Genomic DNA, 54191 nt, shown 5'->3' with positions numbered 1-54191 from the left:
TTCCGGACTCCTTATCCAGTATCTAGCACCTTTGTTGGATCGATTCAAATTTTGCTTGACATTGGTGCATTTGGGCGTATTTTTGAATCGATCCAAATTTCGCTAACTTTCGATGGGATCGATTCAGGGAGGAGAGAGCCATGCACCCCGTCAATTACCTGTTCGAAGACATCTATCGCAACGACTGGAGCATGATTTCGAACGCGGTGACCCGGACACGTCGCGGCGGCGCCGGTTCGTGGATCCGCGGTCTGCGTTTTCTCGTGGAGCGCAAGCGGGGCTGATCGGCACGGTATTTTCTGGCCTGTCGATTGGATCGATTCAAGTTTGAAAAAGGAGCCAAACATGCATCCGATCAATCATTTGTTCGAAGACATCTATCGCAACTATTGGGGCATCTCGCCGGCCATCGACAGGCCGGAGCGACGCCGGCTGACCAAGCCGGCGGCACACAATCGCGACCTGCCGGTCCGGCCCGAACGCCGGCAAGACTGGTCATCGTCTGATTGATCGTCGTTTGGCGGGACCTGGCCGTCTGTCCGCAAGCGCCGTACTTGAGCTGGGGAGGGCTACCAGCCTAGCTCTCCCGCTGCAGGAATGCCATTTCAGGAGCGTGGGCGCACCAGCGCCGAGGCTGCAACAGCCAGCCAGCCGGCGAGGAGCAAGGTGCCGCCGATCGGCGCCGACATCGAAAAAAGCCGCGAGCCGAGGAAGTCACGGGCAAGGAGATCGCCACAGAACAATACAAGCCCGACAAGAAGAATAAGGCTTGCTGTTCGCAGGATCCGATTTGCGCCGACGAGGCCGACGGCGAGAAAGACCGGCGCATGCATGAGCAGGAAGGACGCGACCGTGCCGACGAAAGCGCCGCCCAGATGTGCCGCCGCGGCGGAGAGCGCCACGCCGGCCGCGCCGCACAGGCCGCCTACGAGAACGAGGATGCGGCCGCTGCCGCTTGCTGGTTGCTCGGCCGTGCTCATGTCTCTGGTCTCCGTGAAGCAGTGATAGCCCGCAAACCGTGTCAGGATTTGCCCGCCTGCACCAGCATGTCGCGCGCGCGACGCGACTGGACCAGCCAGTTATACGCCGCTCCGCCCGCCATTAGCACGGATGTGCCGAGAAACACCGCGCGCATGCCGAAATGACCGCCGACGAAGCCGCCGAGCAACGGCCCGGCGACCTGTCCGACATATTGCGCCGAGATCGACAAGCCCAGCACATTGCCGCCGACGCCGTCCGGAACATTGTGGCGGATGACGCTGGTGATGCAGGGCAGGAGGCCGCCAAGAGCCAGCCCCATCAGGAAACGCAGGCCAACGAGCTGCCAGCCCTGCGTGACGAAGGCCTGCGGGATCAGCAGCAGCGCCGAGACGGCAAGCGCCCCAATGATGACATTCCAGTGACCGACGCGGTCGGCGAGCTTGCCGAGGCGCGAGGCCGACAGGATGGCGCCAAGTGCCGCGGCCGACATGACGACGCCGGATATCAGCGTGACCCGGCTTTGGTCCTCGATGAGCTGCTGGACGTAGACTGTGATGATCGGCTCGATCGACATGGTGGCGAAGCTCAACAGCATGCCGGTCGCCAGCATGGCGACGACCGGGCGTTTGTCCGAGATTTGCGACCAGCCGCCTTTCGGCTTCTCAGTCGGTGCTGATTTGTCGGCTGCCGGGCGAGGGTTCTCCTTGATGAGAAAAGTCGTTGCCAGGAACGCCAGGAAAATGACGCCGCCGGCGAGCAGGAAGGTGGCGCGGATGCCGATCAAGGGCGGCAGCGCGCCGCCGAGCAGGGGACCGACGAGGGCGCCTGCGGTGATGCCGGCCGACAGCACGCCCAGCGCCCAGCCCGACCGGTCCTTCGGCGTCTGCATGGCGACGAGAATGGTCGAACCCGAGGAATAGCCGCCGGCGAAACCGATCAGCAGGCGCAGCAGCACCAATTGCCAGACAGTCTCCACCATGCCGGTCAGCGACATGCAGACGGCCATGCCGAAACTGGCGCGCACCAGCATCAGCTTGCGGCCGTAGCGGTCGCCCAGCCGTCCCCACAGCGGCGCCACCAGCGCGGCGGCGAAGAACGTCGCGCCGTAGGCGATGCCGGACCACTGCACAACAGCCGCGTGCCCCTCGGCACCCAGCTGCTCGACATAAAGCGGCAGGAAGGGCAACAGCAGCGTCATGGCGACCAGAGTGCTGAACGAACCGGCAAAGCACACGGCAAGATTGCGGCGCCAGTGGATGTTGTGGGCGCCTTGCATGGCAGGGGTGGCTTCTTGCGGCATGTCCTGTCCTGTCCGGCAAGTCTCTCGACGACTTGTTCCGGATGCCATTTTGGGATACCAAGTTGGTATCCGTCATGGACGCAAGCCCGGCCGTTGTCAATGCGGCCATCTTAAACGTGATCGGCAAACGCTGGCCAGCGACCCGATCGCCGAAACAAATGGCCAGAACGGAACCGCCATGTCCCAGATGCAGAATGTCGAAAAACAGCTTCGGGAGATGATTCTCGGCCTCGAGATCGGTCCGGGCGAGCGGCTGACGGAACGCTGGATCGAAAGCCGCTTCGGGGCGTCGCGCACGCCGGTCAGGGCAGCATTGCTGCGGCTCGAGCCGGAAGGTCTGGTCTGCCGCGACGGGCGCGGCTGGACGGTATCGCCGATCAACATCGCCGAGCTCGAGCAGATCGCCGTCTACCGCGAGGCGGTCGAGGTGGCGGCGGTCAAGCTGACTTGTGCCTTGGAGGACAGGAGCGCCGTCGACGTCATCGAGGCGATGCTGGACTCCTGCGACGCTGGCACCCCGCGCGAGGGATGGCATCGCGTCGGCATGGATTTTCACATCGAGCTGGCACGCCTGTCCGGCAACGAGTTCCTGTTCAGGGCGGTTCGCGATGCGATGACGCGCCTGTCGCGGGCGCGTTGGCTGGAGGTGCGCGACGAGGCGGCACTCGGCCGTGCCTGGGCCGAACACCGTGCCATTCTGGCGGCGGTGCGGGCCGGCGATGCGGATGAGGCGGCACACCGGCTTTCGGCTCATATCGTCGGCAGCCGCGACCGGCTGGTGACATCATTGCACAATGACCGGCGCGGCCTGCGTGCCAGGGGATTTGCCGTCGTCGCGGCTTGATTGCCGAGGCAACTACTTTCGCCCTCGCTTCGCGAGCGCCGATGGCGTAAGAGCGGCGATGGAAAACAACCGATTTGAAACACCCGTGACCGTCAAGTCGGGCGCGGAGGGAACCACTCAGCTCTTGCGGACCGTCCGCGAGGCTTCCGACTACCTCCTCAACAACTGGCCCGGCAAGCGCAGTCCAAAGCATCGCGAAGCGCTGCAGGCCTGCCATGATGCGCTGGCCGGCGACAAACCGGCGATGACTGCAAGGCGCGCCTTCATCGCCGCCGCGCGCGAGGTGAACGTGTTCGTCAGCGACAAGGCGCCGGCCTGAAGACGCAGCGGGATTCCTAGGCCAAATCCGATCCGCCTCGCGGGCCGGATGCGTTTTACTCTGCCGTTTCCGTTTCGGTCTCGGACGTGGTCTCGTCTTCGGGCTTCGAACGTTCCTTGGCTGCCGCCTTGGCCGCCTGCTTTTCCGCCTTCTTGGCAGCCTTCTGCCGGTCGCGTTCCTTGCGTTCCTGGCCGTAATTCGGTGCTCGCGCCATATCTCTTCCTTTCACAATCCCAAAGGTTCTTAGCCCTGCCTAGGGGCATTGGGCTACAAACACAACACCGCAAAGGGCGATCGGCTCCATACACAGCCGGCAGGCCGGCTGAACACGGTTCCGTGGCTTGCAAGATAGCCGGCACAATGGTGTAGGAGGGGCCGGGAGGGCAAATCACAAGCCGACTTTTTCACCAAGTGACCGATGGCCACCCTTCAAAGAAACGCACAGAAGCTATTCTACTATGCGCGCAATGCCGCGCGCGATATCGCACCGCAGGCGCTGTTCCGCCGCAGGCTCGCCGGGCTGCTCGAGCAGGCCAGGCTTTCGGACGGATCGGTCCGCGCGCGTCTCAACTATTACAACAGATTGCAGAAGGCTTTCGCGCCGAGCGCCGGGGCCGCACCGGTCAGCCGGCTGCCGACAGACCGGAGCATGTATTACTACGATCTGAAGGAATTTACCCGCTACTTCGATCCCGATTTGCGCATCGACCTCGAATTCGGCGACGTCGTCGAAGTGCCTGCGATGCCGTCGATCGTCAAGGATCGGCCGATCGCCGGCGATAACAGGAACGGGATCCTGTTCAAGCTCAACAAGTTCCGCCACTTCCACATGCCCGCCGACGATGTTGCCTTCGCGGACAAGCTTCCGGTTGCGGTGTGGCGCGGCGAGCTCAACAACCCGATAAGGACCTTGCTTCTGGAGGCCGCGCGCGATCTGCCCTTTTGCGATGTCGGCACGCCCAAACCGACGGCAGCGCCGGAATATCGCAAGCCTTACCTGAGCATCGATCAGCAGCGGCGCTGTCGCTACATCATTTCACTCGAAGGCAACGATGTGGCGACCAACCTAAAATGGATCATGAGTTCGAATTCACTGTGCCTGATGCCGCCGCCGACATATGAGACATGGTTCGCCGAAAGCGAACTCGTGGCTGACGTTCACTATGTACCGCTCGAACCTGATTTCACGGATCTTGCCGAGCGGGTGCAGTATCTCGAACGTCATCCGACTGAGGCAGAGCGCATCGTTGCCGCCGCCAACGCCTATTGCCGCAAGTTCGCCGACGAACGGGCCGAGCAGGCGATCTGCTTGCTCGTGCTCTACAAGTATTTCGTGCTCAGCGGTCAGATCGAGCCTGATCCCGAGGTCTGGCGTTTTATCTCCGGCTAAGCCCGCAGCGACCTTCGACCTGATCCGGATCCGGAGTCAGACACCTTCCCGGTCGAGAACCAGATCGGCCGGACCAAACCGGTCCTTTGCCGTGAACTGCTGGTGCCAGTAGGGGTAGAGAACGGGCGGGCGGCTGACTGCGTCGAGGCGTGCGCGCTCATCGCTGGTCAGCACAAGGCTTGCAGCGGCGATATTGTCCTTGAACTGTGCTTCGGTCCGTCCGCCGATGACCAGCGAACTGATGGCCGGCCGGCCGAGCAGCCAGGCAAGCGCCACCTGCGCCGCCGACACGCCATGGTTGTTGCCGATATAGGCAAGCACGTCGACGATCCGCCATAGCCGCTCCTCATCACGGATCGGCGGTTCAGACCAGCCGCTGAGCTGGCGGGCGGTGGCCTGGTCGCGGTTGTATTTGCCGGACAGCAGTCCGCCGGCGAGCGGGCTCCACACCAGCACGCCAAGCCCCTGGTCGACCGAGATCGGCAGCAGTTCATATTCGGCTTCGCGCGCTTCCAGCGTGTAGTGGATCTGCTGGGTGACGAAGCGCGGCTGGTGCTGGCGGTCGCTGATCCCCAGCGCCTTCATCACTTGCCAGCCGGAATAGTTGGAACAGCCGACATAGCGGACCTTGCCCTGGCTGACGAGCGTGTCGAGCGCGGCGATGGTCTCCTCCAGCGGCGTCGTGCCGTCCCATTCGTGCAGGAAATATATGTCGATGACGTCGGTCCTGAGGCGCTTCAGGCTCTTCTCGCACTCGCGGATCAGATGGTAGCGCGACAGCCCTTCGTCGTTGGGACCGTCACCGATCCGCATGCGCGCCTTGGAGGCGATCAGTACATCGCCCTTGCGCCTGCCGCCGAGCGCGTCGCCGATGATCTCTTCCGAAAGCCCATTCGAATAGACATTGGCGGTGTCGATGAGATTGATGCCGGAATCGATGCAGAGGTCGATCATCCGGCGCGCCTCGTCGAGATCGGTCTTGCCGACCGCCGAAAATGCGCCGGCGCCGCCAAAGGTCATGGTGCCCATGGTCAGCGTCGAAACCTTCAGCCCGGAACGGCCGAGAGTGCGGTATTCCATGTCAGATCCTCGCAATTGCGTTGAGAAGGGCTGCTTCGAAGGCTGCCCAAAAGGACGTGGCATTTGTAGGACAATTCGCGCCGCTTGTCGTGCATGCGATTGAGGTTGATCGATCACATCTCACGGATTTGCGCGACCGGCGCACAGGCCGGCTGCAATAAAACCGTCATTGCCGGCCTGTATGCAAGTCGGCTCAAGGTGTTCGATCTTGGCTGGCAGGCCGGACGCCGACACGGGCGTGCACGCGGAGCAGCATAAATGACTGAAGCAAAACAGAATTCTCCCGCCAAGGACTGGCTGGAGGCGGAACTCGCCGACACGCTCGACGAAGACTATGAGCTGGAAATGTCGGAACCGGCGCTGTCGCTGGAAATCGCCAGAATCTACAAGAACGCGCATCCGCCCTCGATGAATCGCCTGCAATATTTTCGCGACCTGATCACGCTGCAATCCGAATTGATCAAGCTGCAGTCCTGGGTGGCTTACACCAAGAAGAAGCTGGTTGTGGTTTTCGAGGGCCGCGACTCGGCCGGCAAGGGCGGCGTCATCAAGCGCATCACCCAGCGGCTCAATCCGCGCATCTGCCGCGTCGTTGCCTTGCCGGCGCCGACCGAGCGCGAGAAGTCGCAATGGTATTTCCAGCGCTACGTGCCGCATTTGCCGGCAGGCGGCGAGATCGTGCTGTTCGACCGCTCCTGGTACAACCGCTCCGGCGTCGAAAGGGTGATGGGATTTGCCGAACCGGATCAGGTCGAGGAGTTTTTTCGCGACGTGCCGGAGTTCGAGCGCATGCTGGTCCGCTCCGGCATCACGCTGGTCAAATACTGGTTCTCCATCACCGACGAGGAGCAGCAGATGCGTTTCCAGATGCGCATCCATGATCCGATGAAGCAGTGGAAGCTGTCGCCGATGGACCTGCAGTCGCGCGTGCGCTGGGAGCAGTACACCAAGGCCAAGGAAGAGACCTTCGCCCGCACCAACATTCCCGAAGCCCCCTGGTTCATCGTCGAGGGCAACGACAAGAAGCGGGCACGGCTGAACTGCATCGATCATCTCCTCAAGCAGATGCCTTATCAGGAGGTGCCGCACGAGGAGATCACGCTGCCCGACCGCGTCTTCAATCCCGAATACGAGCGCCAGGTATTGCCGCGCGAGCTGTATGTGCCGGAGAAGTATTAAGGCAGAGCTCCCTTCTCCCCGTCACTATACGGGAGAAAGATGCCGGCAGGCGGATGAGAGACAGCGCCAACCTCGACAGTTGAACCTGCCAAAGTCACTGCATGGGACCAAACTTATTTTGATGTCATATTGCCATAGGGGGTATTGTCCGGCAGCGTAATCATTGATCGATTGCGCCGCCCCTCATTGCCCTGCCGGGCATTTTCTCCCCGTATAGTGACGGGGAGAAAGGGGCCTGTACCGAGGTTTCGCCAACAGAGCAGACGAAACGTCCTAATCGCGCTTGATGATCAGATGCGTGGCATTCGGCGTTGCGACCTGCTCGCTGCAGCGGTAGCCGAGCCGGGGCATGTCGATGCCGGCAAAAAGATTCTCGCCTGAGCCGAGCAGCATCGGCGATATCGCAAGATGCATGTCGTCGACGAGCTTTTCCTGGAGATATTGCCGGATCGTGGCGACGCCGCCGCCCAGCCGTACATCCTTGCCATCAGCCGCTGCCTTCGCCTTTTCCAGCGCTGAGTAGATACCATCGGTTACGAAATAGAAGGTCGTGCCGCCGTCCATGACAAGAGGATCCCGCGGAAAGTGGGTGAGCACGAAGACCGGCACATGGTAGGGCGGATTGTCTCCCCACCAGCCTTTCCAGGTGTCATCGGGCCAAGGTCCGCGGATCGGCCCGAACATGTTTCGGCCCATGATCCACGCCCCGATATCTTCGAAGCTGCGCGTCACAAACGTGTCGTCGGTATCCGTGGTCCCGCCATCTTCACCAGACATGTTGCGGAAGGTTCGGGTGCCGAGCATCCATGTGTGCAAGGCTTCCCCGCCGATGCCCAGCGGCTCTTTCAGGTCCTGGTCGGGACCGGCGCCGAAGCCGTCGATAGACAGGGTGAATGCGTTGACACGAAGCTTGGACATGAGTACTTCCCTAAACCGGTTGTAAAATACAATCAGTTGTTTTTAGCTGGACTGATTGCGTTTTGCAAGCGGTACTTCGCCGCCGAGCAAGAGCGGCTTGTTTGGCCAGCATCAGGACCACCGCAAAGAGGGGATGGTTGCAGCAGCAGCTACTTGCGCCGCGACGCCTCGAGTATGCGCTCGACAGCTAGGCGGAGCGGCGACAGACTGTCTGTCACTACGGTCCAGACGATGGCGTCGGAAGTCTTGTGGTATTCGTGACGCAAAACGTTGCCAATTCCACGAATCTGTTTCCAGGGAATTTCTGGAGCAAGAGCGAGCAAATCGTCCGGGATGTGCCGGGTGGCTTCAGAAATGATCTCGATGCCGCGCTCCACGCCATGACGAAGCAGCCAGTCGTCACGAAAGTCATCCAGGGTCTTGCCGGCGGTGGCAGTGCTGATGCCATCCAAAGCCGCTATGATCTCGGCTAGGATCGGCTCGATCCGGCGGACTGCCATCAGAATACGCGCACGGCCGATTGTTCGATCTCGGCCTTCAACATGGGATGAAGGCTGTCGCGTGTGGTGATGTCAATTTCCGTTGACATCTTCTCTTCCAGAAATTGCTTGATCCCGACCAGGTCGATCAGAGAAAAGCGCCGCGCCGGATCATAGTCGATGAACAGATCAAGATCGCTGTCCGGCTGCGCATCGTCCCGCGCCGCCGACCCGAACAGATACAGCGAAGTCGCGCCCATGCCCTTGATGGCATCTGCGTTCCTCTGCAACCGTTCGATGACCTCGTTCCTGCTCATGAGTCCATTCTAGCGGATTGCAGCAAAATCCCAAAACGATGCGAGTGCCTACCCCTTCAGCATCGCCGCCACCTCGGGCGCGAAATAGGTGAGGATGCCGTCGCAGCCGGCGCGCTTGAAGGCGAGCAGCGATTCCAGCATCGCCTTGTCGCCGTCGATCCAGCCATTGGCGGCGGCCGCCTTGATCATCGAATATTCGCCCGACACCTGATAGGCGAAGGTCGGCATGCGGAATTCGTCCTTCAGCCTGCGGATGATGTCGAGATAGGGCAGGCCGGGCTTGACCATCAGCATGTCGGCGCCCTCGGCGAGGTCCTGCTCGGCCTCTCGCACCGCCTCGTCGAAATTGGCATGGTCGAGATAGTAGGTCTTCTTGTCGCCCTTGAGCAGGCCGGCGGTGCCGACCGCCTCGCGATAGGGTCCGTAGAAGGCGGAGGCGAATTTCGTCGCGTAGGACATGATCGCCACATCCTGAAAACCATTGGCGTCGAGCGCATCGCGGATGGCGCCGATGCGGCCATCCATCATATCGGACGGGGCAATGATATCGGCCCCGGCCGAAGCCTGGATGACGGCAGCCGCGGCGACCTGCTCCACGGTCTGGTCGTTGACGATGATGCCGTCACGCAAGATGCCGTCATGGCCGTGCGAGGTGAAGGGATCGAGCGCCGCGTCGGTGATGATGCCGATCTCGGGCACCGCGTGCTTGATGGCGCGCGTGGCGCGGTTGATGACGTTTTCCGGATCGAGGATGTGCGAACCGGTCTGGTCGCGCAGGCCGAGCTCGACATTGGGGAAGGTGGCGATCGCCGGAATGCCGAGCCTTGCCGCGCGCTCGGCCTCCTTGACGGCAAGGTCAAGCGACAGGCGGAAGACGCCGGGCATGGCGGCGATCGGTTCGCGGATGTTTTTCCCGTCGACGACGAAGATCGGCCAGATCAGGTCGTCGGCGCTCAGCCGGTTCTCCTGGACGAGGCGGCGCGACCAGTCGGCCTTGCGCATGCGGCGCAAACGGCGGCTGCCGGTGATCTCGTCGACGCTGCGCGCGCCGGCAGGCTTAGCTGGGGTGAATCTGTTCATTGCCAAAACTCCGGATCGGCGGCTTTTACCACGAGCCTCCGCCGCTGACCAATGCGGCACGATTGTGCCAGCGTCGTAAGGGAGCGGTATGCCGAGTTTCAGGTTAGGCCGAGCCGGAGTCGAGGACGGGCGCGAAGCGACCAAACAGGTGGGTTCCGAGAACCGGAACGGAGCGTACGTTTAGGTACGCGAGTACTGGAAGCGCAGGAAACCGCCGTTTGCAGGCCGGCATCACCTGAAACTCGGCATACCTATGGCTGACCGTTGCCGGACAGGACCTGCGCCGCGCCCCGCATGGCGACGCGGAACGCCTCGTCGAAGCTGACGCCGCGCACTTGCCAGCTGTAGGTCCTGCCGCCCGTAGCCAGCCGCCAGTCGGCGATCCAGCCCAATTCCTTGTCGCTCCAGACGATGCTGCCGGCAAGCGCCTGGTCGGCGCCGGCCTGTTTGGCGGCCTTGTCCAGAGCCGCCATATCCGTCTCGTGCAGCGCCTTGTCGTCCAGCCCGGATTCTGAGAGCAGCGACGCCTTGGGAAACGCGATCCGCATCGCCAGCGGGTCGGCAGCATTCACGAACGATTCGCGCATCGGTGCGCCGCGCTCATCGTCGGCGGTCAGCGCGAAATGCCTGGCGCCTTGCTCCGTTGCGAGAAAGATCGCCAGCCGCGGTCGCTCGGCGAGCCACGGCTTGCTGCCGAGCGAGGCCAGTACCGGGTCGATCACACCAGGCCTGTAGAGGCAGGTAAGATCGTGCGGCCGGTCATGCGTGCCTTGTTCGTCGTGGATCGGAATGCCTTCCATCCGGTCGCGATAGCGGAATTCGGCAACGAAGCTGCCAGCCTTGTCGCGCAGCACCGCCATTACAGGCTTTTTCGGCAGCCGCTGATCGCCGGAGACCCTGACCAGAACCGCATCCAGGCAGGCCTTGAAGCCGATCCGGCGGTTTTCTTCTCCCTCGCCGGTGACGATGGTCTTCGCGCGATAGAGGTCGTCCGCGGCCAATGCGGGACGAGCGGTCGCGCATACAATCAGGCCGATCGCCAACAGGGCAAGACGCGAAAATCCAAGCATGGCTCAATGTCCGGTTTGAAAGCCCGCCATCAATATGGTCCGTTCTAGCATCGGCCGCCGGCGGTGGCCAAGGCGGCAGGATTGCCCTTGGCATTGACGGAGCCATGCGCCACGCTTTAGCACTTCAGTCCCGGCGGCGCGGGGAGGGATTCTTAGGCGATGGATTTTGGCGGCGGCAACGAGATCCGCTTCGAACGATCGGGCAGGGCCGGCGTTGTCACGCTGACGCGGCCGCAGGCGCTCAATGCCGTCACCCACCGCATGGTCAACGCCCTCGACAAGGCGCTGCGCGCCTGGGAGCGGGACGACGGCATCGATGTTGTCGTCGTCAAGGCCGAGGGCAGGGCGTTTTCGGCCGGCGGCGACATCCTCCACATCTACGAGGCTGGCCGGGCCGGAAAGCCGCCGGTCGATTTCTTCGCCGACGAATACCGGCTGAACGCCCGCATCGCGCGGTTCGGGAAACCCTATGTCGCGCTGATCGACGGTATCGTCATGGGCGGCGGCGTCGGCATCTCGTTCCACGGCTCGCATCGGGTACTGACCGAGAACGCCCAGTTCGCGATGCCGGAAGTCGGCATCGGCTTTTTCCCGGATGTCGGCGCCAGCCATCTCCTGCCGAACCTTGGCGGCAGCTTCGGCATGTATCTGGCCCTGACCGGAAACCGCATCCGCTATGGCGATGCTTTGTGGTCTGGCCTGGCAACGCATACGATCAAGGCGCAGGACCAGGCCGGTTTTCTCGATAGGCTGGTCGCGACCGGCGACCCGGAACCGGCGCCGCGCGGCTTTTCCGTCCCGGCCCGGCGCGAGACGGACAGTCCGACGCTGGAAGCGATCGCCCGCCATTTCGCGCAACCGTCGCTGGGTGACGTCATCGGCAGCCTGGAGCGCGCCGCACCCGCCGATGCGTTCGCGGCAAAGACGCTGGCGACGATCCGCACCCGCTCGCCGACCAGCCTGCACGTCGCCTGGCGCGAGATCAGCGCCGGACTGACGCTGTCGATGGACGAGTGCATGCGGATGGAGTTCCGCATCCTCAACCGCATGCTTGCCGGCCACGATTTCTACGAAGGCATCCGCGCCGCCATCATCGACAAGGGCTCGACGCCGCAATGGCGGCCGGCAGGCATCGACGACGTCAGCGCTGCCGACGTCGATGCCTATTTCGCTCCGCTCGGCGAACGGGAACTCGAACTGTGAGCGACGTCACGTCGAGACGCGTCGTGCTCCAGCCCTCGACGGCCGAGGTCATCTTCGCCTGGTTCCAGCGCGTCATATCGGGCTACTGCCTGTTGTTCGGGATTTTGTACTGGATCCGGCTGATCGGCTTCTATCCCGGTTCGTTGTGGCGCTTCGACCTGATGCCGGTGCATTGGCAGGTGGCGGCGGTGACGCTCGCCGTCTTCTTCCCCTTCGCCGCCGCCGGCCTGTGGATGCTGGCCTCCTGGGGGCCGGTGATCTGGTTCATCTGCGCGGCGACCGAGACCGTCATGTATGCCGGCTTTCCCGAGCTCTTCGGCCACCGGCCGCTTATCCTCGCCTCGCATGCGGCGGTGGCGCTGCTCTACATCGTCTTTCGCGTGGTGATCTGGATGCAGAAGCGCCAGAGCCGGCAATAGAGCATCGACCGATGCTCAACAAGAATGGCGCCCGCGCGTCCTGTCGTACGCGCAAAGGACGCTCTAACTTCTATCGGCTTCCGCCCGGAATCATTGGCTAAATCTTTAGGTTAATCATCCTTGTTCGGGTGACCCTTCGTTAAGCCTCTTTCGAAACCTATTACCGGTAAGCTCTTGTTAGCCCTAGCGTTTAAGTCGAATTTTATGAGTATTCGATAGTGTCGCGATCAAGGTGAAAAACAAAAAATCACCAGGCGACAAACGAGAGGCAAAGACAATGATCAATTCCCGTCCGGCGGCGAAGACCGCCAACGTATCCGATGACCGTCGCGAGGCGATCCGTTCGCTGTACATGGAGTCGCTGCAACTGGTGGAGCGCCTGCACCGCCGCCTGCTTGACGTGATCAAGGACGAATTCGACCGCAACGGCCGTTCCGACATCAACGCCATCCAGGCGCTGCTGCTCTTCAACATCGGCAATTCGGAGCTGACCGCCGGCGAGCTGCGCTCGCGCGGCTACTATCTCGGCTCGAACGTCTCCTACAATCTGAAGAAGCTGGTCGATCTCGGCTTCATCAACCACCAGCGCTCGCGCATCGACCGCCGCTCGGTACGGATCTCGCTGACGCCAAAGGGCAGTGAGGTGGCGGAAGTCGTCGCCGGCCTATACGAGCGCCATGTCGGCTCGATCGAGCAGGTCGGCGGCATCAACACGGAAGAATTCAAGCAGATGAATCGCGCCCTGCAGCGCCTCGACCGCTTCTGGAACGACACCATCGCTTACCGGATGTAACGCATCCGCAGCATGTAGGGGAAAACCGCGCCGAAGAAGCGCGGTCGGGAGCGACCTAAAGACCGGTGCCGAAAAGCACCGGTCTTTCCGTTTCGTCACGCCAGACGATCCAAATCGCGGTCAGGGTCACGTTGCCGCCATATTCCCGGTGAAAGCGAGAATGCGGGTGATCTTGCGGCGAGAGCCAACCGTCTCCCTGCCAACCGTCTCTCTGAACGCGCATTGCGCCCGGCGCGTTCTCACACAGCAGGAACAGGGGGCCATGGTTGGCTAATTGTTAAGGACGCCAACCCTAGAGTACGGGCGGGATCGCCCGGTGAAAAAACTGTTACAGGAATGTCTGGAGCGTAAATGAGAACCAGTCGCCGTTTCTTCCTTTCTGGAGCCTCCGCGTTGGCCGCGACGATGATTGCCGGCGGCGCCAGCGCGCAGGACGTGATCGCGGATATCCTGAAATCCTCCGGCCGCGGCAACTGGGACGACCAGTTCGACGCCCGCGCCAGCCAGGGCGGCAAGGTGGCCTCGACGCTGCCGATCGTCAGCCTGCAGACCGTTGCGTTCACCGAGCAGGCGATCGCGCAGTATCAGAATATTGTCGCGCAGGGCGGCTGGCAGCCGGTCCCGGACACCAAGAAATTGCAGCTCGGCGTCATCGATCCCGACGTGGTGCCATTGCGCAGGCGCTTGATGATTTCGGGCGACCTGGCGCAGAGCGCCGGCCTTTCAGAGGCCTTCGATTCCTACGTCGATGCGGCGGTCAAGCGCTTCCAGGCGCGCCATGGCCTGCCTTCCGACGGGACACTGGGCCAATATTCGTATGCGGCGATGAATGTTTCGGCGCAGGTCCGGCTTGGCCAGCTGCAGACCAATCTGCAGCGGCTGCACGAGCGCGCCGGCACGCTGGGCAACCGTTATGTATTGGTCGACATCCCGGGCGCCCAGATCGAAGCGGTCGAGAACGACCGCGTCGTGCTGCGCCACACCGCCGTTGTCGGCAAAATCGATCGCCAGACGCCGATTGTCGATTCCAAGATCAACGAGATCATCGTCAATCCCTACTGGAACGCGCCGGTCTCGATCGTGCGCAAGGACATCATTCCGCTGATGCGGAAGGACCCCAACTATCTCAAGGACAGCAACATCCGTCTGTTCGCACCGGACGGCAGCGAGGTCGATCCGCTGACCGTCGACTGGTCGACCGACGACGCGGAGAAATACCGCTTTCGCCAGGATCCGGGCGCCGGCAATGCGATGGCCTCGGTCAAGATCAATTTCCCGAGCCCGGACGGCGTCTACATGCACGACACGCCGCAGCAGAGCCTGTTCGGCAAGATGATGCGCTTCGATTCCTCGGGCTGCGTGCGCGTCCAGAACGTACGCGACCTCGTCACCTGGATCCTGCGCGACACGCCGGGCTGGAGCCGCCAGTATTTCGAGGCAGCGATCAAGAGCGGCGAGAACATCCCGGTTCAGGTCACCAACCCGGTGCCGGTCTTTTTCCTCTACATCTCGGCCTGGTCGACGGGGCCTGGCGTCGTGCAGTTCCGCGACGACATCTACGGGCTCGACGGAGCCAACGAGCTGCAGATCACCTCCGCGCTCTAAGCGACTGATTTTTCTACTGAAAGGGCCGCCGGTGAGGGCGGCCTTTTTGCATCCGGCTGGGGGGCGCGCTTTGCGCCGGGTCCGGAAAGCGCCGTTCGGTACAGGCCCATGCAAGTCGCCATCTTCATCCTGATCGTGCTCGTCTTCGTCGCCGTTTCCGGCGCGCTGGTCCGGCTGGTGCGGGTGCCGTTGCCGGTGCTGCAGCTTGCCATAGGTGCCGCACTCGCCTGGCCAATGCGCGGCATCCATGTCGAGATCGATCCCGAGCTCTTCCTGCTGGTGTTCATTCCGCCGCTGCTGTTCAGCGATGCCTATGGCGCCCCGAAGCGCGAACTGGTGGCGCTGCGCGGGCCGATACTGGACCTCGCCATCGGGCTGGTCTTCTTCACCATCGTCGGCCTCGGCTACGCCTTGCACTGGCTGGTGCCGAGTGTTCCGCTCGTCGTCGCTTTTGCGCTCGCCGCGGTGCTATCTCCGACCGACGCAGTGGCCGTGTCCTCGATCGTCGACAAGAATGTGGTTCCGGCGCGGCTGATGCACATTCTGGAAGGCGAGTCGCTGCTCAACGACGCGTCGGGGCTGGTCATGTTCCGTTTCGCGGTGGCGGCGGTGTTGACCGGCAGCTTTTCCTTCGCCGCGGTATCTCTGACTTTCCTCTACGCCGTGGCAGTCGGCATCCTGGCCGGCGTGGTGGCATTGTTCGTTGCCGCCAAGGCGCTGCAATTGCTGAACCGCATCGGCGGCGTGCCAGCCGAGGCGCAGGTGCTGATCATGATCCTGCTGCCCTTCGTCGCCTATCTCGGCGCCGAGCATGTCGGGGCTTCGGGTATCCTGGCTGCGGTCACCGCCGGCGTGCTGACCGGCGGTTCCGGAATATTCCGCTTCCTCGGCGTTTCGGCGCGTATCCAGACGATGTCGCTGTGGACGACGCTGTCTTTCGTTTTCAACGGCGCGCTCTTCATCCTGCTCGGCCTGCAGTTTCCCGACATCATTGCCAACGTGCCGCCCGAGCTCAGCGGCCGCTATCCGGTCATCCAGCCGATCCTGACGGTGTTGGCGCTGACGCTCTGCCTGATCGCGCTACGCTTTGTCTGGATCTGGATTGGCGACACTACGGCCCGCGTCGTGGCGCGATTGCGCGAGCGCAAGGCCGAGCCGTTCGGACTGCGTATTCTCCTCGCCGGCTCGGTGGCCGGCGTGCGTGGCGCGATAACGCTGACCGGCATCCTGTCGCTGCCGCTCGCCATGCCGGACGGCTCGCCCTTTCCGGCGCGAGACGTGGCGATCTTCCTGGCCGCCGGCGTCATCATCTGCTCACTGGCCATCGCCAGCCTCACGCTGCCCTGGATAGCGCGCGGGCTGGTTGAGCCGGGCGAGGATGCCGGCGCTGCCGAGGAACGCCTGGCGCGTGTCGGCGCGGCCAAGGCCGCCATCGACCGCATCGAGAGCATCGCCGGTGCGGAAGACGGGGACGAAGGTGAGGTGCCCGTCGCCCGGCTCGCCGCGGCCGACAGCATTGTCGCCGGTTACCGCCGCCGCATCGCCGCCTCCGACGAGGCCGATGAAGCGCGCACTGAAGCCCGTGAAGCCGGACGGCTGGAGCTCGAAATGAGGCTCGCCGGCATCGAGGCCGAGCGCAAGGCGGTGCGCGCCATGTTTCGCAGCCGTGAGATCAACGATCACACCATGCAGGCGCTGCTTACTGAGATTACGCTTACGGAAGCTTTGCTGAAGGGCCGTCAGGCGAGGAAATAGCCAGCTCTTCGCCTTGCTGCCGCAATCCGGCCAGCAAATTTCGCGCTGCAAACGTGGCGGGGCGAAAGCAACTGTGTTAATGGCGCGGCAGGCCCCCCGGACGACAAGGATCTCAAGCATGGCAACAGCAGCGGCAGTGTCGAACAAATTCGAATCCTTCTTCGAAACCACGCTTGCCGATGCGGATCCGGAGATTTTCGGCGCGATCCGCAACGAACTCGGCCGCCAGCGCCACGAGATCGAGCTTATAGCATCGGAAAACATCGTCTCCCGCGCCGTTCTGGAAGCGCAAGGGTCGATCATGACCAACAAATATGCCGAGGGCTATCCGGGCAAGCGCTACTATGGCGGCTGCCAGTTCGTCGACGTGGCCGAGGACCTGGCCATCGAGCGTGCGAAAAAGCTGTTCAGCTGTAACTTCGCCAACGTTCAGCCGAATTCCGGCAGCCAGATGAACCAGGCGGTGTTCCTGGCGCTGCTGCAGCCCGGCGACACCTTCATGGGTCTCGACCTCAATTCCGGTGGCCACTTGACGCACGGTTCGCCGGTCAACATGAGCGGCAAATGGTTCAAGGTCGTTTCCTACGGCGTGCGCAGGGACGATCATCTGCTCGACATGGATGCGATCGAGAAGACCGCCCACGAGACCAGGCCGAAGCTGATCCTGGCCGGCGGCACCGCCTATTCGCGCGTCTGGGACTGGAAGCGTTTTCGCGAGATCGCCGACTCGATCGGCGCCTATCTGATGGTCGACATGGCCCATATCGCCGGCCTGGTCGCCGGTGGCGTGCATCCGTCGCCGCTGCCATATGCCCATGTGGTTACCACCACCACGCACAAGTCGCTGCGTGGCCCGCGTGGCGGCATGATCCTGTGCAACGACGAGGAGATCGCCAAGAAGATGAACTCGGCGGTGTTTCCGGGCCTGCAGGGCGGGCCGCTGATGCATGTCATCGCCGCCAAGGCGGTGGCCTTCGGCGAAGCGCTGAAGCCGAGCTTCAAGGTCTATGCCGAGAGCGTTGCCGCCAATGCCAAGGCGCTGGCCTCCAGCCTGCAGGAAACCGGTCTCGACATCGTCTCCGGCGGCACCGACAACCATCTGATGCTGGTCGACCTGCGCCCCAAGAACGCCACCGGCAAGCGCGCCGAGGCAGCGCTTGGCCGCGCCAACATCACCTGCAACAAGAACGGCATTCCTTTCGATCCCGAAAAGCCGTTCGTCACCTCGGGCGTGCGCCTCGGCACGCCGGCCGGCACCACGCGCGGCTTCGGCCAAGCCGAGTTCCGCGAGATCGGCAAGCTGATCGCCGAAGTGCTGGACGGGCTCAAGGCCGCGAATTCCGACGAGGGCAATGCAGCCGTCGAGGCAGCGGTGAAGGCGAAGGTGGCGGCGTTGACGGATCGTTTTCCGCTCTATCCCTATCTCGGTTGAGCTTACGCAAAAGTGTCATCCGTTATCGGCCACACGAGAAGCACTGTTGCAGTGGGGACCGAGTCCGGACAGGAGGCTTGACGATGATGCAGATTTTCCGTGTCGCTGGGTTTTGCGCGCTTGGCGTAGTGGCGACATTGGCCGCCTTGCCGCTGTCCGCCGCCTTGGCACAGTCTGCGCCCACCCCAGCCGCACCGAAGACCGAAACCTTCGGCATGTGGTCCACCACTGTGGACGAGATCGATACCGGCGAGGATCTGCGCAAGACCTGCGTCGCCTCGACCGCCTTTCTCGACGCGAGCGGTACCAGCGGCACTCTCACGCTCGCCATCTCGAACGGCGATGCACTGCCGCCCAGTGGCTATCCGACGCTTGTCATCGCCATGAAGAACAAGGACTTGCCGACTGGCGAGAATATTTCGGCGGTGTTCGGCGACAGCAACGGCAAGGTCAAGGCGACGGTCAATGCCATGGCCGGTGCCGGCGGAAAATGGATGTTGAACAACAACCCCGAGATCAGCCTGGCGCTGCTGCGTGCCATGCGCCGCGCCAGCGCACTCGATGTCACCTTCGCCGACACAGCGGTCGCGACCGTATCGATGGACGGCTTCACCAAGGCCTATCGCAGCCTCGGCGTGTCATGTGGGTTCCCGACTGGTGACGTCGCTCCGTAATCGGCCGGTGTTGCCGTCTCGTATGATGCTGGCAATTTTTCTCGCGCCTCGCTATCTCTGAGGCGCGAGAGACCACCCCCGGTGCTTTGCCATCCCGGCAAAAACCTCTAAGCCTTTCGCTCCACGAGAATCGCGAACATAAGGCTGTCCATGCGCTGTCCCTACTGCCAGTCCGAAGATACGCAGGTGAAGGATTCGCGTCCCGCCGAAGATGGCGCGGCGATCCGCAGGCGGCGCGTCTGCCCCGATTGCGGCGGCCGCTTCACCACCTTCGAACGCGTGCAGTTGCGCGACCTCGTGGTGGTGAAGAAGTCCGGGCGCAAGGTGCCGTTCGACCGCGACAAGCTGCTGCGCTCGGTCGAGATCGCCGTGCGCAAGCGCAATGTCGATCCCGAGCGTATCGACCGCGCGGTGACCGGCATCGTGCGCCAGCTCGAAAGCTCGGGCGAGACCGAAGTCGCCTCGGGCGAGGTCGGCCGCCTGGTGATGGAGGCGCTGAAGTCGCTCGACGACGTCGCTTATGTCCGCTTCGCCTCGGTCTATCGCAATTTCCGTGAGGCCAAGGATTTCCACGACGTGCTGGGCGAACTGAAGGGTGACGAGCTCAAGGAAGAGGACGCCGGCTGAGCATGGCAAGGCGCAGCCAAGCCGAACAAGAAGTTCTTGATCGCCGCTTCATGGCGGCAGCACTCAGGCTGTCGCGCAAAAATGCCGGGCGGACCTCGACCAACCCGTCCGTCGGCACGCTGATCGTGCGCGACGACGGCACCGGGCCGATGATTGTCGGCACCGGCGTCACCGCTGTCGGCGGCCGGCCGCATGCCGAGACCGAGGCGCTGGCCGAGGCCGGCGAGCTCGCACGCGGCGCCACCGCCTATGTCACACTGGAGCCCTGCGCCCACCATGGCCGCACGCCGCCTTGCGCCAATGCGCTGCTCAATGCCGGCGTCGCGCGGGTGGTTGGGGCTGCGAGCGACCCCGATCCACGCGTGTCCGGCAACGGCTATGCGATCCTGCGTGCCGCCGGTGTCGAGGTGGTCGAAAAGGTGCTGCTGGCAGAAGCCGCCGAGCAGATGGCCGGCTATCTCATTCGATCTCTGAAAAAACGTCCGGAAGTGATCCTGAAACTTGCGCTTTCCAGCGACGGCAAGATCGGCACGGAAGGCGCGGGGCAGGTCTCGATCACCGGCGACGTCGCCCGGCGCGAAGTCTATATGATGCGGGCCGAAGCCGACGGCATATTGATCGGCATTGGCACGGCGCTCGAGGACGATCCGGCTCTGACGGTGCGGTTGCCGGGGCTGGAAAACCGTTCGCCGGCGCGCATCGTGCTCGACCGCCAGATCAGGCTGCCGGAAACGTCGAAACTGGTCGCCGGCGTCGACCGGGTTCCGCTCTATGTCGCCGCCTGCGCTGAAGCTGATCCGCACCGGCGCGCCGCGCTCGAACGCGCCGGCGTGCGCTTCATCGGCACCGAGACGTATGAAGGCGATATTGCGCTGCCGGAACTGCTCGAGGATCTGGCCGCGCTCGGCATGGCCAGCGTGCTGGTCGAGGGCGGCGCCAAGGTGGCCAAGGCCTTCCTCGCCGAAGGGCTGGTCGACCGCATCGTGCTGTTCCAGGGCCAGGAGCCGATCGGCAAGCGCGGCATTGTATCGCCCATTGACGCCGACCATATCCCGGCAGGATTTCGCAAATTGCGCGACATGCGTTTCGGCGAAGACAGCTACGCCGAGTGGATAAGGGATTTCTAGGCCATGATCCCGAACCGAAGGTCCGCGTTAGCGAAAAGTGGGAACCGGATTTCGGAATAGATCATGCCAAACAAAAAAGATCATGGCCAAACAAGAAGACAGGATCTGATGTTCACCGGGATTGTCACTGATGTCGGCACCGTCGCTGCCGTGAAGCCGCTGAGAGAGGGCATCGGCTTGCGCATCGACACCGCCTATGACCCGCAGACGATCACCATTGGTGCTTCGATTTCCTGCGGCGGCGTCTGCCTGACGGTGACGGCGCTGCCGGAAAGCGGCGCCAATGCGCGCTGGTTCGAGGTCGAGGCCTGGGAAGAGGCACTCAGGCTGACGACGGCGATGGCCTGGAAATCCGGCACCAGGATCAATCTGGAGCGGGCGCTGAAGATCGGCGACGAACTCGGTGGCCACATCGTTTCAGGCCATGTCGACGGCACGGCCGAGATCGTGGCGCGCAAGGAGGAAGGCGATGCCGTGCGCTTCACGCTGGAAGCGCCGCGCGACCTGGCCAAATTCATCGCACCCAAGGGCTCCGTCGCGCTCGACGGCACTTCGCTCACCGTCAACAAGGTCGAAGGCACCCGCTTCGACGTGCTGCTGATCCATCACTCGCTGACCGTGACCACCTGGGGCGAACGCCAGGTCGGCGACCGGGTCAATCTGGAGATCGACACCATGGCCCGCTACGCGGCGCGCTTGGCCGAGGCCGCGAAAGAGGGGCTTTGATGGCCCTGCCGGAGAGCGGCGTGGATTCATACGGTTGGTCCGAACAGGACGAGCACCTCGGATTTAATTCGCGCCTTGTTCCGTTCCGTTGGCGCTGCCCCTCACCCGCCTGCCGGCGACCTCTCCCCGTAAACGGGGCGAGGGGCGCTGTCATCGATGGTTTCGCCAATCACCAGCGTTGCAAGAAGGGCGCCGGCGTCGCGGCCAGCTTCTTTCGCCCCGTTTACGGGGAGAAATGCCCGACAGGGCAATGAGGGGCAGCGCCGGCTTCGGTAATTGATCTCTCCAGCACGGGTTGCGAACCCATCATTTGTCCGATTGCACTGGGCGCTCAAGCAAGCTTTGAACTTCCGGCCGATTGGCCGTACATTGCCGCTCAGGAGAACGACGATGATCTCACCCGCTTTGAAAACACCTTGCGGCCGTGTGCGCGGCGAGCGTCTGGAAACGCCCGTCACTGCTGACCAGAAGAGCCTCATAGAACATGCGGCGGCACTTCAGGGCCGGGCAGTGGTGGATTTCGTGCTGACCAGCGTGCTGGATGCTGCTCGCCGTGTCACCGAGGAGCATCAGCGCCTCGACCTGCCCGTCCGCGACTGCCAGGCTTTCGTCGATGCCCTGATCAATCCGCAGCCGGTGAACGATCGTCTGCGCGACACAATCCGCCGCTATCGTAAGGCCGCTGGCGTCTGAGCGGGGCATGATGACCAAGGGCAAAAAGACTTCCAGGCATGAAGAGCAACTGACGCGCGAAGCATTGGCCGATGTGGACTCCGGCCGCGTAATCGATCACCATGTCGTACTGGCTTTGGGCAGAAAGCCTTGACGCCAGTGAGCCGCTTCCAGCATCGCGCCGGGAAACCAAATAATCAGGGACTGTCGCCGCATCTCCACCAATCTTCCGCTTGCGATCAAACCGGCTTCGGCCTAAGTCACCGGCGATCCCGGAGACATCTATGGCTGGCACATCCCAACACGGCAAAGCGTTCATTCGCCCGAAGAAGAAGGCCCACCTTCTTGTCATCGAGGCGCGCTTCCATGACGATCTTGCCGACGCGCTGCTCGAAGGCGCGACAATCGCGCTCGAGGAAGCGGGCGCGACATACGATGTCGTCACCGTTCCGGGCTCACTCGAAATTCCCGCAGTGATTTCCTTCGCGCTCGACGGCGCCGCCGAAGGCGGGCCGAGCTATGATGGTTTTGTCGCCCTCGGCACCGTCGTGCGCGGTGATACCTATCATTTCGACATCGTCGCCAATGAATCCAGCCGTGCCCTGATGGACCTGTCCGTGCAGGATGCGGTCTGTATTGGCAACGGCATCCTGACCACCGAAAACGACGAGCAGGCCTGGACGCGGGCCAGGCGTTCGGAAGGCGACAAGGGCGGCTTTGCCGCGCGTGCGGCGCTGACTATGATTGCCCTCAAGCAACAGTTGGGAGAGCGATCGTGAGCGAACCCGCATCACCCGGCCAGCCTGCGGTACGCCACGCCAACAAGCGCGGTGCTGCCCGTCTGGCCGCCGTGCAGGCGCTCTACCAGATGGATGTGGCCGGCAGCGGCGTCTTCGAGATCACCGCCGAATACGAGGCGTTCAGGCTTGGCAAGGAAGTCGACGGCGCGCTCTATCGCGAGGCCGACGCACAATGGTTCCGCGCCATCCTTGCCGGCGTCGTCGAGAACCAGAAGACCATTGATCCGATCATCCGCCAGGCGCTGACCGAGGACTGGCCACTGTCCAGGCTCGATTCGACGCTGCGCGCCATATTGCGCGCCGGCGTCTACGAACTGATGAAGCGAGAGGACGTGCCGGTGGCTGTCATCGTTTCGGAATATGTCGATATCGCCAAGGCGTTTTACGAAGAAGACGAGCCGAAGCTGGTCAACGCGGTGCTCGATCGCGTGTCGCGCCGGGTGCGCGGCGAGGGGCGCGGCAAGGACGCTTCATGACGGCCGTCGCTATCGCCGAGGCTGGCAGGGAAGCGCGCCGCACGGCGCTCATCCTTGCCGCTTCGCAGGCGATCATCGGTTCGGCCGCACCCATCGCCATTTCCGTGGGTGGATTGGCCGGACATTATCTGCTCGGCTCCGACAAGTCGCTGGCGACCGCACCGATCACCGGCTTCAACGTCGGCGTGGCGCTCGGCGCGCTTCCGGCCGCCGCCATCATCCGCCGGCTCGGCCAGCGTGACGGCTTCATGACCGGCACGATCGTCACTGCGCTCGGTGGTCTGGTCGCCACGCTGGCGCTGTTCCAGGCCAGCTTTTGGCTGTTCGCCTTCGGCCTGCTGGTGATCGGCATCGGCGGCGCCTTCGTCCAGCAATTCCGCTTCGCCGCCGCCGACAACGCGCCGTCTGAATTCAAGGCGCGCGCCATCTCCTTCGTGCTGGCCGGCGGCATCGTCACCGCCATCCTCGGGCCGCAGATCGTCATCTTCACCCGCGAATTGTTTGTGCCGGTGATGTTTGCCGGCTCGTTCGCGTCGATCCTGGTGCTGGCGGCGGTCGGCGCCGCCATCCTGTCGCTCCTGCGCATCCCTGCCAGGGCAGCCGGCAAAGTGGAAATCGCCGACAGCGACGCGCGGCCGCTCGCCGAGATCGTGACCAGGCCGCGCTTTGTGGCGGCGCTGTTTTGTGCCGTCGGCAGCTACGCGCTGATGAGCTTCGTCATGACCGGCGCACCGCTCGCCATGGTCGGCTGCGGCCTGTCGACGGACGACGCCACGCTCGGCATTTCCTGGCATGTCATGGCAATGTTCGCGCCGAGCTTCTTCACCGGCTCGCTGATCTATCGCTTCGGTGCCGAACGGATCGTCGCAACCGGCCTTGTGCTGCTGATCGGCTGCGCCGTGGTGGCGCTGTCGGGCCTGGCCCTGTGGCAGTTCTGGACGGCGCTGATCCTGCTCGGCCTCGGCTGGAATTTCGGTTTCATCGGCGCCACCGCCATGGTCGCCGACAGCTACCGGCCATCCGAAAAGGGCAAGGTCCAGGGTTTTCACGATTTCGTCCTGTTCGGCTCCGTCGCTTTCGCCTCGCTGATGTCGGGCGCGGTCTACAACGCCTGGGGCTGGGAGATGCTGAACTGGATCATCTTCCCGGTGACGGTGCTGTGCTTCGTGGCGCTGGGCGTGTTGAAGATGACAAGCGTACGGCCGACCAGCGCATGACCCCGAACCGAAGGTTCGGAAAGGATCATGCGCAAAATCAAAAGTGCTACAGCGCCCTTTGCGCGTCCAAACGGACGCGCGGCGCTGTAGTGACATGACGCTGTCGGGATCAGACAGCCGCGGATTCACCCGCATCCGAACAAAATTATTGCCTGCAGGGGCGGCCTGATCGTCGCCGCCCTTGCCGTGCTGATCTATGACGGGCTGTCGGCGATCGAGGGCTACACCGCGCGTCGCATGGGGCAGGAGACGGCGTAGTCACCAAAAACTCAGATGTCGCGTTCACTCATCTCGGCGGAAATGGATTCCAAACAGCGATTTCGATGACTCGGCCGGGGTTCTGAAGTGAAAGAGCGGCTCTGCCGAGAGGCTTTTGGGCGAAAGCCGGGCAAAAACCGAACAATATCTTGACGTTCGCAACCCTGTTTCGCATAAGCCGGTGCGAAGGGAGCGGATTCCGCGCGCGGAATCCGCTCCCCTGTCTCAACGGCCCAGGGAGGGGTTCTTTTGGGTCATCAAGCGAGGAAAATCCGGCAATGACCATAATTTCAGCTGTCATCGCCTGCGGTCTGCTTTCAGTCCTTTACGCCATCTGGGCGACACGTTCGGTCCTCGCGGCCGATCAGGGCAATGCACGCATGCAGGAAATTTCCGCGGCCATCCGCGAAGGCGCGCAGGCCTATCTGGCGCGCCAGTACACCACCATCGCCATCGTCGGTGTCGTGGTCCTGCTGCTCGCCTGGTGGCTGCTTTCGATCACCGCCGCCATCGGCTTCCTGATCGGCGCCGTTCTGTCGGGCGCTGCCGGCTTCATCGGCATGCACGTCTCGGTGCGCGCCAATGTCCGCACCGCGCAGGCGGCTTCCAACAGCCTCGCTGCCGGCCTCGAGATCGCCTTCAAGTCTGGCGCCATCACCGGCATGCTGGTCGCTGGCCTGGCCCTGCTCGGCGTCTCGATCTACTACCTGATCCTCACCCAATTCATGGGCCTCCAGCCCAACGACCGTGTCGTCATCGACTCGCTGGTTTCGCTCGGCTTCGGCGCCTCGCTGATCTCGATCTTCGCCCGTCTCGGCGGCGGCATCTTCACCAAGGGCGCCGACGTCGGCGGCGATCTCGTCGGCAAGGTCGAAGCCGGCATTCCCGAAGACGATCCACGCAATCCGGCCACCATCGCCGACAATGTCGGCGACAATGTCGGCGACTGCGCCGGCATGGCCGCCGACCTGTTCGAGACCTATGCGGTGACCGTGGTCGCCACCATGGTTCTGGCCGCCATCTTCTTCGGCGGCACTGCCGTTCTCGGCGCCACGATGCTCTATCCGCTGGCCATCTGCGGTGCCTGCATCCTGACTTCCATCGTCGGCACTTTCTTCGTCAAGCTCGGCGCCAACGGCTCGATCATGGGCGCGCTCTACAAGGGCCTGATCGTCACCGGCCTGCTGTCGATCGTCGGCCTCGGCGTCGCCACCTCGGCAACACTGGGCTGGGGCGAAATCGGTACGGTCGACGGCATGGCCATCACCGGCGCGAACCTGTTCATCTGCGGCCTGATCGGTCTCGTGGTGACCGGCCTCATCGTGGTGATTACCGAATATTATACCGGCACCGACAAGCGCCCGGTGAACTCCATCGCCCAGGCTTCGGTCACCGGTCACGGCACCAACGTCATCCAGGGTCTTGCGGTCTCGCTGGAATCGACGGCACTTCCGGCGATCGTCATCATCGGCGGCATCATATCGACCTACCAGCTCGCCGGCCTCTACGGCACGGCGATCGCAGTCACCACGATGCTCGGCCTTGCCGGCATGATCGTTGCGCTCGATGCCTTCGGCCCGGTCACCGACAATGCCGGCGGCATTGCCGAAATGGCCGGCTTGCCCAAGGAGGTGCGCCAATCCACCGATGCGCTCGACGCCGTCGGCAACACCACCAAGGCGGTGACCAAGGGCTACGCCATCGGTTCGGCCGGTCTCGGCGCGCTGGTGCTGTTCGCGGCCTACTCCAACGACCTGAAGTTCTTTGCCGCCAATAGCGACAAATATCCTTACTTCCAGGGTATGGGCGAAGTCTCTTTCGACCTCTCCAACCCTTACGTCGTCGCCGGCCTGATCTTCGGCGGTCTGATTCCGTATCTGTTCGGCGGCATCGCCATGACCGCCGTCGGCCGTGCGGCGGGTGCCATCGTCGAGGAGGTGCGCAAGCAGTTCCGCGAGGATCCGGGCATCATGGCCGGCACGTCGAAGCCGAACTATGCGCGTGCGGTCGACCTTCTGACCAAGGCGGCGATCCGGGAAATGATCATTCCGTCGCTGCTGCCGGTGCTGGCGCCGCTGGTCGTCTATTTCGGCGTGCTGCTGATCTCGGGCTCGAAGGCATCAGCCTTTGCGGCGCTCGGCGCCTCGCTGCTCGGCGTCATCGTCAACGGCCTGTTCGTCGCGATCTCGATGACCTCTGGCGGCGGCGCCTGGGACAACGCGAAAAAATCGTTTGAGGACGGCTTCACCGGCAAGGACGGCGTCAAGCATCTCAAAGGTTCCGAGGCACACAAGGCCTCGGTGACCGGCGACACCGTTGGCGATCCCTACAAGGACACCGCCGGTCCGGCAGTCAACCCGGCGATCAAGATCACCAACATCGTCGCCCTGCTGCTGCTGGCCGTGCTCGCGCACGGCTGAGGCCGCTCGGCCCTTCCGGGCCCGAAGTCCAGAACCGAACCCGCGGGAGCGATCCCGCGGGTTCTTCTATTTTGGACGTCCAGCATCAGGGCATTGACGCCCTTCAAGTCGTCTGCGGCCCGCAGCCCGCGACGCTGGCTTGCTGTCTCAAAACAAAAACCCGCAGGATCGCTCCCGCGGGTTTTCGGTCGCCTGAGATGTTGCTGCTTCCAGGGAAGCAAAAGGAAAGGATGAAGCCGATTCTGCCGGGATGGATCAGGTGCCGGGCGAGCCGCCGCCGCCGGGGAGGCCGGGCGCCAGCTTGCTGGCGCCGCCGATGATCTGGCTGAGGAAGTTCTGGTCCTTGCCGCCGGTCGGCGTGGTCCGCGAGATGAAGTCGAACACCTTGCCGTCCTTCAGGCCGTAATTGGCGATCTGGGTAACGCGCCCGTCCTCGCCGAAATAGACGGCGAGCACCTTCTGGTCGACCAGCCTGGGCTTGTCGAAGGCGACGTAACGCTTGCGCGTCTGCGAGATGTAGTAGAAGGCCTCGTTGTCGAAAGTCGCCTTCGTCGACGGGGTGCCGAGCGCCAGAAGCACCTGTTCGCGGCTCGAGCCGACCGGCACCAGGTCGATCGCCTGCTGGTCGATCACGTAGCCCTGCGTCAGCGTCTCGCTCGGATTGAGATCGCCGATCATTTTCGACGAGTTGCAGGCGGACAGCGCCGATGCAACCACCAGCAGCGAGACCGCGCCGGTGGACCTGGACAAAGCGGACCTGGACAGAAAAGCCGACTTGAATTTCAGCGCGCGCAACTACAACTCCATTAGCTGGCCGCAACTTGCGCTGGGCCGCAAAACCGGTAAACCAGCTTGCTCGCCGATGCAACAAGGCCAATTCAAACAAGCGGTCCCCGGGAGACCACCCTCAATGTTCCAGCGCCTTTTTGGTCGCGAACGTCACGCCAACCGCGCTATCACCGAGGCGCTTTACGCACAAATCGTGGCAGCGGCGCGGCAAACCGTGTTTTATTCCGACTGGAATATACCGGACACGCCGCTTGGCCGCTTCGAGATGCTGGCGCTGCACATGTTCCTGTTCCAGCACCGGCTGCGCGGCGAGGGCGGTGTTGCCGGGGAGGTCGCGCAGGTGCTGATCGACGAGTTCTTCATGGATGTCGAGCATTCGCTGCGGGAACTGGGCATCGGCGACGTCGGCGTGCCGAAGCGCATGAAGAAACTGGCGAAGATGTTCTATGGCCGCACCGCCGCCTATGACGATGCGCTGGAACGAAACGACCATGATGCACTCGCCGCCGCCCTTGCCCGCAATGTCAGGCCCGATGCCGCCACCTGGCCGCAAGCAACGCAACTGGCCGGCTACGTCGCCGATGTCTCCAGGCGACTCGCGGAACAGCCGACCGAATCGATTGTTTCCGGCACGGTGGCATTCCCCGTGGCCAAGACTATCTAAGAAAATAAGACTATCTAAGGAAAAGATGAAACACGCCGATTCCCAGAGCCCTGTGTCCTTCGTGGCCAATGTCGCCAGGCTGCCGCAAAAGGGACTGCCGGTGGTGATCGAGGCCGACGCCGCGCAGCGCGCCGCGCTGGCGGGCGAGCACGATTTGCTCTCGGTCGAGAACTACCGTGTCGAGCTCCTGGTGGCGCCGTGGAAACGCAACGGCGTCAAGGTCAGCGGCCGCGTCGAGGCCGATATCACCCAGGCCTGCATCGTCACCCTCGACCCGGTCGAGGCGCATATAGCCGAGGCGGTCGACGCACTGTTCCTGCCGGAGCAGTCCAAGCTCGGGCGGCACGGTTTCGAGGGCGGCGGCGAGATAGTGCTCGATGCCGAAGGGCCGGACAGCCCGGAAACATTTTCCGGCAATACGATCGATGTCGGAGCGCTCGCCGAACAGTTCTTTGGGTTGGCGATCGATCCCTATCCGCGCAAGCAAGGCGTTTCAATGGAGGCTGCCGACGATGCCGGGACTGCGGAAAGCGAATTCCAGCAAAAGCTGCGTTCCCTGCTGGGAAAATCCTGAAAACCCGACCCAATCGGAGAAAGCCGGTTGTGCGGCAGCCCAAAAACGCTATTTTCGCCGAACCTTCGCGAGCCCCAAAACCGTTGCCAGCGCCAGGCGCTCGCTCAAGCAAACTGTGAGATGAACACCGCGTGATCAGGATTTCCATCGATGCCATGGGTGGCGATCACGGACCAAGCGTGGTCATCCCGGCGCTCATGACGGTCGCGACACGGCGTCCCGACATCCGCTTCGTCATCTATGGTCGCGATGAGGCAGTGCGCCCCGAACTCGCAAAACTCCCCAAGTTGGCGGAAGTGTGCGAGTTCATTCACTGCGAGATAGCAGTCAGGATGGACGACAAGCCGAGCCAGGCGCTGCGCCATGGCCGCTGGAAGTCGTCGATGTGGAAAGCGGTCGAGGCGGTCAAGGCAGGTACTGCCGACGCCTGCATCTCGGCCGGCAACACCGGCGCACTGATGGCGATGTCGAGGTTCTGCCTTCGCACCATGGCGACCATCGACCGTCCGGCGATCGCGGCGCTCTGGCCGACACTGCGCGGCGAAAGCGTGGTGCTGGACGTCGGCGCCACCATCGGCGCGGATGCGCATCAACTGGTTGATTTTGCCATTCTGGGCACAGGCATGGCGCGCTCGGTTTTCGGCATCGAACGGCCGAGCGTCGGCCTGCTCAATGTCGGCGTCGAGGAGATCAAGGGCCAGGAAGAGGTCAAGGAGGCGGGCCGCATGTTGCGCGAGGCCAACATGGCCTCGATGAACTACCATGGTTTCGTCGAGGGCGACGACATCGGCAAGGGCACGGTCGACGTGGTCGTCACCGAAGGATTTGCCGGCAACATCGCGCTGAAGACGGCGGAAGGCACCGTAAGACAGATCGCCGGTTATCTGCGTGCCGCGATGGACCGGACGCTGATGGCCAGGATCGGCTATATATTCGCCAAAGGCGCCTTCGATCGCCTGCGCGAAAAGATGGATGTCGGCCGCTCCAATGGCGGTGTTTTCCTGGGTCTGAACGGCATCGTGGTGAAAAGCCATGGCGGGGCTGATTCGGACGGCTTTGCGGCGGCGATCGAGCTTGGCTACGACATGGTGCGCAACAATCTGCTCGACCGCATCGAAGCCGATCTCGACCTGTTCCATGCGCGCAATCCGCATGCCCAGACATCTAGGAAATCCGACGTCGTTGCCGACGCAGAGGAATAGGAAAGAGCCTTGATCAGATCAGTCGTGCGCGGCACAGGCGCCGCGCTGCCCCGCCGCATCATGAAGAATGCCGATTTCGAAGGCATGGTCGAGACGTCAGACGAATGGATCGCCCAGCGCACCGGCATCCGCCAGCGCCATATCGCGGCCGACGACGAGACGACGGCTTCGCTCGGCGAGGCTGCGGCGCGCGCAGCCCTCGACAATGCCGGCCTGACGTCTGATGACATCGACCTGATCGTGCTGGCGACGTCGACGCCCAACAACACCTTTCCAGCGACCGCCGTCGACATCCAGAACCGGCTCGGCATGCATCACGGCTTCGCCTTCGACATGCAGGCAGTGTGCTCGGGCTTTGTCTACGCGGTGACGACAGCCGACCTCTATATCCGCGGCGGCCTGGCCAAACGCGTGCTGGTGATCGGCTCCGAAACCTTCTCGCGCATCCTCGACTGGAGCGACCGCTCGACCTGCGTCCTGTTCGGCGACGGCGCCGGCGCGATGGTGCTGGAAGCGGGAGAGGGGGCGGGCAGCATTGCCGACCACGGTGTGCTGGCGGCCAGCCTGCGCTCCGACGGGGCCCACAAGGACAAGCTGTTCGTCGACGGTGGGCCGTCGACCACTGGAACGGTGGGCCATCTCAGGATGGAAGGCCGCGAAGTGTTCAAGCACGCGGTCGGCATGATCACCGACGTCATTGAGGCGACGTTCTCAGCTGCCGGCATCACCGCTGAGGATCTCGACTGGTTCGTGCCGCATCAGGCCAATAAACGGATTATCGACGCTTCCGCCAAAAAGCTCGGGATAGCAGAGCAAAAGGTGGTGGTTACGGTCGATTTGCACGGCAACACCTCGGCTGCTTCCGTGCCGCTGGCTCTGTCGGTGGCAGTCGCCGACGGCCGCATCAAGAAGGGTGACCTGGTGCTGATCGAGGCGATGGGCGGGGGCTTCACCTGGGGCGCGGTTTTGGTTCGCTGGTAAGTGCCGAACTGACAGGTTCGGTCCTTGACCTTGCCGGATCAATTACTTAGGCTCTATCTTTGCTTGTATCGAGTTATGTTTTTGAGCTGATGGGGACGGTTCGCATGGGGGGAAAGACACTTACGCGCGCCGATCTTGCTGAAGCCGTTTATCGCAAGGTTGGCTTGTCGCGTACTGAATCGGCCGAGCTCGTTGAAGCGGTTCTGGACGAGATTTGCGAAGCGATCGTTCGCGGCGAGACGGTGAAATTGTCGTCGTTCGCGACGTTCCATGTCCGCTCCAAGAACGAGCGCATCGGGCGCAATCCCAAAACCGGCGAGGAAGTGCCGATCCTGCCGCGCCGCGTGATGACCTTCAAATCGTCGAATGTGCTGAAGAACCGCATTCTGCGCGCCCACCAGAACAGCAAGGCCAAGGGCAGCAAATAGCGGCTGCGCATCAAAGCCCGGTTGAAAACGGTCGCCCGCTTTGACGCCGGGCTTGAATATTGTTTCATAAACCGCTGAAATAAGGCCCGATTCGGCAGAACCAGCCGGATCGGAATGACTCTTTGTTGAGCATGATCTTGGCTGAAAACCGATTCCCACTTTTCGGGATCATGCTCCAGCGTGAGGATTTCGCCCATGGACAAGAGCCCCGATGCTTTCCGCACCATCAGCGAGGTCGCAGAAGATCTCGACCTGCCGCAGCATGTGCTGCGTTTTTGGGAAACGCGTTTCAACCAGATCAAACCGATGAAGCGCGGCGGCGGCCGCCGCTACTACCGGCCGCAGGATGTCGAACTGATCAAGGGCATCCGCCACATGCTCTACGACCAGGGCTATACGATCAAGGGCGTGCAGAAGCTGCTGCGCGAGAACGGCAATCACTTCCTCGTCGCCATCGGCAGTGGCGACATGGCGGCCGTCGAGGCGATCTCGCAGCGCCGGCAGGCCGATGCGGTGCCGCTGACGCCGGCGGCCCAGCCGCGCGGCGCCGATGACGAGATGCTGGTCGGCGAGCCCAAGGTGAAACCCAGCCGGCGCTTTTTCGGCCTGGGCAAGACCGACGACGACGGGCCGGTGCAGCCGGGCACGTCGAAACTCTCGCGCGACAACCGTGCTTTGCTGCAGGAGGCGCTGTTCGACCTTCTGGAATGCAAGCGCCTGCTCGATCAGGTGCGCTAGCACATGACCCCGAAAATCGGAATCGATTTTCGGAAAAGGATCATGCGCAAAATTAAAGTGCTACAGCGTCCCTTGCGCGTCCAATAGGACGCGCGGCGCTGTAGTGCATGTCGCCCAAAAGCATGCCCTCGGGCTTGAGCCGGATGCGCAGGACAACGACGCATAAAAAGAAAAAGTGGGTCGCATGAATCCCTTCAGACCCAGCGCGCTTTAAGGCCCGATCGATCGCCGGCAAAAACCGGAACTGCTTCCGAAATCATGCGTTCTTTTTCGCAAAGGAAGGAAGCATATCATGGTATCTTTTTCGACCCTCTCCAACATCGACCTTGAAAAGCAGGTCGCATCCCTCTCCAGGGAACTGGCGGCGCTGAGAAAAGCCGTGTCCAGGCGCGGCAGCGCCTATTACGAGGACGGGCGTGACACCGCGTCGGACTATTACTCGGACCTTGCCGAGCGCATCAGTGACGCTCTGCCTGCGATCAGGAGGCATAGCAGGGTGATAGAGAAGACAGCCCGCGATCATCCCGCGACAGCGGCCGCTGTCGGGTTGGTTGTGGTCGGGCTCGTCGCCAGCCTGTTGCTCAGCCGACAGCAGAAGACGTCGCGACCGACATCCAGATCGGCACGTTGAAACAAAGAAAATGGCGGCGCGGACGACCGCCATTTTCGTTGATAATAAGTCGATCAGCGCGCGAGCTTGAGCTTGTTCTTCGGGCTGACCTGCGCGGTTTGGCTGCATTTGCCATAGACGGTGCCGTTGGGGTCGGTAGCATCCGTGTATGTACCCTTGCAGTCGAGCTCCAGCACCAGACAGTGACCCGCACCCTTACAAACCGCGCCGCCGTCGCCGGTGGGGTGCGTGCCGTTGGCGAAGGCCGAGCTCGGAACGGAAATCGAGCCGAAGGCCGAGACGACGATGGCAGCGGCGAGCGACAGGCGCTTGAAGTTCGAGATATTGGTCATTCGAGCATTTCCTTCTCTGGATCGAGGATCGCCGTCAGGGCGTCCTTCTGGTTGGGGACTGCCTTTGTGGCGTCCATACCGTCTTGGTGCGGCCCGGAGAGGAAAGGTTCACGCGTCGGTTCAAAAATATTCGCAGCCCCCTGACGCGTTCTGCGCTTGGGTCAAGCTCCCGCTGCTGATTCGATCCGTTCAAAGCGGCTGACGGGCCAGCGACAGCCGCTTAACAAGGGAGCGGCTCAGAACCGTCGAACAATTCGGCGATCGGCCAGTCAAAGAACTAGATCGGGATGACGGTCCCGTGCCGGTGCCGCCGAGGCCTGTGCCAGGCTGCGCCGATCGGAATCACGATGCCGTGACGGCATTTTTGGTGCTTGGCAAATCACCATCGAGAGGGCATTCTCTGCGCCGTCTCAGGCAACTTCTTGATTTGATCAAACTCTTTAAATCCACGGAGTTGCCAAATGCCCCAAATAGCAACAAGCGAAGCTTTTTCCGAACTGTCGGCGACCGAAGCTGCGCCCGACCACAGCGCCCTCAAGGCCATCCGAGAAACCAGGGGATACAGCATGGAAGAGCTGTCTCTGACGTGCGGCCTGGCGGTCGATGAAATCGCGGACATCGAGAACGGCAAGAATGCAGATTTGTCGAAGCTTCGGCGAATAGCCTCTGCGCTTCGGCTTCCGGAAGACGCGCTGATCAATACGGGCGCGCTGACACAATCTGTGGAAAATCCAAGACCCGTCTCATAGCAGCGACGCCAGAGCATCAAGCCAGACAAACGAGTGTGATACTGGATTTGAAGTTTCTGAATGCTGACGACGTCCAACAGAGCAGGAACTTCAAATCCACCATGCCGGGCATCGGCGCGACGGCCGCCGAATTCGGTTGACCCGAACCGGGTTATCACGATACATCGCGACCGGTCCGGAGTGTAGCGCAGCCCGGTAGCGCACTTGACTGGGGGTCAAGGGGTCGTCGGTTCGAATCCGGCCACTCCGACCATTAAAAACAAAGACTTAGTCAGTATCCCCCAAGCTGGCTATACGGAAAATAGCCGCACTGTAGCCAGCACAACAACCGCGCGCAAGGTGGACGCGGCAGATGTTGCCTGAGCCGCCGCATCGGTGTTGCCGAAAACGGTTCACCGCCGCGCCCGATTTGAGACTATGGTGAATCGGGATCACGGCGGTAATGACGAATTGTGTCTTCGGGAACCGGGCGCAGTGTTCAAGCGCCACGCGTTTAGGTTCGTTTCCTGTGCATTGATCATCATTCGCGGGTTGCCGCAACCTGACGTTGCGTTAGGTTGACGCTGCGACTCGTATGTACCAAACCGACACACTATATAACGGAAGTCGCCCGCACATTAACGGCAAGCCGTCGATTGGAAGAGATCACCACGCTTTCGCCCAAAAACAAAGGGAGAAGCGATATGACCTTCAACCGCGCAACGGATCCAGCGCAGATTTCAATGCTTGCCGCGGTGGTCGACGATTATTGCCATCAGGCCGGGATAGCAGTTGGCGACCCGGCCAGAGAGCGTCTTGGTCGTCACATCATCGAGTTATTCCAAGGCGGCATGGATGAGCCAGACGAGTTGTTGTTGGCCTTGAACCATCGCTATGATGAGTGGCTTGGCGAGGTTGGCCTACCGTCGTCTTCTTCAGAACGGGCAGCTGAGGCTGGTCCTTCTAAGGAACTGGCGCATTACCCTTCAGTTTCTCCGCAACGCTTCCCTCAACGAAAAACCCCGCCGAAGCGGGGTTTCTAGGTTGCGGTGCGAGGCGGTCAGGCCGCAAGTTCGGCGGCCCATTCCGGTGTTAGCAAGCAAGCCGCCCAAGCCTCATCATCAATCGGCCGCAGCGCCGAGCCTAGCATCATTCTATCCCGGTTCGGATCCACGGTTGCGAACGATCGCACGCCGTAAACCTCTCCTAGATTGCCGGCCTTGTGCCGCATCATAACCAGCGATGGCATGTCTTGGTCGCGGTGGGTGATCCACTGGCCGAGTTCGATTGCCATGTTCCGGCCGGTCTTTCCGTGACGGTTGCATGAGCGTTCATTTATTCTCTCCAGATGGCCTCTCAGGCCGCGCCGGATAGGCCCGGCAGCCGGGGGTGAGAGGCGACAGGCTGGGACCGTGAGGCACGACCGCGTCTTCGATGAACTAATCACCGCCACTCGACTGGCGCAGGCTAGCCCACGCCGCGGCTTGCCGAGATGTACGAACTTCAGGTCTTCGAAAACGTTCGGTGGCGTGCAAAATCAATTCATTATTCTATCGAAGACGCAAAAGAGGCTGCCGCCGATATCATCGTGGCCCGTCTGGAATGGGGAGACGCCCAATGAGCGCCGCATCGCTGGCGGGATCGATCTGCACCAAGCGGTATGCGGCCTCGACCAGACACCGTCGCGCGCGTATCCTGCTGCAAAGCGCGGTATTCTCGGCCAGCAATTCCTCTGTGCGCTCAAGCGCGAGCTTTGTCCGGTTGATGCGCTCCCTGGCATCCGCCATCGCGCGTCCGTGGGGTTCCATGGTGTTCATCATGATTTACTAACTCATGGCGGACCGGATCGTTCCCGCCTACCAGAATTGGATCTTGGCGGCAAACTCGCTGCAGGGCTGGTGATTGGCATAGGCATTGCCGTCGGCCTGGCGCTTGCCGGCTAGCTAATTCTGCTAGCTTCTTCCTGCGGCGAACCCCAAACCGCCTGGCCGGCGCCCTAAAGGCAAATCTACCCCAACGCCCCCCAAGCGGCGCCGGCCACTTTCAGCCCCTTCGTTCGAAAGTTGGCTTCCAGTCGCGATTGCGCGCCCGCTGCTGGCCTTCGTAGTCAGGAATGCATGTGAAGAACACCTGCCGGCGGTCACGCCGGCAGCCTTGCAATTTAGCAGATAAAGAGCCCGACCAGGTCGTCATGCATCGAGCCGTGGTCACGGCCGAGCCTGTCAGTCAGCGCCTGGATGTCGAGCTTCGTCGATTTGCAGCACATCGGGTGCGCACAATTGACATAGATGGTTTCGCGGGCGGCCAGAGTGTCGGCGAGGGTCTTTCGAGGCATGGCGATCTCCGTTGAAGGGGGTTCGCCGCAATGGAGATTATATTCCTCATTTCGAAGGGCGCTAGCAAGCCCACCAGGCCGGGACGCTCGATAAGATCGCATCTTGCATGTATGGACTCGCTCGCTGACTAGCCGCATTCTCTCGCCCGCAAGCGGCCAGTTGGCGAAAGGCGGGGCGATGAAGCGCGTTTGCCTGACAGCACTATTCGTAACGGCGGCTCTATCTGCTCACGCCGATGGCGGTCGCCGGAGCATGATACCTGCTTGTGTGTCGGCAGTCAGAATGGCAGTCAGGATCGCGTCGGCAGTCAGGATCATTCGCCCGGACTTCTTTCGGCTCCTGCATGCCGACGAAGATTTCGCCGAGCGTACCGCAAGGATTGAGTACGCGACCCCAGACGACCACGGCACATTCGTTCATCATTCGGCACATTGCCTTTTTTGGAATCGCCGCCTGACTGGGATTAGCATCGACGGAGATGTCGAGGGACACATCATCGTAGACTGACCCGCGTGATGGCTACTTAGCTCTCATCCTAAAAGTCCTGCAGCGAGGCGTGGCGAAGGTCGTCCTCGCCCCTGAGGTGCTTCACGCGGGCTTTGATTCCCGCCTTGACCCACTGCGTTGCCGGTCGCTTCGGCATGTCCTTGGGCGGTGGCCCAGCATGTTCCTGAACCCGCTTCCAAAGCCGCTCGCGCATCTCGCGATTTACACTGACAAACGCGCTGCCGACATATTTGCGCGTGCCTGGTTCTGCCATGAGTGCGAACGCCGGCTTACCCCGCTCGCGTTCGATGCCAAGCAATTCGAACTCGCTTTCGGTGAAGGATTTTGTTTTCAGCCAATTGGTGGTCGGGCCGCTGCGATATTTGCTGTCCCGACGCTTTGATACCATCCCTTCCAGGCCGGCCCCGTCGATCAGATGATAGATCGCATTAGCCTCGCCCGGCATCGTCTCGCTGAACTGGATGCGGCTGTCAGACCCTATAAGGCCGGCCAGGATTTCCCGCCTGTCCTCCAGCACCATGTCGCGCAAGTCGTGGCCGTTGAGATGCAGCAGATCGAATGCGACGAAATAGAGGTCGTGCTGGCGCCTGGTGATTGCCTTGCGCAGCGCGGCAAAGTCCGAAAGGCCAGCCTCATTCAGAACGACGACTTCGCCGTCGATGATGGCGTTCTGTACGCAGAGACCTTTGGCTGCCTCGGCCAAATCGTGGTACTTCGATGTCCAGTCTAGTCCGCGGCGAGTGAAGATCCGCACACCGTCGGCGTCGATGATGATCTGGGAGCGGTAGCCGTCGAATTTGGCTTCATGCATCCAGTCATCGCCTTGGGGCGGCTTGGCTACCAAGGTCCGCATCATCGGAGGAATAAATTCTAGCCGGCCGCCGGCACTCACTCGTTTAGCCACCAAATTGACTCTAGGCTCATCCGATTTGACAGCCAGGGGAACGGAACGTGACCATTTTACTAAATTAGTAATGATGCATGAGAGGCTTATGGTAGAACTAGCCGGCGACCCAAACCCCCGCCGGTTAGGCCCGGCGGTCGGTTGCCTACCCCGCAGCGGCTGTCGGGCCGTCTGAAGTGGTAGGCACGGTGAGGCCAAGTGACCCGAATTAGAACCAGCCAGATCGGCATGCCGTTCTCCTTGAAATAGGACACCACCGGCAGCGTCAGGTAAGCCGTGGAGCGCCGTCCGCGTCACATTCGCCTTAGTAGCCGCCGCCGCCCATGCCGCCGCTACCGCCGGGGCTACCGCTGCCACCGTTTGTCGTCTGTGTCGTGGAATGCTGCGCTCCATTGCTGGTCATGCACCCGGCGGCACCGGTTAGGATCATGAGCAAGACTGCGATTGTGATGTGACTGGGCATAAGGGTTGTCTCCCTTCCGTGGGTTCCCCCGCAATCGGTCAACAACATTGCGCTCGGTTCTATTCCATCACGATCGAGTGACGGATTTGGGGCTTTTGACACCCATTTCAGACAGCTTTTGCCTTGGTCATGCCGGATCACCACCCAGCCCTTTTGAGATAGGCCGCGTCGGCGCGGCCCCAGTGATAATCACGACGGGCCGAGGTTGTGTTTAAGCTATGCCTCGATCTGTTCGCCCACGAACTCCAAAATTCGGCCACACGACGCGGTTGCTGATATTCACTATGCCAATTTCGCTTGCAGCATCTTGGTTGATACTTCACCATGCAGTGGAACGATTTCTAGCGTCCGAAGGTGGAAGGTTTTGATCAAAATTGGCCTCAGCGTGGTTGCTGCAACCGTACTCCTTGTGACGCGCGCCTGGTCAGCCGACAATTCAGGAGTGGATCAGGCGCCGCAGACTGATGTCGACGTTGTCATTGAACTCGGCCTTGGCGGAATAATTCAGCCTGAATACGAAGGTTCAAAGGATTATGAGATTTGGCCGTGGCCAGTGATCGGCTTCGGCTATCTCGCCATCCCCGGTTTGTTTGCAATCGGTAGCCCAGAGGCTCAGGCAGGCGGATTCGCGATCGGTCCGTCCTTCAACTACACCTCTGATCGGGACGTCAGCGATGATCCAGACCTGTCCGGGCTTGATGATGTCGACGCTACATTCGAAGCTGGTTTGCGGGCCAGCTATGAATGGACCAACGCGGAGGTTTGGGGAGAGGCTCGCTATGCTTTCGGGGGTGCTGACGGTGTCGTGGGTGAATTCGGCGTGAACGCGGTGGCCCGGCCTACGCCTGAGCTCGAGCTCAAATTGGGACCTTTCGCGACAGTTGCTTCAGCCGACTATATGGACAGCTATTTCGGAGTTTCGGCTCGAGAATCCGCTAACACAGGCTTCAGAGTTGACGCCTTTGATCCAGGCGGTGGCTTTAAGAGCGTGGGTATCAGGGGGCTTGCAAGATATGAATTTCGGCCGACCTGGTTTTTGAACGCAAAGGCATCGTACAGTAAGCTTGTGGGCGACGCCGCCGATTCGCCGATTGTTAAGTTTGGCAGCGAAGATCAATTCGCTTTCGGCTTGAGTATCTCGAAGAGGTTCTCGTTCGACTTGTTCTAATACCTGGCGTCTGGGCCCGGCCGCGTGAAAGAAGGCCCGTGACAGATGGGAGCGCGGTTGGCTTAAGCGCAACCGCTATGGAGATGACCACTGGTTGGTTGAGCCGATCACCGACAACAAGGCCGTAATCTACGTTCTCGCAATCCTCTTTTTCATCGTCCTACCGATCATACTTGGCCTTAACGGCATCTCTCATTAGGTCTCTGGGGGTCCACTTCAACGGAGCACGGTCAAAACGCTGATCGACCGTGGGATTGATGCCGACGCAAGGGCTGGTTTGGTCGAGCAATTCGTCCGGCTCAGCGCTCGCTTGCCCGATCTGAGGCAGGCTGAGAAAACGTCAGGATCGTTGGCTTCGACGCGAGCGCTCAACGTGGCGGTTGCCGAACAGCGGCGGCTGATTGTCGAGGTGTACAAGGGCGCGAAACCGAAGCGGGTGCAGGTCGATCCGGAGCCCGAGCCCGAGGCGGATCGAGTATGGCGTGCGAGGTACTGGGGCAATCTTAGCGTGAGCGACGATGAGCTTGAGCGGAGGTACGGCGCGCCAACATGGGCGGTGTTGTGCTACCCGACGCATGCCGAGTGGATCGAAGACGATGCGCGGCTGACCAGACTGGCGCAGGATGGGCGATTGGCGAGTCCTACGGCGCGTCAGGACGAGCGGGAGCCGCATCCCGGTCCCATAAGACCAGCCAAGGGCGAGATCGCGTCCAGCGGCTCGCCTGCGTTTCAAAATCAACCCCAGGCGCTTGCCAAACGGCCAGTTTCCGGCCACGGCCCGCCTAAGAACGACTTGGCAGGGAACCGATTTAACAAGCTCTGAGTTTCAATTGTTAACCCAAGGTGAAAGTCTTAGGGAGCAACACAATGAAAACCATCCATCATCTCCTCGCCGGCACCGGTATGGTGCTGATTTCAAGTGCATTTTTCGGCTCAACGGCGACCGTTCCAGCATTTGCGCAGGCGATTGAGCGCCAGATCTCGGCGGGGCAGCAATGTCGCTTGTGCCCGCCGCTCACCACTGGCGAGGGCCATCCGACAGGCACAGCTAGTAGGGACACCATCGCCGGCAGCGGCAGCGTCGGCGACCACGGCACCGGCAGCGTCGGCGGCACCGGCAGCCTCAGCGGCAGCGGCAGCATCGGCGGCAGCGGCACCGGCAGCATCGGCGGCAGCGGCAGCATCGGCGGCAGCGGCACCGGCAGCATCGGTGGCAGCGGCAGCATTGACGGCAGCGGCACCGGCAGCATCAGCGGCAGCGGCAGCATCGGCGGCAGCGGCAGCATCGGCGGCAGCGCCACCGGCAGCATCGGTGGCAGCGGCAGCATTGACGGCAGCGGCAGCATCGGCGGCAGCGCCACCGGCAGCATCGGTGGCAGCGGCAGCATTGACGGCAGCGGCAGCGTCAGCGGCAGCGGCAGCGTCGGAGGCAGCGGCAGCGTCGCGCGCTGACAACGGCGGGCAATGGCGGCAATGTTAACGCCGGATTCGGCAACGGTGGCGAAGGTCCTGCCGGCGAGATCGAGATTGCCTGAGTCATGACCTGACCGCGATCAGCGCCGCGAACGCATCGCGGGCAGCCTGTCGATGCGGAGCCAGCCGCGCTTCGTGCTCAGCGGGCCAGCTTGCCGGGATGTAGCGGTTGATCGCCGCCTCGACCAACGCACGCGAACCACGCAGATCGCGAACCAGCGCATTGGCCTCAACCTTTCGCCGACCTTGACTGGCGATGTAGTTCTGGACGTAGGGCTTGCGGTGATCGGGGTGACCCGGATCGCCGAGGTCCTTGCCGCTGCCGGTCTCCAAGTTCTCGATCCAAGGCAGGCCGAGGTCGTCGATCTGCTCGCGCGTCAGACCGATGCGCTCGACGCGGATCGGCGACGGATCGAAGTCGACGCCCTTGACGTTGGCGCAGTCCATCAGGTTCGACTTGATGACATCGGAGATCAGCAGGCCAGCGGGATCGTGGTCGCCGACGTAGAGCAGCACGCACTTCCGCACGGCTTCGTGGTGGGTCTTGAACCGCATCAGCATTCGGCGGCGCAGGTTGATGTCGGCGAAGCCCTTGCTGGGTCAAGGGGTCGTCGGTTCGAATCCGGCCACTCCGACCATTAAATCCTTGAGATCCCTAGTTTTTATTGAAGGCGCTTCTGGCGCCTTTTCCATTTTCGGAACGAAAGGCGCTCAAATCGCCCGTTTTCGGAACCCGGAGTCCCGAAAAGTCCCGAAGTGAAAGCCCGAATGTTCTGCATTCGTGGGCCTCGGCTACTCCGAATCTAGCCTGCGTAACTCCTCTAAGGGAACCCGAAATGCGTATCCTTTCTGTTGTGCTCGCCACCAACCCTGGTCTGTTGTGCTCGCCACCAACCCTGGCGACGCGCGTTTTCCGGGCGTCGCCAAGTTCGATGCAGAGATCACGGCCGCCTCGAGCGCCATCCACGAAGCCCCCTATGACCACTTCCCACACCGTCACCATCGGCGACGGCACCGTTCAAGCTCGCCGCATAAGTTGGAACGAATTCTGGAAGATCAGGCCAGACTTGAAGCCCGCGAATGACGATGAGCAAGCGCCCCTATGGCGGCTCGCCGAACTCTGCTTCGTCGCTTGCCGTCGGGCGATGCTCGTCATCGACAGGCGGCGATAGCAACGCTTCGGCTTCGGCGCGGCCGTATTCTCTACCAATTTGGAATGCCGCGTAGAGGGCGCCTGCAACGAGCAACAGTCTAAGCATAGTTGTCTCCCTTAGGCAGTAGAAACCATGCGGCCGGCAGATAGTTCCACATGGGTGGAACCTCAACGTTCGACACTCGTTGCCACTGACCGTGGAGCAAGGAGGCGCAGAGGTGGCCCGAAAGAAATCGACCGATACGAGCCGGGTCAAGAAAGGTGCAGAGCTTGAGGTTGAGCACTTGACGGAGGTCACAGACGTGACGCCGAAACAAGCGCGAGCCCTGCTTCGCAAGCACGGGGCCGACTGGCAAAAGCTAAGAGAAGAAGCCGAGATCCAGAAGGAAGACGACTAGGGGCCTTCCGATCCTTGGCTGGCGCGTTTGATTTTTCTACCGACACGCACTTTGCGGAAACGGACTGCCCGGCCTGGCCGGTTCACCACCATCCTGGCGGATGACTTCATGGGGAAATCCAATGTCTTTCAAACAGCTCGATCGACTTGCGCTCGAGGCCGGTATCGCTGTTGATGACAATCGTAGAAAGCCCGAGACCGATGAGATCGAATGGTCGCCATGCCGCGTCAAACGTCCCCTAGGAACGCCTATCACTCGCTCGGGAGACGGCCCTTCACCGGAGCAATTTATCGCGTCGGGTTTGGCTTGGTATGCCGGCGAGCCACGCGAAGCAGCCAATGACAACTGGCCGCTCGCGAAGGTGCTGCGCCGGAACGGCTTAGATCACTGCCTTACATTGGCCGAACGATATCTTGAAGAGTTTCAAATCGCCCATCGTTATGAACTCTGGGTCCGCTGCCTCGACAGCGCGGCCGACGGCCTGTTCGAGCACCCTGACCGCACGCTGCATTTGTTGCATGGGGGAGGCTGTCGCGTCGGATCCTCCGGATCATCCAGCTTAAAATCGTACCTTAGGCGTGTGTAGTCATTTGAAAGAGTGCGCGAGTGGATGAACTTCTCCACGGCCTTTGGCACCACAAGCCCGAGGCTTGCTCTCATCAAGCATTTTGCCGAAATGGTGCTGGTACTCGCGGACTTCATCCGGCGTTTTGCCCTGGAGCAGAAGGAAGCACCGGAGATAGTTTTCTAGCGCCTGGAAGTAGAGAAACGTTCTCGGGTGATCGGACAGGCTTGGCCCGATCTGTGGGACCACTAGGACATCGGCGTTCAACCTGTAGGTTTTGGCGAAGATGAACACGCCATAGGGCGTCATATCGGCGCCGTAGACCGTCTTTGGCTCTTTCGCTGCAACATCCCCCATGGCTAGGAAGATGCCGCTTTCGAGCCGCGAGGGCAAGACGAGCCGCAAGGGCAAGACGGGCTTCCGCCCGGACGAGGCGAGGCCTGTTCCATCAAAGTCTAACGACTGGGAAAACGCACTGGAAAGCACGTGCAGTAACAGTTGATTCAACCATTACTGGTATTTTGGAGGAGTGTGGTAGCGGCTCCGACAGTGGCGCGGGAAGGCGAATTGCCGGAGCCGCCAGCGCAGCCCGTTTGGGGTTTAGACCGCGCCGTCCTGTTCTGGGACAGCGCGGTCAACGATTCATTAAAATTTTCCGGAACTAATTAAGAGCATGCTAATTGAATCGCGGTTTTGCGAGTCAATGCATGCGTTTGAAGTTTGTCCCGCCACTAATGCCGACCTTGGTCGACAAGCCGCCCAAAAGTGACGATTGGCTTCATGAAGCTAAGTTCGACGGCTACAGGTCACAAATCATCATCGAAAACGCGGACATTCGCATTTTCACCCGGCGCGGCCTTGATTGGACTGCCAAATACCGCGACCTAGCGACGGCGGCCAAGACGATGGACGTCGAGAGTGCCATTATCGAGGGCGAAATCATCGTCTTGAACGAGGATGGTATTTCGCTGCGAAGAGAGCGGGAAAAGCAAATCTTAAACCAAGTTAAGCTTGGTCCGCGCGGTCTAAGCATGATCCTGCTTTGCGCAAAATTCAAGCCATCTCTAATATGGGTAGTTGGTCAGTTTGAAATCCAAAAGCCGGAAGTAGATCTCATCCGGCTGGATTGAACTTGTGCCATTGGGCGCGAAGAAGCACGTCCATCTGAATCTGTGATAGGCCTCGAACTTCATATGGGGAATGATCGTTCGATAAAACGTCGTTAGCCGTTCGCAGATATGGTATCGATCATCAGGCGAGGTCTGGACACGCTCTCTGGGGATAAACCACTCCGCTTCCTGGGTTTCATTCAAGTAAGCGGGGCGCGGCAGCCTGACGAAATAGCCGTCTTTAGTCATCCTGACGTCGTTGGAATCGATCGGGTGGCAATCCTTGTTTCCGCAGCAGTCATAGTGAAGAACGGGATCAGTCTTGCCCGTATACCAATCATGGGCGTCTGCATCGCCGGGCAGCACAAGCCACGCCAATGCAATGTGTCCTAGCAACTGTCTCATGGAACTAGCCCCTCACCATTTTGCGTATAGCATATTAGTGAGAGCTAATCATAGCGCTGAAAGTTGCATTGATTTCACGCAGAGGTCGACGAAGCTCGACATCGAGGCGCTGACTGACAGGCTCGGCCGTGACCACGGCTCGATGCATGACGACCTGGTCGGGCTCCTTATCTGCTCAAATTGCAAGGCTGCCGGCCGTGTCCGCCGGCAGGTGTTCTTCACATGCATTCCTGACTACGAAGGCCAGCAGCGGGCGCGCAATCGCGACTGGAAGCCGACCTTCGAAAGTGAAGGGCTCGAAACGCGGGAACCTTTCATCCGCGAGCCGCTTTGTGTGCATGTCCCAAGCCGTGCAACCACCCATATTGCCAAAGGGTAGCCCAGATCGGGACGTCAACTGTGAAGTCGCCTTGGAAGTCGCATTTGCAGCCCTGGTGACCGCCTCGGAAGCGCAGGGGTGGACGCCGCGCGAAACGGCTGCAGCCCTACTTAAAATCGCAACGGAGCATGCCCAGCGGTTCAGGCTTGTGCCGGCTGAGCCGCCAAGGTGGCGAACGCGAAGAGGTATGTTGATCGCGTGTGCCGCGCTCGTGTTTTTGCTGTGTGCGGCCATCGTTTGGTGGGGTGCTTAGATGACGATCAACGTTTCGCCCCCGGTACGGCCGTTGCCGCGGTCGTGTTGATGGCGTTGCCGCCTAGACGTTAGATTGCGCGACGCTCGCCTAAGTTCATCCGGCCAGCGCCATGCCGACGGCTATGCCTATGCCCATCACCAGCCCTGCTGCGAGTTCGCGCTATATTCGACGGCAATGGCTAAGACCACCACTCGCTACGCCTACGTGCTGAACGAAGAGGTGGCCGCAGCGATGGACTTGCTCCAAAACGATGCCGCGAAGTCCCGAAAAAAGCCCGAACTAGGAAGGGGAAAACGGCATAACGCGATGACTTTAAATAGAAATCCGCGTTGCGTCCAATTTCCGCGGGGTCAAGGGGTCGCCGGTTCGATTCCGGCGACTCCGACCATTTCAAACCTTAGACTTGCCCCAGAAAACCATCATCCCTTAGCCGCCGGCGCAGGCAGCGCCACCGGCCGCAACTGCCGCTGATGGCGGTATTCCAGCGCGATGGCGCCCCAGATCAGTCCGAGCAGCAGATAGACGTGGCGCCAGTGATCGATGTCGATGAAGGTGCCCAGCGCGATATTGCCGATGAAGGCGACATAGGCGCACAGAAGGTAGGGCTGCCACGGCCTGTCGCGCAGGAGAATGCGGAAGCCGGCTGATATCGTCCAGCAGGTCAGCGTCAGGAACGACACGAAGCCGAGCCAGCCATAGTCCAACAGCATCTTTAGCCAGATGTCGTGTGTGTCCTCGCCGAATATCGTGCCGAAGACGAGCGGGCCGATGCCGAGCGGATGCTCCAGCGCCATCTGGAAACCGATCGTGTAGCGGGCGAAACGGCCGAGGCGGGCGGTATCGTAGCTTTGTTCCAGTTGGGCGCGGCTGGAGAACATCTCCGAGACGCCCGGCAGTTGCAGGATGACGAGCATCGCGATGACCAGCAGCGAGATGGCGGCGATGGCCATGACGACGACACGCAGCCGGAACATGACGCTGGCGCTCTGCAGGAACAGAGCGCCGGTGAGCAGGATCGCCGAAACGCCGAACATGCCCCAGGCGCCGCGCGAGAAGGAGAACAAAATGCCGGCCGTGATGATCAGCAGCGGCGCCGCCAGCAAGGGCATGCGTGAGACGGGGCTCGTCAGCAGGAGATAGAGCAGGTAGATGCCGGGCAGCACCAGGAACGGCCCGAACACGTTCGGATCCTGGAACGCGCCGGTGGCGCGGTCGTATTTGGTGAAGATCTCCGCCGCCGGGAAGGCATGGAAATAGCCTGCTATGCCGAGCAGCGAGGTCAGCACCGCCGACATCACATAGGCCAGGAAGATCACCCGGTAGAGATTGGGCTGGACTGATGTCACCGAGGCGAAGAACACCGCGGTGAAGGCAAGGAACAGCGACACGGAGAGATAGAGCGGGGTGTTGGCAATGTCCGACATCTGGGTCATCGAGATCATGCCGCCGATGTTCATGACCACCAGCAGCACCAGCAGCGGCGCCGCCGCGCGCGATATGCGCAGGCCAAACAAGCACCACACGATGATCAGCCCGACCATGTAGAGGTCGTATGGCGCCGGCTCGGCGATGACGAAGCCGGACAGGAAGACGCCGAGGAAAACCGCGCCCGACGCAATCAGCGCGATCAGCTTGGCGTTGACGGCAGCCGGCGGCAGTTCATGCGTGACTGCGCTCAATAGGCATTTTCCGTATTGAGCAGCCGGATCGGTGTCAGGAACAGAATCCTCAGATCGAACAGCAGCGACCAGTTTTCGATATAATAGAGGTCGTATTCCGTCCGCACGCGGATCTTCTCGTTGCTATCCATCTCGCCGCGCCAGCCGTTGATCTGCGCCCAGCCGGTAACGCCGGGCTTGACCTTGTGGCGTGCGAAATAGCCGTCGACCACCTCATTGTAGAGAAGGTTGTGCGATTGCGCGGCAATGGCATGCGGGCGCGGCCCAACCAGCGACAGCGAACCGAAAAGCGAATTGAAGAACTGCGGCAACTCGTCGATCGAGGTCTTGCGGATGAAGCGGCCGACTCGGGTGACGCGCGGGTCGTTCTTGGTCACCGTCTGCTTGGCCGTCGGGTCCGCCTTGTCCGTGTACATCGAACGGAACTTGTAGACCTCGATGATCTCGTTGTTGAAGCCATGCCGCTTCTGGTGGAACAGCACCGGTCCCTTGCTGTCGAGCTTGATGGCGATCGCGGTCACCAACATGACCGGGGAGAACACGATGATGCCGATGATCGAGAAGACGATGTCGAAGGCGCGCTTGGCGACCGAATCCCAGTCGTTGATCGGTTTGTCGAAAATATCGAGCATCGGCACGGAGCCGATGTAGGAATAGGCGCGCGGCCGGAACTGCAGCGCGTTCGAATGCGCCGAGAGCCGGATATCGACCGGCAGCACCCACAGCTTCTTCAAAAGCTGCAGGACACGCGATTCGGCGGTCAGCGGCAGCGATACGATCAGCATGTCGATGCGGGCGATGCGGGCGAACTCGATGAGCTCGGAAACGGTGCCGAGCTTCGGATAGCCGGCGACGATGGGTGGCGAGCGCTTGTCGCCGCGGTCGTCGAAGATGCCGCAGATGCGGATGTCGTTGTAGGGTTGCTTTTCGACTGAGCGGATCAGGACTTCCGCCGCCGTGCCGCCGCCGACGATGACGGCGCGGCGCTCCATGCGCCCGTCGCGCGCCCAGCGCCGGATCAGCTTCGACATCAGCAGCCTGAGGCCGAAGATCAGCATGAAGCCGACGACGAACCAGGTGCCGAAAAACAGGCGCGAATAGTCTTCCGACATCTTCATGGCGAATGCCGTCAGCGCCATCAAGGCGAAGGTGCCGGCCCAGACCAGCAGGAGACGGCCGAAATTGGCGAGCGGCCGCATCAACGAGACGACCTGGTAGCAGTCGGTGACGTCGAACAGCACCACGGCGAGGAACGAGGCGGCCGCGATCGTCAGCGGGTATTGCCAGGCGAGATGGCTGAAGAAGCCGACATGGTAGAAATAGACGCAGAGGCCCGACAGGAAAAGCAGCGCGAATTCGACCATGCGCAAGACGCCGCTGACCATGATCGGCGACATCGTATCGCGCCGGTATTGCGACGCGACCTGACGGGCGACGTCGTTCATCCCGCCAAGCTTATCGCCGCTGGCCGGGCCGTCGAATTTGCGCACCGCGTCTATCGAAAAGCGGCGTGCGGGATCGATCTCATTCATGGGTGCATCCGCAAAGCTTTCCCTCAGGTGAATAGCAAAAGAGAGCTAAGAAACCCTTGAAACAACAGGTGGCTTTGGAGAAGCTTTTGGGGCTAGCGCCCTTGGGGCTAACGCTTGAGCGCGGCGAAATAGGCCGTCTCGATCGCGGCGGCCATCACGTCGGCGCCGAATCGCGTCTTGAGGTTGGCGGTGTCGGGCATCACGCTGCTATACGCTTCGGGGTCGGCCAGCGCCGCGCTCATCTTGCCGGCGAGTTCGCGCGGGTCAGGCCGGATCAGGGCAGGGGAACCGGCTCCGAAGATTTCCGGGATGCCGCCGACGGCGGTGGCGATCATCGATTTACCGGCGGCGAGCGTTTCCAGCACGATGTAGGGCATGGCTTCCGCGCGCGAGGGAACGACAACCAGTTCGGCCAGCGCGAAGGCCTTTCGCGCCGGCATCGGCGGCAGGAAGCGCATATGGCCTTCGAGCCCGAGCCGCTTCACTTGCGCATGGTAGCGTGGCAGGTCGTCGCCGTCGCCGACCATCACCGCTTTCACCGGGCGGCCAAGCCGCGTTCCGGCAAGGACCAGCGCATCGATGAAGATGTCCGGTCCCTTGAGGTCGCGCATCATGCCGATATAGAGGACGTCGGCCGCAGTCTGCTCGGTCCGCACCGGCTCGAACTCGGCGGCGCTCAGGCCGTTGTAGACAAGGTTGTTCGGGATGGGCGGTTCGCCGACCTTTCTGCGATATGTCTGCCTTTCGTAATCGGAGACAAACAGAAGATAGTCGGTGAAGCGCGCCATGAACCGTTCGAGCGCGAAGAACAGCTTCCCCGTGGCGGTGGTCTCGTCATAATGAAGAGAGCCGCCGTGAGGCGAATAAAGGCGGGCTACGCGAGACCTTGATACCCGCAACAATGAGCCGAACAGGCGGGCATAAGCGCCACCCTTGGCGCCGTGCCCGTGGAGCACGTCCGGCCGCAATTCCTTGATGATCCCAAATGTGCGCCAGGCCGAGGCGAGGTCGCCCGGTCCGACATGCCGCTGCATCGGCGTACGATGGATGCCGAGCGCCATTGTGCCCTTCATCTGTTCGAACAAATGTTCCTCGAAGTCGCCGCCCGTCGTCGAATCGCAGACGATGCCGACGGCATGCCCGGCGGCGGCCTGCGCCTCGGTCAGGTCGCGCACGTGACGAAAAATCCCTCCGACAGGTGAGCGAAAGCAGTGAACGATCCTGAGTGTGTCCGCCACGTGGACTAGAACAGGCGTTCGCGAACATAGACCGTGTCGCCGGGCAGGAGCGGGTCGGAGGTGGCCACGCGACCGGTCATGACTTTGCCGTTGATGTCGCGGGTGATATCGACGCTTTCCTGGTTGGCGCGGGGACTGAAACCGCCGGCGATGGCAATCGCCTTTTGCACGGTCAGGCCGGGAACATAGGAGTACTGGCCCGCGGCACCGACTTCGCCCATGATGAAGATCGGCCGGTAGCGGTCGATCTCGACCGAAACGTCCGGATCGCGCAGGTAACCCTGGCGTAATTTGTCGGCGATCTCGCCTTCAAGTTGCTGTGCGGTGTGGCCGCGCGCCGGTACGGCGCCGACGAGCGGGATCGACAGGTAACCGGATTGGTCGACGCTGTAGACGTTGGTCAATCCTTCCTGCTCGAACACGGTGACGCGGACCCGGTCGCCGGCGCCGAGGCGATAGGGCTGATCGAGCATTTTATGAAAGGCGGCCGGCGCCGGCCGGTAGCTGGAGCAGCCGGCAAGCAACGACACGGTGAGCAGCGCGCGGAAGAGGGAAGCAGTGCTTTTCATGCCGGACACGTACCTTCGACTGGCCGCTGTTACACCGCGGCAAACTTTGGGAGTCGAGGTCCGTTATCATCCCGTTAGGGTTAATGGCCGGTAAAGGCGCGCGGCCGAAGCGACGAGAGACGGCCGGTTCCGATGCTTTTACCTGCCGCTTGCGAGTAAAAACCTAACAGATGCTTACCGCGATATTAACGGCTGAGTTACCATAGTTGTTTACGGTGCATCCTGACCAATGCATGTCGCCCCAAAAGTGCGCAGCGGTTTTGGGGCAACGACATGCATGAAAACAAGAGCTTAAAGCGCGTCGCATGAACCTGTTCAACGCGACGTGCTTTAGGTACCGGAGCAGGATGCATGTCCGTTCAATCCGCGGCCGCAGATGTCGACGTCGATCTCAGGCAGCTCTTCGCAAGCCTTGCGAGGAATTGGCTGCGCATTCTAGTCGTCGCGCTGGTCATAACCGGCCTGGCGTTCGCGCTCACCTGGCTCGCCACGCCGCATTACAGGGCCGAAACACGGCTTTTGATCGAAACGCGTGAATCGGTCTATACGCGCCCCGACGGCACCAACGACAACGACAAGCCGATTCTCGACGAGGAAGGCGTGACCAGCCAGGTCGAGGTCATTTCCTCGACCGACATCCTCAAGCAGGTGGCGCAGAAGCTCAATTTGTCGCGGCTTGCCGAATTCGACGAGACTGCGGACATGCCGGTACTGAGCCGTCTGCTCGTCATCGCCGGCCTGAAAAGCGACCCCAACGAGATTCCGCCGGAAGAACGCGTGCTGACGAAGATGCGCGAGAAGCTCAACGTCTATCGCGTTGAAAAATCTCGCGTTATCGTCATCGAATTCTCCTCGGAAAATCCCCGGCTCGCTGCTGAAATTCCGAACGCCATAGCCGACGCTTACATCTCCGTCCAGGGCAATGCCAATATCGAATCGAATTCCGCCGCGACCGACTGGCTGGCGCCGGAGATCGCCGACCTGTCGAAGCGGGTGAAGGATGCCGAGGCCAAGGTAGCAAGCTACCGCGCCCAGTCCGATCTTTTGATGGGCGGCAACAATTCGGTGCTCGCCACGCAACAGCTTTCCGAACTGTCCAGCGAACTGTCGCGGGTGCGGGCCAGTCGCGCCTCGGCGGAAGCGACTGCCGACAGCGTGCGCAGGGCGCTGCAGAATGGCGGCTCGCTGGATGCGGTACCGGAGGTGCTGTCTTCCGAACTCATCCAGCGGCTGCGCGAGCGGCAGGTCGAGCTCAAGACCAACATCGCCGACCTTTCCACCTCCTTGCTAGACAATCACCCGCGCATCCGGGCGCTGAGGTCGCAGCTTGCCGACCTCGACCGCCAGATCCGCAACGAGGCCGAAAAGATCATGAAAGGGCTGATGACGCAGGCGCAGACTGCCCAGGCCCGCGAAAACCAGCTTGTCGCCGACGTCAACACGCTGAAGGCCGCATCGGCGCGCGCCGGCGACCAGCAGGTCGAACTGGACGCGCTGCAGCGCGAAGCGACCGCCCAGCGGCAGCTGCTCGAATCCTACCTGACCCGTTACCGTGAGGCGTCCTCGCGCAAGGACAGCAACTATCTGCCGGTCGACGCCCGTGTCTTTTCCCGCGCGGTGGCGCCGTCCGAGCCCTATTTCCCAAAAATCCTGCCGATCACCGGTGCGGCCTTCGTCGGCTCGTTGCTGCTGATGGCGATGGTGACGCTTCTGCAAGAGTTGTTTTCGGGTCGCGCCATGCGGCCGGCTGCCGGCGCCCGCTTCGAGCGGATCGAACAGGTTGCGATGCCGGTTGCCCGCGAACCGTCCAACCACGAACCGGCCGATATCGAAGACGTCGATGATCGGGCGGCGGAAGCGCAGGCAGAGCCGGAAGCGGCTGCCGCGGCGCCGGCAACTGCCCCAGCAACTGGCGAGGACGTCGAGCCGGTGCGCCCCACCCTTGGCGAGGTCGAAATCGACAGCGCGGTGGAAAAACTGATCACAAGCGGTGCGGCACGCGCCATATTCGTGTCGCCGGAAGGCGACGAGGCGGCCGCCTCGGCGGTGCTGGTGGCGCGTGAGGTTTCCGACGCCGGCCTGCGTGTGCTCCTGCTCGATCTCACCGCTTCGGGTGCCGCCTCGCGGCCGATGCTGGACAGCGGGCTTTTCCCGGGCATCACCAATCTGCTCGCCTCCGAAGCGCAGTTCAGCGACGTGATCCACCCCGATCTCTATTCGGACTGCCACGTCATTCCCGTCGGCACCGCCGCTCCGGTCCGCGCCATGCGCGCCGCCGACCGCCTGCCGATCATCATGCAGTCGCTGACCACCGCCTACGATCTGGTCGTGGTCGAATGCGGACCCGCAGACGCGCAAGGCATCAGCCGCCTTGTCGGCGAGGACACCGAGGTCTTCCTGTCGCTGCTGGAGCCGGACGACGAGGTGGCTCAGGCCGCAGTCGAGCTGATCGAGAGCGGCTATCCCGACCTGACGCTGGTGACGCCGGTCGGCCACGAGACGCCAGGGACGCCGATACCCGGACGGCGCTCCGCCGCCTGAGACGTCCCGGAAATCTCGGCAGCGATCAGCTGTCGTCTTCGCCCGCCGCAGGTGCTGCCTGTCCGGCCGTCTTGCGGCGCAGCATCTTGGTCAGCTTCCAGATCGTCGGACTGTTCTTGACGAAGGCTTTCAGGCGCGCGCTTTGCCGCAGGACAAACACCAGCGCGCGGCCCTTCAGCGTCAGCGGAATCAGGACCTCGAAATGCTGGGTCTCGATATCGCACCACAGCCGCTTGTAGGGTTCGTCGCCGACCGAGAAATCATAGACATCGAACCCCCTCTCGCAGGCTTCCTCGATGTTGTCGAAGAACAGGAAGTCGCCGGGGCTGGCATGGGCGACGTCGTCGTCGGCGATCGCTCCGAACTCGCAGATCAGGCGTTTCCCCGAGCGGCTCGATCCGGTGACGGCGCGAAGCTTGCCCGCGACTTCGAGCCCGTGCAGAACGAAGGACGGCTTGTCGTCGGAAAGCGCTTCGACGAACAACGCGCGGAAGAAAGCACGAACCTTCGGCTCGCCGAAGACGTTAGCGACGCCCATCTTGCGGAAGCGGAACTCCTTCATCTCGAAAAACGCGTCGAGCAGTCTGTTCACCTCGTCCGCTGTCTGCGCCTCGATGCGGCGGTGGCTGCCGACGGCCTCGAATTTGCGCGCCTGCGAGCGGTGCCTCTTGCGCCTGCGATTGCCGCTCGCGCGGGAGAGCAGTGCATCAAAACCTCCCGCCAAGTCGACGGCCAGCGACAGGTTGGGGCTGGGAAAATGCGGGAGGGATAGAAGCGGATTGGCAATGCCGTCGAGATCGGGCAGCAGCCGTTCCAGTGCGACGAGGTCGATGTCCGGCCGCGCCCTGGCGATCGCCGCCAGCATCGAGCGGACTGCCGCGCCATCCGCCTTGGTCAGCCAAGACGGATCGGCGGCGGCGAAATTGCCGTTGGCATGGCGGCCGCCCATGAAACGGGCGACGCGGAACGGACCGCGGCTGGTGACTTCCAGCGCCAACGAAAAAGCCGGTCGGCCGTCAGCGTTCAGCGTCACTAAGACGGTGTTCGCTTCGGCATATCTGGCCCAGTTCAGGATCCAGGCCGGGCTTTGCGGCGGCGCGAACAGCGCCGAACCGCAGAACTCGGCATAGCCCGCAAGTGCCGCACCGCCGGCGACCGAGACCGACAGGCCGGCATGATCCGCAGGCAACGCGCGCGGCGCCGCCTCCATTGCTTCGAGCCGATTGCCGTCAAATGACGCGGTGGCGTCAACCATACCTCAATCCTTTAAGGCGTATTCACCGCGATT

62 protein-coding genes, 1 tRNA gene and 1 pseudogene are annotated in these 54191 nt (G+C 61.9%); 42 read left to right on the top strand and 22 right to left on the bottom strand.

Going from position 1 to position 54191, the window contains the following annotated elements:
• The first annotated feature begins 140 nt into the window (after nucleotides 1-140).
• Together AC0L3I_RS23920 and AC0L3I_RS23915 are read left to right on the top strand one after the other, a co-directional pair.
• A complete protein-coding gene (locus tag AC0L3I_RS23920) occupies nucleotides 141-284 on the top strand; it encodes a hypothetical protein (protein ID WP_473528405.1) in 144 nt (47 codons plus the stop codon).
• 61 nt (nucleotides 285-345) lie between these two features.
• Entirely contained in the window at nucleotides 346-510 is a 165-nt protein-coding gene (locus AC0L3I_RS23915; protein WP_473487728.1) for a hypothetical protein, read from the top strand.
• Nucleotides 511-605: 95 nt separating this feature from the next.
• Here the strand turns inward: AC0L3I_RS23915 and AC0L3I_RS23910 are convergent, their stop codons facing one another.
• Entirely contained in the window at nucleotides 606-980 is a 375-nt protein-coding gene (locus AC0L3I_RS23910; protein ID WP_473528404.1) for a DUF423 domain-containing protein, read from the bottom strand.
• 41 nt (nucleotides 981-1021) lie between these two features.
• The gene (locus tag AC0L3I_RS23905; protein ID WP_473528403.1) at nucleotides 1022-2281 is read right to left on the bottom strand and encodes a multidrug efflux MFS transporter; all 1260 of its coding nucleotides are present in this window, start codon (nucleotides 2279-2281) and stop codon (nucleotides 1022-1024) included.
• Between the two features lie 178 nt (nucleotides 2282-2459).
• Between AC0L3I_RS23905 and AC0L3I_RS23900 the strand changes: the two genes are divergently transcribed.
• Both AC0L3I_RS23900 and AC0L3I_RS23895 read left to right on the top strand, forming a co-directional pair.
• Nucleotides 2460-3125, top strand: coding sequence for a GntR family transcriptional regulator (locus tag AC0L3I_RS23900; protein WP_473528402.1), 666 nt, complete (start codon nucleotides 2460-2462; stop codon nucleotides 3123-3125).
• The gene (locus AC0L3I_RS23895) at nucleotides 3076-3444 is read left to right on the top strand and encodes a DUF982 domain-containing protein (RefSeq protein ID WP_473528401.1); all 369 of its coding nucleotides are present in this window, start codon (nucleotides 3076-3078) and stop codon (nucleotides 3442-3444) included. Before AC0L3I_RS23900 ends, AC0L3I_RS23895 begins: the two co-directional genes overlap by 50 nt.
• Before the next feature lie 55 nt (nucleotides 3445-3499).
• Here the strand turns inward: AC0L3I_RS23895 and AC0L3I_RS23890 are convergent, their stop codons facing one another.
• Nucleotides 3500-3658: a hypothetical protein gene (locus tag AC0L3I_RS23890; RefSeq protein ID WP_123147561.1), complete on the bottom strand. Its 159-nt coding sequence runs from the start codon at nucleotides 3656-3658 to the stop codon at nucleotides 3500-3502.
• Nucleotides 3659-3862: 204 nt separating this feature from the next.
• On the opposite strand from AC0L3I_RS23890, the gene AC0L3I_RS23885 reads away from it, so the two are divergent.
• Nucleotides 3863-4834, top strand: coding sequence for a glycosyl transferase family 90 (locus AC0L3I_RS23885; RefSeq protein ID WP_473528400.1), 972 nt, complete (start codon nucleotides 3863-3865; stop codon nucleotides 4832-4834).
• Nucleotides 4835-4870: 36 nt separating this feature from the next.
• Here AC0L3I_RS23885 and AC0L3I_RS23880 read toward each other — a convergent pair whose 3' ends face one another.
• Nucleotides 4871-5914: an aldo/keto reductase gene (locus tag AC0L3I_RS23880; RefSeq protein ID WP_473528399.1), complete on the bottom strand. Its 1044-nt coding sequence runs from the start codon at nucleotides 5912-5914 to the stop codon at nucleotides 4871-4873.
• 258 nt (nucleotides 5915-6172) lie between these two features.
• Here AC0L3I_RS23880 and ppk2 point away from each other — a divergent pair, with 258 nt between their 5' ends.
• Nucleotides 6173-7093, top strand: coding sequence for a polyphosphate kinase 2 (ppk2, locus tag AC0L3I_RS23875; protein ID WP_473487723.1), 921 nt, complete (start codon nucleotides 6173-6175; stop codon nucleotides 7091-7093).
• Between the two features lie 273 nt (nucleotides 7094-7366).
• Here the strand turns inward: ppk2 and AC0L3I_RS23870 are convergent, their stop codons facing one another.
• From AC0L3I_RS23870 to AC0L3I_RS23850, 5 genes are all read right to left on the bottom strand, one after another.
• Complete coding sequence (locus tag AC0L3I_RS23870) at nucleotides 7367-8011, bottom strand: dihydrofolate reductase family protein (protein ID WP_473528398.1); 645 nt, start codon at nucleotides 8009-8011, stop codon at nucleotides 7367-7369.
• Between the two features lie 149 nt (nucleotides 8012-8160).
• On the bottom strand, nucleotides 8161-8511 hold the full coding sequence (locus tag AC0L3I_RS23865) for a HepT-like ribonuclease domain-containing protein (RefSeq protein WP_473487721.1): 351 nt from the start codon (nucleotides 8509-8511) through the stop codon (nucleotides 8161-8163).
• Nucleotides 8511-8807, bottom strand: coding sequence for a nucleotidyltransferase family protein (locus tag AC0L3I_RS23860; RefSeq protein ID WP_202363192.1), 297 nt, complete (start codon nucleotides 8805-8807; stop codon nucleotides 8511-8513). The genes AC0L3I_RS23865 and AC0L3I_RS23860 overlap by 1 nt, the downstream gene beginning before the upstream one ends.
• A gap of 48 nt (nucleotides 8808-8855) precedes the next feature.
• Nucleotides 8856-9887, bottom strand: a complete 1032-nt coding sequence (gene hemB / locus AC0L3I_RS23855) for a porphobilinogen synthase (protein WP_473528397.1) — start codon at nucleotides 9885-9887, stop codon at nucleotides 8856-8858.
• Between the two features lie 251 nt (nucleotides 9888-10138).
• Nucleotides 10139-10957: a DUF2066 domain-containing protein gene (locus AC0L3I_RS23850; RefSeq protein WP_473528396.1), complete on the bottom strand. Its 819-nt coding sequence runs from the start codon at nucleotides 10955-10957 to the stop codon at nucleotides 10139-10141.
• Nucleotides 10958-11116: 159 nt separating this feature from the next.
• Between AC0L3I_RS23850 and AC0L3I_RS23845 the strand changes: the two genes are divergently transcribed.
• The 17 genes and pseudogenes from AC0L3I_RS23845 (at nucleotide 11117) to AC0L3I_RS23765 (ending at nucleotide 27161) form a co-directional block, all read left to right on the top strand.
• Entirely contained in the window at nucleotides 11117-12160 is a 1044-nt protein-coding gene (locus AC0L3I_RS23845) for an enoyl-CoA hydratase/isomerase family protein (RefSeq protein ID WP_473528395.1), read from the top strand.
• The gene (locus AC0L3I_RS23840) at nucleotides 12157-12579 is read left to right on the top strand and encodes a DUF6163 family protein (protein ID WP_473487717.1); all 423 of its coding nucleotides are present in this window, start codon (nucleotides 12157-12159) and stop codon (nucleotides 12577-12579) included. Before AC0L3I_RS23845 ends, AC0L3I_RS23840 begins: the two co-directional genes overlap by 4 nt.
• Before the next feature lie 277 nt (nucleotides 12580-12856).
• Nucleotides 12857-13372, top strand: coding sequence for a transcriptional regulator LdtR (gene ldtR, locus AC0L3I_RS23835; RefSeq protein ID WP_473487716.1), 516 nt, complete (start codon nucleotides 12857-12859; stop codon nucleotides 13370-13372).
• 351 nt (nucleotides 13373-13723) lie between these two features.
• On the top strand, nucleotides 13724-14977 hold the full coding sequence (locus AC0L3I_RS23830; RefSeq protein ID WP_473487715.1) for a L,D-transpeptidase family protein: 1254 nt from the start codon (nucleotides 13724-13726) through the stop codon (nucleotides 14975-14977).
• 108 nt (nucleotides 14978-15085) lie between these two features.
• Nucleotides 15086-16732, top strand: a complete 1647-nt coding sequence (locus tag AC0L3I_RS23825) for a Na+/H+ antiporter (RefSeq protein ID WP_473528394.1) — start codon at nucleotides 15086-15088, stop codon at nucleotides 16730-16732.
• A 118-nt stretch (nucleotides 16733-16850) separates the two neighbouring features.
• A complete protein-coding gene (gene glyA, locus AC0L3I_RS23820; RefSeq protein WP_473528393.1) occupies nucleotides 16851-18164 on the top strand; it encodes a serine hydroxymethyltransferase in 1314 nt (437 codons plus the stop codon).
• An 86-nt stretch (nucleotides 18165-18250) separates the two neighbouring features.
• On the top strand, nucleotides 18251-18838 hold the full coding sequence (locus tag AC0L3I_RS23815) for a hypothetical protein (protein ID WP_473528426.1): 588 nt from the start codon (nucleotides 18251-18253) through the stop codon (nucleotides 18836-18838).
• Nucleotides 18839-18988: 150 nt separating this feature from the next.
• Nucleotides 18989-19465: a transcriptional regulator NrdR gene (gene nrdR / locus AC0L3I_RS23810; protein ID WP_023798407.1), complete on the top strand. Its 477-nt coding sequence runs from the start codon at nucleotides 18989-18991 to the stop codon at nucleotides 19463-19465.
• A gap of 2 nt (nucleotides 19466-19467) precedes the next feature.
• Complete coding sequence (gene ribD / locus AC0L3I_RS23805) at nucleotides 19468-20592, top strand: bifunctional diaminohydroxyphosphoribosylaminopyrimidine deaminase/5-amino-6-(5-phosphoribosylamino)uracil reductase RibD (RefSeq protein WP_473528392.1); 1125 nt, start codon at nucleotides 19468-19470, stop codon at nucleotides 20590-20592.
• Between the two features lie 108 nt (nucleotides 20593-20700).
• Nucleotides 20701-21318: a riboflavin synthase gene (locus AC0L3I_RS23800; RefSeq protein ID WP_473528425.1), complete on the top strand. Its 618-nt coding sequence runs from the start codon at nucleotides 20701-20703 to the stop codon at nucleotides 21316-21318.
• A gap of 390 nt (nucleotides 21319-21708) precedes the next feature.
• Complete coding sequence (locus tag AC0L3I_RS23795; protein WP_473528391.1) at nucleotides 21709-22011, top strand: type II toxin-antitoxin system TacA family antitoxin; 303 nt, start codon at nucleotides 21709-21711, stop codon at nucleotides 22009-22011.
• A 7-nt stretch (nucleotides 22012-22018) separates the two neighbouring features.
• Nucleotides 22019-22144: a hypothetical protein gene (locus AC0L3I_RS23790; protein WP_473528390.1), complete on the top strand. Its 126-nt coding sequence runs from the start codon at nucleotides 22019-22021 to the stop codon at nucleotides 22142-22144.
• A 130-nt stretch (nucleotides 22145-22274) separates the two neighbouring features.
• Complete coding sequence (gene ribH, locus AC0L3I_RS23785; protein WP_473487710.1) at nucleotides 22275-22769, top strand: 6,7-dimethyl-8-ribityllumazine synthase; 495 nt, start codon at nucleotides 22275-22277, stop codon at nucleotides 22767-22769.
• The gene (nusB, locus tag AC0L3I_RS23780; protein WP_023798402.1) at nucleotides 22766-23266 is read left to right on the top strand and encodes a transcription antitermination factor NusB; all 501 of its coding nucleotides are present in this window, start codon (nucleotides 22766-22768) and stop codon (nucleotides 23264-23266) included. The genes ribH and nusB overlap by 4 nt, the downstream gene beginning before the upstream one ends.
• Nucleotides 23263-24483, top strand: coding sequence for an MFS transporter (locus AC0L3I_RS23775; protein ID WP_473528389.1), 1221 nt, complete (start codon nucleotides 23263-23265; stop codon nucleotides 24481-24483). The genes nusB and AC0L3I_RS23775 overlap by 4 nt, the downstream gene beginning before the upstream one ends.
• Before the next feature lie 156 nt (nucleotides 24484-24639).
• Nucleotides 24640-24741: pseudogene (locus AC0L3I_RS23770) on the top strand (ABC transporter permease); the annotation flags it as partial.
• Nucleotides 24742-25019: 278 nt separating this feature from the next.
• A complete protein-coding gene (locus AC0L3I_RS23765) occupies nucleotides 25020-27161 on the top strand; it encodes a sodium-translocating pyrophosphatase (RefSeq protein WP_473487708.1) in 2142 nt (713 codons plus the stop codon).
• Between the two features lie 255 nt (nucleotides 27162-27416).
• Here the strand turns inward: AC0L3I_RS23765 and AC0L3I_RS23760 are convergent, their stop codons facing one another.
• Entirely contained in the window at nucleotides 27417-27956 is a 540-nt protein-coding gene (locus AC0L3I_RS23760) for an outer membrane protein assembly factor BamE (protein WP_473487707.1), read from the bottom strand.
• 115 nt (nucleotides 27957-28071) lie between these two features.
• Between AC0L3I_RS23760 and AC0L3I_RS23755 the strand changes: the two genes are divergently transcribed.
• The 7 genes from AC0L3I_RS23755 to AC0L3I_RS23725 all read left to right on the top strand — a co-directional run bounded on the left by AC0L3I_RS23755 (nucleotide 28072) and on the right by AC0L3I_RS23725 (nucleotide 33168).
• Nucleotides 28072-28614 carry a ubiquinol-cytochrome C chaperone family protein gene (locus AC0L3I_RS23755; protein WP_473528388.1) on the top strand — a complete coding sequence of 181 codons (543 nt, stop codon included), beginning with the start codon at nucleotides 28072-28074 and terminating at the stop codon, nucleotides 28612-28614.
• 25 nt (nucleotides 28615-28639) lie between these two features.
• Nucleotides 28640-29188, top strand: a complete 549-nt coding sequence (locus tag AC0L3I_RS23750; protein ID WP_473528387.1) for a YceD family protein — start codon at nucleotides 28640-28642, stop codon at nucleotides 29186-29188.
• A 131-nt stretch (nucleotides 29189-29319) separates the two neighbouring features.
• Nucleotides 29320-30390, top strand: coding sequence for a phosphate acyltransferase PlsX (gene plsX, locus AC0L3I_RS23745; protein ID WP_292186350.1), 1071 nt, complete (start codon nucleotides 29320-29322; stop codon nucleotides 30388-30390).
• A 9-nt stretch (nucleotides 30391-30399) separates the two neighbouring features.
• Nucleotides 30400-31371, top strand: a complete 972-nt coding sequence (locus tag AC0L3I_RS23740) for a beta-ketoacyl-ACP synthase III (RefSeq protein ID WP_473528386.1) — start codon at nucleotides 30400-30402, stop codon at nucleotides 31369-31371.
• A gap of 104 nt (nucleotides 31372-31475) precedes the next feature.
• Entirely contained in the window at nucleotides 31476-31799 is a 324-nt protein-coding gene (locus AC0L3I_RS23735) for an integration host factor subunit alpha (RefSeq protein ID WP_095485783.1), read from the top strand.
• A gap of 195 nt (nucleotides 31800-31994) precedes the next feature.
• Nucleotides 31995-32537 (top strand): MerR family transcriptional regulator, encoded by a 543-nt coding sequence (locus AC0L3I_RS23730; RefSeq protein WP_123147533.1) that lies wholly within the window; start codon nucleotides 31995-31997, stop codon nucleotides 32535-32537.
• Between the two features lie 292 nt (nucleotides 32538-32829).
• Nucleotides 32830-33168, top strand: a complete 339-nt coding sequence (locus tag AC0L3I_RS23725) for a hypothetical protein (RefSeq protein WP_473528385.1) — start codon at nucleotides 32830-32832, stop codon at nucleotides 33166-33168.
• A 53-nt stretch (nucleotides 33169-33221) separates the two neighbouring features.
• Here AC0L3I_RS23725 and AC0L3I_RS23720 read toward each other — a convergent pair whose 3' ends face one another.
• Nucleotides 33222-33500, bottom strand: coding sequence for a hypothetical protein (locus AC0L3I_RS23720; protein ID WP_473487702.1), 279 nt, complete (start codon nucleotides 33498-33500; stop codon nucleotides 33222-33224).
• A 461-nt stretch (nucleotides 33501-33961) separates the two neighbouring features.
• On the opposite strand from AC0L3I_RS23720, the gene AC0L3I_RS23715 reads away from it, so the two are divergent.
• The 3 genes from AC0L3I_RS23715 (at nucleotide 33962) to AC0L3I_RS23705 (ending at nucleotide 35271) form a co-directional block, all read left to right on the top strand.
• Entirely contained in the window at nucleotides 33962-34249 is a 288-nt protein-coding gene (locus tag AC0L3I_RS23715) for a helix-turn-helix domain-containing protein (RefSeq protein ID WP_473487701.1), read from the top strand.
• 176 nt (nucleotides 34250-34425) lie between these two features.
• A tRNA-Pro gene (locus AC0L3I_RS23710) sits at nucleotides 34426-34502 on the top strand.
• Nucleotides 34503-34884: 382 nt separating this feature from the next.
• Nucleotides 34885-35271 (top strand): hypothetical protein, encoded by a 387-nt coding sequence (locus tag AC0L3I_RS23705; protein WP_473528384.1) that lies wholly within the window; start codon nucleotides 34885-34887, stop codon nucleotides 35269-35271.
• A gap of 17 nt (nucleotides 35272-35288) precedes the next feature.
• On the opposite strand, the gene AC0L3I_RS23700 is transcribed toward AC0L3I_RS23705, so the two are convergent.
• Complete coding sequence (locus tag AC0L3I_RS23700) at nucleotides 35289-35522, bottom strand: hypothetical protein (RefSeq protein WP_473487699.1); 234 nt, start codon at nucleotides 35520-35522, stop codon at nucleotides 35289-35291.
• Nucleotides 35523-35757: 235 nt separating this feature from the next.
• Here AC0L3I_RS23700 and AC0L3I_RS23695 point away from each other — a divergent pair, with 235 nt between their 5' ends.
• Nucleotides 35758-36171 (top strand): hypothetical protein, encoded by a 414-nt coding sequence (locus AC0L3I_RS23695; protein ID WP_473487698.1) that lies wholly within the window; start codon nucleotides 35758-35760, stop codon nucleotides 36169-36171.
• Nucleotides 36172-36389: 218 nt separating this feature from the next.
• On the opposite strand, the gene AC0L3I_RS23690 is transcribed toward AC0L3I_RS23695, so the two are convergent.
• On the bottom strand, nucleotides 36390-36563 hold the full coding sequence (locus AC0L3I_RS23690) for a hypothetical protein (RefSeq protein WP_473487697.1): 174 nt from the start codon (nucleotides 36561-36563) through the stop codon (nucleotides 36390-36392).
• Nucleotides 36564-37099: 536 nt separating this feature from the next.
• Nucleotides 37100-37927 (bottom strand): ATP-dependent DNA ligase, encoded by an 828-nt coding sequence (locus AC0L3I_RS23685; protein WP_473528383.1) that lies wholly within the window; start codon nucleotides 37925-37927, stop codon nucleotides 37100-37102.
• A gap of 875 nt (nucleotides 37928-38802) precedes the next feature.
• On the opposite strand from AC0L3I_RS23685, the gene AC0L3I_RS23680 reads away from it, so the two are divergent.
• The 3 genes from AC0L3I_RS23680 to AC0L3I_RS23670 all read left to right on the top strand — a co-directional run bounded on the left by AC0L3I_RS23680 (nucleotide 38803) and on the right by AC0L3I_RS23670 (nucleotide 41058).
• Entirely contained in the window at nucleotides 38803-39606 is an 804-nt protein-coding gene (locus AC0L3I_RS23680; protein WP_244555124.1) for a MipA/OmpV family protein, read from the top strand.
• Nucleotides 39607-39979: 373 nt separating this feature from the next.
• Nucleotides 39980-40429, top strand: coding sequence for a hypothetical protein (locus tag AC0L3I_RS23675; RefSeq protein ID WP_473528382.1), 450 nt, complete (start codon nucleotides 39980-39982; stop codon nucleotides 40427-40429).
• Between the two features lie 44 nt (nucleotides 40430-40473).
• The gene (locus AC0L3I_RS23670) at nucleotides 40474-41058 is read left to right on the top strand and encodes a hypothetical protein (protein ID WP_473528381.1); all 585 of its coding nucleotides are present in this window, start codon (nucleotides 40474-40476) and stop codon (nucleotides 41056-41058) included.
• 84 nt (nucleotides 41059-41142) lie between these two features.
• Here AC0L3I_RS23670 and AC0L3I_RS23665 read toward each other — a convergent pair whose 3' ends face one another.
• A complete protein-coding gene (locus AC0L3I_RS23665) occupies nucleotides 41143-41634 on the bottom strand; it encodes a hypothetical protein (protein WP_258117765.1) in 492 nt (163 codons plus the stop codon).
• A gap of 545 nt (nucleotides 41635-42179) precedes the next feature.
• Nucleotides 42180-42338: a hypothetical protein gene (locus tag AC0L3I_RS23660; protein ID WP_258117762.1), complete on the bottom strand. Its 159-nt coding sequence runs from the start codon at nucleotides 42336-42338 to the stop codon at nucleotides 42180-42182.
• Nucleotides 42339-42450: 112 nt separating this feature from the next.
• On the opposite strand from AC0L3I_RS23660, the gene AC0L3I_RS23655 reads away from it, so the two are divergent.
• Nucleotides 42451-42630, top strand: a complete 180-nt coding sequence (locus tag AC0L3I_RS23655; RefSeq protein WP_258117761.1) for a DUF3606 domain-containing protein — start codon at nucleotides 42451-42453, stop codon at nucleotides 42628-42630.
• Nucleotides 42631-42751: 121 nt separating this feature from the next.
• Nucleotides 42752-43216 (top strand): hypothetical protein, encoded by a 465-nt coding sequence (locus tag AC0L3I_RS23650; RefSeq protein WP_473489897.1) that lies wholly within the window; start codon nucleotides 42752-42754, stop codon nucleotides 43214-43216.
• Here AC0L3I_RS23650 and AC0L3I_RS23645 read toward each other — a convergent pair whose 3' ends face one another.
• A complete protein-coding gene (locus AC0L3I_RS23645) occupies nucleotides 43217-43606 on the bottom strand; it encodes a hypothetical protein (protein ID WP_473489896.1) in 390 nt (129 codons plus the stop codon).
• Between the two features lie 296 nt (nucleotides 43607-43902).
• On the opposite strand from AC0L3I_RS23645, the gene AC0L3I_RS23640 reads away from it, so the two are divergent.
• Nucleotides 43903-44325: an ATP-dependent DNA ligase gene (locus tag AC0L3I_RS23640; protein ID WP_473528380.1), complete on the top strand. Its 423-nt coding sequence runs from the start codon at nucleotides 43903-43905 to the stop codon at nucleotides 44323-44325.
• A 421-nt stretch (nucleotides 44326-44746) separates the two neighbouring features.
• A complete protein-coding gene (locus AC0L3I_RS23635; RefSeq protein ID WP_473528379.1) occupies nucleotides 44747-45088 on the top strand; it encodes a hypothetical protein in 342 nt (113 codons plus the stop codon).
• 675 nt (nucleotides 45089-45763) lie between these two features.
• On the opposite strand, the gene AC0L3I_RS23630 is transcribed toward AC0L3I_RS23635, so the two are convergent.
• The 4 genes from AC0L3I_RS23630 to AC0L3I_RS23615 form a co-directional block, all read right to left on the bottom strand.
• Nucleotides 45764-47023, bottom strand: a complete 1260-nt coding sequence (locus AC0L3I_RS23630; RefSeq protein ID WP_473528378.1) for an O-antigen ligase family protein — start codon at nucleotides 47021-47023, stop codon at nucleotides 45764-45766.
• Nucleotides 47020-48555, bottom strand: a complete 1536-nt coding sequence (locus AC0L3I_RS23625) for an undecaprenyl-phosphate glucose phosphotransferase (protein ID WP_473528377.1) — start codon at nucleotides 48553-48555, stop codon at nucleotides 47020-47022. Before AC0L3I_RS23625 ends, AC0L3I_RS23630 begins: the two co-directional genes overlap by 4 nt.
• A 107-nt stretch (nucleotides 48556-48662) precedes the next feature.
• The gene (locus tag AC0L3I_RS23620) at nucleotides 48663-49793 is read right to left on the bottom strand and encodes a glycosyltransferase family 4 protein (protein WP_473528376.1); all 1131 of its coding nucleotides are present in this window, start codon (nucleotides 49791-49793) and stop codon (nucleotides 48663-48665) included.
• 5 nt (nucleotides 49794-49798) lie between these two features.
• Nucleotides 49799-50362 (bottom strand): polysaccharide biosynthesis/export family protein, encoded by a 564-nt coding sequence (locus AC0L3I_RS23615; protein ID WP_095495842.1) that lies wholly within the window; start codon nucleotides 50360-50362, stop codon nucleotides 49799-49801.
• 351 nt (nucleotides 50363-50713) lie between these two features.
• On the opposite strand from AC0L3I_RS23615, the gene AC0L3I_RS23610 reads away from it, so the two are divergent.
• Nucleotides 50714-52903: a GumC family protein gene (locus AC0L3I_RS23610; protein WP_473528375.1), complete on the top strand. Its 2190-nt coding sequence runs from the start codon at nucleotides 50714-50716 to the stop codon at nucleotides 52901-52903.
• 25 nt (nucleotides 52904-52928) lie between these two features.
• Here AC0L3I_RS23610 and AC0L3I_RS23605 read toward each other — a convergent pair whose 3' ends face one another.
• A complete protein-coding gene (locus tag AC0L3I_RS23605; RefSeq protein WP_473528374.1) occupies nucleotides 52929-54158 on the bottom strand; it encodes a GNAT family N-acetyltransferase in 1230 nt (409 codons plus the stop codon).
• Nucleotides 54159-54191: the final 33 nt, after the last annotated feature.

It is taken from the genome of Mesorhizobium sp. WSM4840 (assembly GCF_055811755.1).
This window is presented reverse-complemented; position numbering and strand designations above follow the sequence as displayed.

Bases quoted from the DNA above. Each gene is read 5' to 3' on its own strand.
- AC0L3I_RS23845 (WP_473528395.1), top strand. From the start codon at position 11,117: ATGGATTTTGGCGGCGGCAACGAGATCCGCTTCGAACGATCGGGCAGG.
- AC0L3I_RS23665 (WP_258117765.1), bottom strand. From the start codon at position 41,634: ATGCGGTTCAAGACCCACCACGAAGCCGTGCGGAAGTGCGTGCTGCTC.
- AC0L3I_RS23720 (WP_473487702.1), bottom strand. From the start codon at position 33,500: ATGACCAATATCTCGAACTTCAAGCGCCTGTCGCTCGCCGCTGCCATC.
- AC0L3I_RS23890 (WP_123147561.1), bottom strand. From the start codon at position 3,658: ATGGCGCGAGCACCGAATTACGGCCAGGAACGCAAGGAACGCGACCGG.
- AC0L3I_RS23640 (WP_473528380.1), top strand. From the start codon at position 43,903: ATGCGTTTGAAGTTTGTCCCGCCACTAATGCCGACCTTGGTCGACAAG.
- AC0L3I_RS23885 (WP_473528400.1), top strand. From the start codon at position 3,863: ATGGCCACCCTTCAAAGAAACGCACAGAAGCTATTCTACTATGCGCGC.
- ribD (WP_473528392.1), top strand. From the start codon at position 19,468: ATGGCAAGGCGCAGCCAAGCCGAACAAGAAGTTCTTGATCGCCGCTTC.
- ldtR (WP_473487716.1), top strand. From the start codon at position 12,857: ATGATCAATTCCCGTCCGGCGGCGAAGACCGCCAACGTATCCGATGAC.
- AC0L3I_RS23660 (WP_258117762.1), bottom strand. From the start codon at position 42,338: ATGCTTAGACTGTTGCTCGTTGCAGGCGCCCTCTACGCGGCATTCCAA.
- AC0L3I_RS23905 (WP_473528403.1), bottom strand. From the start codon at position 2,281: ATGCCGCAAGAAGCCACCCCTGCCATGCAAGGCGCCCACAACATCCAC.
- AC0L3I_RS23920 (WP_473528405.1), top strand. From the start codon at position 141: ATGCACCCCGTCAATTACCTGTTCGAAGACATCTATCGCAACGACTGG.
- AC0L3I_RS23715 (WP_473487701.1), top strand. From the start codon at position 33,962: ATGCCCCAAATAGCAACAAGCGAAGCTTTTTCCGAACTGTCGGCGACC.
- AC0L3I_RS23625 (WP_473528377.1), bottom strand. From the start codon at position 48,555: ATGAATGAGATCGATCCCGCACGCCGCTTTTCGATAGACGCGGTGCGC.
- AC0L3I_RS23800 (WP_473528425.1), top strand. From the start codon at position 20,701: ATGTTCACCGGGATTGTCACTGATGTCGGCACCGTCGCTGCCGTGAAG.
- AC0L3I_RS23615 (WP_095495842.1), bottom strand. From the start codon at position 50,362: ATGAAAAGCACTGCTTCCCTCTTCCGCGCGCTGCTCACCGTGTCGTTG.
- AC0L3I_RS23610 (WP_473528375.1), top strand. From the start codon at position 50,714: ATGTCCGTTCAATCCGCGGCCGCAGATGTCGACGTCGATCTCAGGCAG.
- AC0L3I_RS23825 (WP_473528394.1), top strand. From the start codon at position 15,086: ATGCAAGTCGCCATCTTCATCCTGATCGTGCTCGTCTTCGTCGCCGTT.
- AC0L3I_RS23795 (WP_473528391.1), top strand. From the start codon at position 21,709: ATGATCTCACCCGCTTTGAAAACACCTTGCGGCCGTGTGCGCGGCGAG.
- AC0L3I_RS23850 (WP_473528396.1), bottom strand. From the start codon at position 10,957: ATGCTTGGATTTTCGCGTCTTGCCCTGTTGGCGATCGGCCTGATTGTA.
- AC0L3I_RS23765 (WP_473487708.1), top strand. From the start codon at position 25,020: ATGACCATAATTTCAGCTGTCATCGCCTGCGGTCTGCTTTCAGTCCTT.
- ppk2 (WP_473487723.1), top strand. From the start codon at position 6,173: ATGACTGAAGCAAAACAGAATTCTCCCGCCAAGGACTGGCTGGAGGCG.
- AC0L3I_RS23870 (WP_473528398.1), bottom strand. From the start codon at position 8,011: ATGTCCAAGCTTCGTGTCAACGCATTCACCCTGTCTATCGACGGCTTC.
- AC0L3I_RS23895 (WP_473528401.1), top strand. From the start codon at position 3,076: ATGACCGGCGCGGCCTGCGTGCCAGGGGATTTGCCGTCGTCGCGGCTT.
- AC0L3I_RS23790 (WP_473528390.1), top strand. From the start codon at position 22,019: ATGATGACCAAGGGCAAAAAGACTTCCAGGCATGAAGAGCAACTGACG.
- AC0L3I_RS23910 (WP_473528404.1), bottom strand. From the start codon at position 980: ATGAGCACGGCCGAGCAACCAGCAAGCGGCAGCGGCCGCATCCTCGTT.
- AC0L3I_RS23605 (WP_473528374.1), bottom strand. From the start codon at position 54,158: ATGGTTGACGCCACCGCGTCATTTGACGGCAATCGGCTCGAAGCAATG.
- AC0L3I_RS23700 (WP_473487699.1), bottom strand. From the start codon at position 35,522: ATGGCAATCGAACTCGGCCAGTGGATCACCCACCGCGACCAAGACATG.
- AC0L3I_RS23915 (WP_473487728.1), top strand. From the start codon at position 346: ATGCATCCGATCAATCATTTGTTCGAAGACATCTATCGCAACTATTGG.
- AC0L3I_RS23650 (WP_473489897.1), top strand. From the start codon at position 42,752: ATGTCTTTCAAACAGCTCGATCGACTTGCGCTCGAGGCCGGTATCGCT.
- AC0L3I_RS23900 (WP_473528402.1), top strand. From the start codon at position 2,460: ATGTCCCAGATGCAGAATGTCGAAAAACAGCTTCGGGAGATGATTCTC.
- AC0L3I_RS23860 (WP_202363192.1), bottom strand. From the start codon at position 8,807: ATGAGCAGGAACGAGGTCATCGAACGGTTGCAGAGGAACGCAGATGCC.
- ribH (WP_473487710.1), top strand. From the start codon at position 22,275: ATGGCTGGCACATCCCAACACGGCAAAGCGTTCATTCGCCCGAAGAAG.
- AC0L3I_RS23730 (WP_123147533.1), top strand. From the start codon at position 31,995: ATGGACAAGAGCCCCGATGCTTTCCGCACCATCAGCGAGGTCGCAGAA.
- nrdR (WP_023798407.1), top strand. From the start codon at position 18,989: ATGCGCTGTCCCTACTGCCAGTCCGAAGATACGCAGGTGAAGGATTCG.
- AC0L3I_RS23725 (WP_473528385.1), top strand. From the start codon at position 32,830: ATGGTATCTTTTTCGACCCTCTCCAACATCGACCTTGAAAAGCAGGTC.
- AC0L3I_RS23670 (WP_473528381.1), top strand. From the start codon at position 40,474: ATGAAAACCATCCATCATCTCCTCGCCGGCACCGGTATGGTGCTGATT.
- AC0L3I_RS23690 (WP_473487697.1), bottom strand. From the start codon at position 36,563: ATGCCTCGAAAGACCCTCGCCGACACTCTGGCCGCCCGCGAAACCATC.
- AC0L3I_RS23830 (WP_473487715.1), top strand. From the start codon at position 13,724: ATGAGAACCAGTCGCCGTTTCTTCCTTTCTGGAGCCTCCGCGTTGGCC.
- hemB (WP_473528397.1), bottom strand. From the start codon at position 9,887: ATGAACAGATTCACCCCAGCTAAGCCTGCCGGCGCGCGCAGCGTCGAC.
- glyA (WP_473528393.1), top strand. From the start codon at position 16,851: ATGGCAACAGCAGCGGCAGTGTCGAACAAATTCGAATCCTTCTTCGAA.
- AC0L3I_RS23735 (WP_095485783.1), top strand. From the start codon at position 31,476: ATGGGGGGAAAGACACTTACGCGCGCCGATCTTGCTGAAGCCGTTTAT.
- AC0L3I_RS23775 (WP_473528389.1), top strand. From the start codon at position 23,263: ATGACGGCCGTCGCTATCGCCGAGGCTGGCAGGGAAGCGCGCCGCACG.
- AC0L3I_RS23755 (WP_473528388.1), top strand. From the start codon at position 28,072: ATGTTCCAGCGCCTTTTTGGTCGCGAACGTCACGCCAACCGCGCTATC.
- AC0L3I_RS23685 (WP_473528383.1), bottom strand. From the start codon at position 37,927: ATGATGCGGACCTTGGTAGCCAAGCCGCCCCAAGGCGATGACTGGATG.
- AC0L3I_RS23865 (WP_473487721.1), bottom strand. From the start codon at position 8,511: ATGGCAGTCCGCCGGATCGAGCCGATCCTAGCCGAGATCATAGCGGCT.
- AC0L3I_RS23815 (WP_473528426.1), top strand. From the start codon at position 18,251: ATGCAGATTTTCCGTGTCGCTGGGTTTTGCGCGCTTGGCGTAGTGGCG.
- AC0L3I_RS23750 (WP_473528387.1), top strand. From the start codon at position 28,640: ATGAAACACGCCGATTCCCAGAGCCCTGTGTCCTTCGTGGCCAATGTC.
- AC0L3I_RS23880 (WP_473528399.1), bottom strand. From the start codon at position 5,914: ATGGAATACCGCACTCTCGGCCGTTCCGGGCTGAAGGTTTCGACGCTG.